General features: G+C 58.3%; 57 protein-coding genes and 1 pseudogene (2 of these 58 only partly in view). 14 read left to right on the forward strand and 44 right to left on the reverse strand.

Annotated elements, in window-relative coordinates:
* The 3 genes from ACVWYQ_RS17855 to ACVWYQ_RS17865 form a co-directional block, all read right to left on the reverse strand.
* A protein-coding gene (locus ACVWYQ_RS17855) for an LLM class flavin-dependent oxidoreductase (RefSeq protein ID WP_456726163.1) crosses the window boundary here: on the reverse strand, positions 1 to 591 show its start. It extends 726 nt beyond the left edge of the window; the window shows 591 of its 1,317 coding nt (coding positions 1–591); the start codon lies at positions 589 to 591; the stop codon falls past the left edge of the window.
* 1,663 nt (positions 592 to 2,254) lie between these two features.
* Complete coding sequence (locus ACVWYQ_RS17860) at positions 2,255 to 2,968, reverse strand: hypothetical protein (RefSeq protein WP_157286188.1); 714 nt, start codon at positions 2,966 to 2,968, stop codon at positions 2,255 to 2,257.
* 59 nt (positions 2,969 to 3,027) lie between these two features.
* Complete coding sequence (locus ACVWYQ_RS17865) at positions 3,028 to 3,777, reverse strand: hypothetical protein (RefSeq protein ID WP_456726164.1); 750 nt, start codon at positions 3,775 to 3,777, stop codon at positions 3,028 to 3,030.
* A 4,061-nt stretch (positions 3,778 to 7,838) separates the two neighbouring features.
* Here ACVWYQ_RS17865 and ACVWYQ_RS17870 point away from each other — a divergent pair.
* The 5 genes and pseudogenes from ACVWYQ_RS17870 to ACVWYQ_RS17890 all read left to right on the forward strand — a co-directional run bounded on the left by ACVWYQ_RS17870 (position 7,839) and on the right by ACVWYQ_RS17890 (position 13,222).
* The gene (locus tag ACVWYQ_RS17870; RefSeq protein WP_456726165.1) at positions 7,839 to 8,255 is read left to right on the forward strand and encodes a hypothetical protein; all 417 of its coding nucleotides are present in this window, start codon (positions 7,839 to 7,841) and stop codon (positions 8,253 to 8,255) included.
* A gap of 696 nt (positions 8,256 to 8,951) precedes the next feature.
* The gene (locus tag ACVWYQ_RS17875) at positions 8,952 to 9,485 is read left to right on the forward strand and encodes a DUF2478 domain-containing protein (RefSeq protein WP_456726166.1); all 534 of its coding nucleotides are present in this window, start codon (positions 8,952 to 8,954) and stop codon (positions 9,483 to 9,485) included.
* A gap of 341 nt (positions 9,486 to 9,826) precedes the next feature.
* A complete protein-coding gene (locus ACVWYQ_RS17880) occupies positions 9,827 to 10,381 on the forward strand; it encodes a peroxiredoxin (protein ID WP_456726167.1) in 555 nt (184 codons plus the stop codon).
* Positions 10,382 to 10,387: 6 nt separating this feature from the next.
* Positions 10,388 to 10,904, forward strand: a pseudogene (locus tag ACVWYQ_RS17885) (carboxymuconolactone decarboxylase family protein).
* Between the two features lie 224 nt (positions 10,905 to 11,128).
* Positions 11,129 to 13,222, forward strand: a complete 2,094-nt coding sequence (locus ACVWYQ_RS17890; protein ID WP_456726168.1) for a S9 family peptidase — start codon at positions 11,129 to 11,131, stop codon at positions 13,220 to 13,222.
* A gap of 95 nt (positions 13,223 to 13,317) precedes the next feature.
* On the opposite strand, the gene ACVWYQ_RS17895 is transcribed toward ACVWYQ_RS17890, so the two are convergent.
* From ACVWYQ_RS17895 to ACVWYQ_RS17915, 5 genes are all read right to left on the reverse strand, one after another.
* Positions 13,318 to 13,584, reverse strand: coding sequence for a hypothetical protein (locus ACVWYQ_RS17895; RefSeq protein ID WP_456726169.1), 267 nt, complete (start codon positions 13,582 to 13,584; stop codon positions 13,318 to 13,320).
* A 128-nt stretch (positions 13,585 to 13,712) separates the two neighbouring features.
* The gene (locus ACVWYQ_RS17900) at positions 13,713 to 13,943 is read right to left on the reverse strand and encodes a helix-turn-helix domain-containing protein (protein ID WP_456726170.1); all 231 of its coding nucleotides are present in this window, start codon (positions 13,941 to 13,943) and stop codon (positions 13,713 to 13,715) included.
* 173 nt (positions 13,944 to 14,116) lie between these two features.
* Positions 14,117 to 14,410, reverse strand: a complete 294-nt coding sequence (locus tag ACVWYQ_RS17905) for a ferredoxin family protein (protein ID WP_128266550.1) — start codon at positions 14,408 to 14,410, stop codon at positions 14,117 to 14,119.
* Positions 14,411 to 14,449: 39 nt separating this feature from the next.
* The gene (locus tag ACVWYQ_RS17910; protein ID WP_456726171.1) at positions 14,450 to 15,757 is read right to left on the reverse strand and encodes an FAD-dependent oxidoreductase; all 1,308 of its coding nucleotides are present in this window, start codon (positions 15,755 to 15,757) and stop codon (positions 14,450 to 14,452) included.
* A gap of 10 nt (positions 15,758 to 15,767) precedes the next feature.
* Positions 15,768 to 16,877: an electron transfer flavoprotein subunit alpha/FixB family protein gene (locus ACVWYQ_RS17915; RefSeq protein ID WP_456726172.1), complete on the reverse strand. Its 1,110-nt coding sequence runs from the start codon at positions 16,875 to 16,877 to the stop codon at positions 15,768 to 15,770.
* 534 nt (positions 16,878 to 17,411) lie between these two features.
* On the opposite strand from ACVWYQ_RS17915, the gene ACVWYQ_RS17920 reads away from it, so the two are divergent.
* Complete coding sequence (locus ACVWYQ_RS17920; protein WP_456726173.1) at positions 17,412 to 17,672, forward strand: hypothetical protein; 261 nt, start codon at positions 17,412 to 17,414, stop codon at positions 17,670 to 17,672.
* Positions 17,673 to 17,842: 170 nt separating this feature from the next.
* On the opposite strand, the gene nifW is transcribed toward ACVWYQ_RS17920, so the two are convergent.
* The 4 genes from nifW to nifH all read right to left on the reverse strand — a co-directional run bounded on the left by nifW (position 17,843) and on the right by nifH (position 22,004).
* Positions 17,843 to 18,184: a nitrogenase stabilizing/protective protein NifW gene (gene nifW / locus ACVWYQ_RS17925; protein ID WP_456726174.1), complete on the reverse strand. Its 342-nt coding sequence runs from the start codon at positions 18,182 to 18,184 to the stop codon at positions 17,843 to 17,845.
* A 220-nt stretch (positions 18,185 to 18,404) separates the two neighbouring features.
* The gene (gene nifV, locus ACVWYQ_RS17930; RefSeq protein ID WP_456726175.1) at positions 18,405 to 19,610 is read right to left on the reverse strand and encodes a homocitrate synthase; all 1,206 of its coding nucleotides are present in this window, start codon (positions 19,608 to 19,610) and stop codon (positions 18,405 to 18,407) included.
* A 636-nt stretch (positions 19,611 to 20,246) separates the two neighbouring features.
* Positions 20,247 to 20,993, reverse strand: a complete 747-nt coding sequence (locus tag ACVWYQ_RS17935) for a nitrogen fixation protein NifQ (RefSeq protein WP_456726176.1) — start codon at positions 20,991 to 20,993, stop codon at positions 20,247 to 20,249.
* A 126-nt stretch (positions 20,994 to 21,119) separates the two neighbouring features.
* Positions 21,120 to 22,004 carry a nitrogenase iron protein gene (gene nifH, locus ACVWYQ_RS17940; protein ID WP_275501663.1) on the reverse strand — a complete coding sequence of 295 codons (885 nt, stop codon included), beginning with the start codon at positions 22,002 to 22,004 and terminating at the stop codon, positions 21,120 to 21,122.
* A gap of 704 nt (positions 22,005 to 22,708) precedes the next feature.
* Here nifH and ACVWYQ_RS17945 point away from each other — a divergent pair.
* Positions 22,709 to 23,431: an OmpW/AlkL family protein gene (locus tag ACVWYQ_RS17945; protein ID WP_456727185.1), complete on the forward strand. Its 723-nt coding sequence runs from the start codon at positions 22,709 to 22,711 to the stop codon at positions 23,429 to 23,431.
* A 1,512-nt stretch (positions 23,432 to 24,943) separates the two neighbouring features.
* On the opposite strand, the gene ACVWYQ_RS17950 is transcribed toward ACVWYQ_RS17945, so the two are convergent.
* From ACVWYQ_RS17950 to ACVWYQ_RS18005, 12 genes are all read right to left on the reverse strand, one after another.
* Positions 24,944 to 25,402 carry a DegT/DnrJ/EryC1/StrS family aminotransferase gene (locus ACVWYQ_RS17950; RefSeq protein ID WP_456726177.1) on the reverse strand — a complete coding sequence of 153 codons (459 nt, stop codon included), beginning with the start codon at positions 25,400 to 25,402 and terminating at the stop codon, positions 24,944 to 24,946.
* Between the two features lie 30 nt (positions 25,403 to 25,432).
* Complete coding sequence (locus ACVWYQ_RS17955; protein ID WP_456726178.1) at positions 25,433 to 25,702, reverse strand: hypothetical protein; 270 nt, start codon at positions 25,700 to 25,702, stop codon at positions 25,433 to 25,435.
* A 31-nt stretch (positions 25,703 to 25,733) separates the two neighbouring features.
* The gene (locus ACVWYQ_RS17960; protein WP_456726179.1) at positions 25,734 to 26,087 is read right to left on the reverse strand and encodes a DUF3024 domain-containing protein; all 354 of its coding nucleotides are present in this window, start codon (positions 26,085 to 26,087) and stop codon (positions 25,734 to 25,736) included.
* 15 nt (positions 26,088 to 26,102) lie between these two features.
* On the reverse strand, positions 26,103 to 26,342 hold the full coding sequence (locus tag ACVWYQ_RS17965; RefSeq protein WP_157286132.1) for a nitrogen fixation protein NifZ: 240 nt from the start codon (positions 26,340 to 26,342) through the stop codon (positions 26,103 to 26,105).
* Positions 26,339 to 26,659, reverse strand: a complete 321-nt coding sequence (locus tag ACVWYQ_RS17970; RefSeq protein ID WP_456726180.1) for a nitrogen fixation protein NifZ — start codon at positions 26,657 to 26,659, stop codon at positions 26,339 to 26,341. Before ACVWYQ_RS17970 ends, ACVWYQ_RS17965 begins: the two co-directional genes overlap by 4 nt.
* Positions 26,656 to 26,886 (reverse strand): hypothetical protein, encoded by a 231-nt coding sequence (locus ACVWYQ_RS17975; RefSeq protein WP_456726181.1) that lies wholly within the window; start codon positions 26,884 to 26,886, stop codon positions 26,656 to 26,658. Before ACVWYQ_RS17975 ends, ACVWYQ_RS17970 begins: the two co-directional genes overlap by 4 nt.
* 2 nt (positions 26,887 to 26,888) lie before the next feature.
* Complete coding sequence (locus ACVWYQ_RS17980) at positions 26,889 to 27,113, reverse strand: 4Fe-4S binding protein (RefSeq protein ID WP_157286134.1); 225 nt, start codon at positions 27,111 to 27,113, stop codon at positions 26,889 to 26,891.
* 12 nt (positions 27,114 to 27,125) lie between these two features.
* The gene (gene nifB / locus ACVWYQ_RS17985) at positions 27,126 to 28,682 is read right to left on the reverse strand and encodes a nitrogenase cofactor biosynthesis protein NifB (RefSeq protein ID WP_456726182.1); all 1,557 of its coding nucleotides are present in this window, start codon (positions 28,680 to 28,682) and stop codon (positions 27,126 to 27,128) included.
* 335 nt (positions 28,683 to 29,017) lie between these two features.
* Complete coding sequence (locus ACVWYQ_RS17990; RefSeq protein WP_456726183.1) at positions 29,018 to 29,881, reverse strand: SIR2 family NAD-dependent protein deacylase; 864 nt, start codon at positions 29,879 to 29,881, stop codon at positions 29,018 to 29,020.
* Positions 29,878 to 30,102: a putative nitrogen fixation protein NifT gene (gene nifT, locus ACVWYQ_RS17995; RefSeq protein ID WP_260380866.1), complete on the reverse strand. Its 225-nt coding sequence runs from the start codon at positions 30,100 to 30,102 to the stop codon at positions 29,878 to 29,880. The genes ACVWYQ_RS17990 and nifT overlap by 4 nt, the downstream gene beginning before the upstream one ends.
* On the reverse strand, positions 30,099 to 31,307 hold the full coding sequence (gene nifS / locus ACVWYQ_RS18000) for a cysteine desulfurase NifS (RefSeq protein ID WP_456727186.1): 1,209 nt from the start codon (positions 31,305 to 31,307) through the stop codon (positions 30,099 to 30,101). The genes nifT and nifS overlap by 4 nt, the downstream gene beginning before the upstream one ends.
* Before the next feature lie 282 nt (positions 31,308 to 31,589).
* Positions 31,590 to 31,910, reverse strand: coding sequence for a HesB/IscA family protein (locus tag ACVWYQ_RS18005; RefSeq protein ID WP_456726184.1), 321 nt, complete (start codon positions 31,908 to 31,910; stop codon positions 31,590 to 31,592).
* A 277-nt stretch (positions 31,911 to 32,187) separates the two neighbouring features.
* Between ACVWYQ_RS18005 and ACVWYQ_RS18010 the strand changes: the two genes are divergently transcribed.
* On the forward strand, positions 32,188 to 32,778 hold the full coding sequence (locus tag ACVWYQ_RS18010) for a hypothetical protein (RefSeq protein ID WP_456726185.1): 591 nt from the start codon (positions 32,188 to 32,190) through the stop codon (positions 32,776 to 32,778).
* Here ACVWYQ_RS18010 and ACVWYQ_RS18015 read toward each other — a convergent pair.
* Positions 32,775 to 33,197 carry a Rieske (2Fe-2S) protein gene (locus ACVWYQ_RS18015; RefSeq protein ID WP_456726186.1) on the reverse strand — a complete coding sequence of 141 codons (423 nt, stop codon included), beginning with the start codon at positions 33,195 to 33,197 and terminating at the stop codon, positions 32,775 to 32,777. The genes ACVWYQ_RS18010 and ACVWYQ_RS18015 overlap by 4 nt on opposite strands.
* A 333-nt stretch (positions 33,198 to 33,530) precedes the next feature.
* Here ACVWYQ_RS18015 and ACVWYQ_RS18020 point away from each other — a divergent pair, with 333 nt between their 5' ends.
* Entirely contained in the window at positions 33,531 to 33,710 is a 180-nt protein-coding gene (locus ACVWYQ_RS18020) for a hypothetical protein (protein WP_456726187.1), read from the forward strand.
* A 30-nt stretch (positions 33,711 to 33,740) separates the two neighbouring features.
* Positions 33,741 to 33,959 (forward strand): hypothetical protein, encoded by a 219-nt coding sequence (locus ACVWYQ_RS18025; RefSeq protein ID WP_456726188.1) that lies wholly within the window; start codon positions 33,741 to 33,743, stop codon positions 33,957 to 33,959.
* A gap of 251 nt (positions 33,960 to 34,210) precedes the next feature.
* On the opposite strand, the gene fdxB is transcribed toward ACVWYQ_RS18025, so the two are convergent.
* The 11 genes from fdxB to ACVWYQ_RS18080 form a co-directional block, all read right to left on the reverse strand.
* Positions 34,211 to 34,510: a ferredoxin III, nif-specific gene (fdxB, locus tag ACVWYQ_RS18030; RefSeq protein WP_456727187.1), complete on the reverse strand. Its 300-nt coding sequence runs from the start codon at positions 34,508 to 34,510 to the stop codon at positions 34,211 to 34,213.
* A 12-nt stretch (positions 34,511 to 34,522) separates the two neighbouring features.
* Positions 34,523 to 34,723: a CCE_0567 family metalloprotein gene (locus tag ACVWYQ_RS18035; protein WP_456726189.1), complete on the reverse strand. Its 201-nt coding sequence runs from the start codon at positions 34,721 to 34,723 to the stop codon at positions 34,523 to 34,525.
* An 8-nt stretch (positions 34,724 to 34,731) separates the two neighbouring features.
* Positions 34,732 to 35,202, reverse strand: coding sequence for a NifX-associated nitrogen fixation protein (locus ACVWYQ_RS18040; protein WP_456726190.1), 471 nt, complete (start codon positions 35,200 to 35,202; stop codon positions 34,732 to 34,734).
* Between the two features lie 7 nt (positions 35,203 to 35,209).
* Entirely contained in the window at positions 35,210 to 35,605 is a 396-nt protein-coding gene (nifX, locus tag ACVWYQ_RS18045; RefSeq protein WP_456726191.1) for a nitrogen fixation protein NifX, read from the reverse strand.
* Positions 35,602 to 37,008, reverse strand: coding sequence for a nitrogenase iron-molybdenum cofactor biosynthesis protein NifN (nifN, locus tag ACVWYQ_RS18050; protein ID WP_456726192.1), 1,407 nt, complete (start codon positions 37,006 to 37,008; stop codon positions 35,602 to 35,604). The genes nifX and nifN overlap by 4 nt, the downstream gene beginning before the upstream one ends.
* Positions 37,009 to 37,017: 9 nt before the next feature.
* Positions 37,018 to 38,664, reverse strand: a complete 1,647-nt coding sequence (gene nifE, locus ACVWYQ_RS18055) for a nitrogenase iron-molybdenum cofactor biosynthesis protein NifE (RefSeq protein WP_456726193.1) — start codon at positions 38,662 to 38,664, stop codon at positions 37,018 to 37,020.
* Between the two features lie 99 nt (positions 38,665 to 38,763).
* Complete coding sequence (gene nifK / locus ACVWYQ_RS18060) at positions 38,764 to 40,320, reverse strand: nitrogenase molybdenum-iron protein subunit beta (RefSeq protein ID WP_456726194.1); 1,557 nt, start codon at positions 40,318 to 40,320, stop codon at positions 38,764 to 38,766.
* A 65-nt stretch (positions 40,321 to 40,385) separates the two neighbouring features.
* Positions 40,386 to 41,888 (reverse strand): nitrogenase molybdenum-iron protein alpha chain, encoded by a 1,503-nt coding sequence (nifD, locus tag ACVWYQ_RS18065; protein ID WP_456727188.1) that lies wholly within the window; start codon positions 41,886 to 41,888, stop codon positions 40,386 to 40,388.
* 433 nt (positions 41,889 to 42,321) lie between these two features.
* Positions 42,322 to 42,507, reverse strand: a complete 186-nt coding sequence (locus ACVWYQ_RS18070; protein WP_456726195.1) for a hypothetical protein — start codon at positions 42,505 to 42,507, stop codon at positions 42,322 to 42,324.
* 587 nt (positions 42,508 to 43,094) lie between these two features.
* On the reverse strand, positions 43,095 to 44,567 hold the full coding sequence (sufB, locus tag ACVWYQ_RS18075) for a Fe-S cluster assembly protein SufB (RefSeq protein WP_456726196.1): 1,473 nt from the start codon (positions 44,565 to 44,567) through the stop codon (positions 43,095 to 43,097).
* Between the two features lie 197 nt (positions 44,568 to 44,764).
* Positions 44,765 to 44,959, reverse strand: a complete 195-nt coding sequence (locus ACVWYQ_RS18080; RefSeq protein ID WP_128266460.1) for a 4Fe-4S binding protein — start codon at positions 44,957 to 44,959, stop codon at positions 44,765 to 44,767.
* 244 nt (positions 44,960 to 45,203) lie between these two features.
* Here ACVWYQ_RS18080 and ACVWYQ_RS18085 point away from each other — a divergent pair, with 244 nt between their 5' ends.
* The 4 genes from ACVWYQ_RS18085 to tnpC all read left to right on the forward strand — a co-directional run bounded on the left by ACVWYQ_RS18085 (position 45,204) and on the right by tnpC (position 47,848).
* On the forward strand, positions 45,204 to 45,437 hold the full coding sequence (locus tag ACVWYQ_RS18085; RefSeq protein ID WP_456726197.1) for a hypothetical protein: 234 nt from the start codon (positions 45,204 to 45,206) through the stop codon (positions 45,435 to 45,437).
* A gap of 11 nt (positions 45,438 to 45,448) precedes the next feature.
* On the forward strand, positions 45,449 to 45,859 hold the full coding sequence (gene tnpA, locus ACVWYQ_RS18090; protein ID WP_456726198.1) for an IS66-like element accessory protein TnpA: 411 nt from the start codon (positions 45,449 to 45,451) through the stop codon (positions 45,857 to 45,859).
* Positions 45,856 to 46,203: an IS66 family insertion sequence element accessory protein TnpB gene (gene tnpB, locus ACVWYQ_RS18095; protein WP_456726199.1), complete on the forward strand. Its 348-nt coding sequence runs from the start codon at positions 45,856 to 45,858 to the stop codon at positions 46,201 to 46,203. The genes tnpA and tnpB overlap by 4 nt, the downstream gene beginning before the upstream one ends.
* 73 nt (positions 46,204 to 46,276) lie before the next feature.
* Positions 46,277 to 47,848, forward strand: a complete 1,572-nt coding sequence (gene tnpC, locus ACVWYQ_RS18100) for an IS66 family transposase (protein ID WP_456726200.1) — start codon at positions 46,277 to 46,279, stop codon at positions 47,846 to 47,848.
* A 187-nt stretch (positions 47,849 to 48,035) separates the two neighbouring features.
* Here tnpC and ald read toward each other — a convergent pair whose 3' ends face one another.
* The 8 genes from ald to ACVWYQ_RS18140 form a co-directional block, all read right to left on the reverse strand.
* Positions 48,036 to 49,148, reverse strand: coding sequence for an alanine dehydrogenase (ald, locus tag ACVWYQ_RS18105; protein WP_456726201.1), 1,113 nt, complete (start codon positions 49,146 to 49,148; stop codon positions 48,036 to 48,038).
* Between the two features lie 543 nt (positions 49,149 to 49,691).
* A complete protein-coding gene (hypE, locus tag ACVWYQ_RS18110) occupies positions 49,692 to 50,732 on the reverse strand; it encodes a hydrogenase expression/formation protein HypE (protein WP_456727189.1) in 1,041 nt (346 codons plus the stop codon).
* Positions 50,729 to 51,871, reverse strand: coding sequence for a hydrogenase formation protein HypD (gene hypD, locus ACVWYQ_RS18115; protein ID WP_456726202.1), 1,143 nt, complete (start codon positions 51,869 to 51,871; stop codon positions 50,729 to 50,731). The genes hypE and hypD overlap by 4 nt, the downstream gene beginning before the upstream one ends.
* Positions 51,868 to 52,056 carry a HypC/HybG/HupF family hydrogenase formation chaperone gene (locus ACVWYQ_RS18120; RefSeq protein ID WP_338122782.1) on the reverse strand — a complete coding sequence of 63 codons (189 nt, stop codon included), beginning with the start codon at positions 52,054 to 52,056 and terminating at the stop codon, positions 51,868 to 51,870. The genes hypD and ACVWYQ_RS18120 overlap by 4 nt, the downstream gene beginning before the upstream one ends.
* Positions 52,057 to 52,105: 49 nt before the next feature.
* Positions 52,106 to 54,364, reverse strand: a complete 2,259-nt coding sequence (hypF, locus tag ACVWYQ_RS18125; protein ID WP_456726203.1) for a carbamoyltransferase HypF — start codon at positions 54,362 to 54,364, stop codon at positions 52,106 to 52,108.
* A complete protein-coding gene (gene hypB / locus ACVWYQ_RS18130; protein WP_456726204.1) occupies positions 54,361 to 55,320 on the reverse strand; it encodes a hydrogenase nickel incorporation protein HypB in 960 nt (319 codons plus the stop codon). The genes hypF and hypB overlap by 4 nt, the downstream gene beginning before the upstream one ends.
* The gene (gene hypA, locus ACVWYQ_RS18135; RefSeq protein ID WP_456727190.1) at positions 55,320 to 55,661 is read right to left on the reverse strand and encodes a hydrogenase maturation nickel metallochaperone HypA; all 342 of its coding nucleotides are present in this window, start codon (positions 55,659 to 55,661) and stop codon (positions 55,320 to 55,322) included. Before hypA ends, hypB begins: the two co-directional genes overlap by 1 nt.
* Positions 55,654 to 56,643 carry the 3' portion of a nickel-dependent hydrogenase large subunit gene (locus tag ACVWYQ_RS18140; RefSeq protein WP_456726205.1) on the reverse strand. It continues 108 nt past the right edge of the window, so the window shows 990 of its 1,098 coding nt (coding positions 109–1,098); the start codon falls outside the window, past its right edge; the stop codon is at positions 55,654 to 55,656. Before ACVWYQ_RS18140 ends, hypA begins: the two co-directional genes overlap by 8 nt.

Below are 56,643 nucleotides of genomic sequence, written 5' to 3' on the forward strand. Positions count from 1 at the left end.
AGCCCCCAGCCCGTGACGTGCCGCGCGCAAGATGCTCTCGCGTCGTGAACACGCCATCCAGATCGGTGGATGCGGCTTCTGAACTGGTTTGGGCACGACATTGCGGACCGGCATTCTGAAAAATTGGCCGTCATATCCGGGGTATGGCTGCATCGTCATCATATTGGCGGTCTGTTCCACACCTTCCCGCCACATATCGTTCTTCGCTTCCGGCTCTATTCCAAAGCCATGCATCTCGATTAGAGAGGCAGATTCTCCGGTGCCCCAATCGACGCGCCCCCCAGAGATTACATCGAGCGTCGCGAGGCGTTCGGCGACCCGCGCCGGGTGATTGTAATTTGGCGCCGAAAGGCAAACGCCATGGCCGAGGCGTATGTTCTTTGTGCGTTGAGACACGGCACCCAGAAAGACTTCCGGTGCCGACGAGTGGGAGTACTCCTCCAGGAAATGATGTTCGACCTGCCACACGTGGTCGAAGCCAAGCCGATCGGCGAGTCCGATCTGCTCCAGCGCGTTGCAGAACAGGTCCTGCTCGCTGCCGTCTTGCCACGGACGTGGCAATTGATGCTCATAAAATAGTCCTAGCTTCATAATTTTTTTCCGTGTTGGTTCGACCAGCCGCCAGATAGACCAGCTTCCCCATTGCCGCTCGAACGCGATACCAAATGACCGCAGTCGCCGGACCTATCCATGACCTCCCGGGAGCACTGAGATCGAGCATCGCCTCCAACACTGCACATTGGGTCGATCCGATTTTGCCCTGCTGACGACGTTTCATCCAAGCTCTCGGCGGCCACTGCACTGCCACTAGCGCCGCGAACCATCCTTCCATCTTCCAGCAACTGCCGTGCCACATCGCGCTATGCTGACCCTTTCGGAATGGAAACACCTCCCTTGCATCGCCCAAACGCAATACTGGCTCGTCATCGTTCGGTTTCGCGAGATAGGGGTCTTAAGCAGAACAGATCAAGTCCGACATGCGGGATTGTCAAAGACCCTGCCCGACAAGCATAAATAGACGAACCGGGCGCCACCGACGTTCGTCTTGAAGAGGGGAAACTTGCGGCTGCGATGCTAACTGCTCGAATCGACATAGTGTGTGTGCTCGATTGAGAAGTCGTACATGCAAGCTATTGGCCACCTCCACCCGCTCCCGATCGTACTCTCGTTCCGATCTTCGGGTGCAGTTCCGGGGACAAGCGGAAACCGCAGTCAAGCAGACGTATCACTTAGACTGGCGACAGCCGGCAACTCCCACCTCGTGACTCGCCTCCTTGACCCTGCCTGTACTCGCCAGTCATCCAGTACTGTGATGCCGGCCTGAGGTCTGCTCATCCTCGAGCATCGCCGTGATTTGCTTGCAAACTGGTGGGCCGGGATCGCGACCGAGCATGTAGACTCATCTGCGCTTCTTCCGATCCGGCCTGAGCCGACTTTTTGTCAGCAACATCGCAATCTTCAGCGCATATAGGAACTCCGCAAGAATGCTTCCGCCAACTAGTATCGGCTGCGGGAGCGGCAGCGGGCTACGCGTCAGTGACAACATCATGCTCGAAACACGCACCGATGTACGCTACCTGTCAAAGGCGGCGAAGGATGCACGCTTCTCCGGTCGCGACCACGCAAGGCCTGCGGGTAAGCCTCGCTCCAGCCGCGCCCCGCCAAGCGACGAAAGCGGGGCGCCTTCGGCGTTACAAGCCGCTCGCTAGCACGGTTCCTCTCATGCCGATCGGCACGACGGGAGCACAAGTTACGCATCCGATTGGTTGAGCCTCGTCTCATCGGGGCGCCAAAAGCTGACCCGGCCGTTCGGACTCATCAGCAACCGGCGAACTGAAAAATAACCGAGGAGGGGCAACGCGAAAATGCAAACGGTTTCGGAGGATACACGCCGGCGATGTAGAACTTTGTTGCGCTCAAGCGGCACAATCGAGGCCCGTTCGCCGTCTGGGCTGCGGGATCAACGGATGACGGGAGCGGAATGAACCACGCGGTTCAAGTAGCGCGCGGCGGCAATGTCCCGCGCCACTCACGAGTCTCCAGGATTATACCGAGACCGCGAGCCCGATGCGGGCCTCGCGTCGTCGGTTGCGCTTTACAAGGCCAAGTGCTGCCAAGTCCTAAACGAGCGCATGCCGATAGCCTTTGTCGCAAAGGCGCGACAGCCATCGACCTAACGCTGCACTTGGGAGCGGTCGAGATCACTTAAATCCGGCCTCGATATTCCCGCGATCGGGGTTAGCTCAGGGGGCAGCTAGCGCTCGTGCCACCTGGCCCGTCCAAAGGGCGATGCAGGTGTGTAGCGCTGTTGCATCACCACGCTTAGTTCCAAATCGCGAATCATTGTGTAGTTTCGTCGGATCCATTGATGGAGCTCCGTGGACCAATCCTTCTCATCGCGCAGATATCCGGTGAAGGAAAAGCCCAGTCGGTCTATGTAGACTCTTAGAAATGCCGGCAAAGCTGGGATTCTGAGCACATGCTCGCCAAGCATGGCTTCAGGTAATTCGCCGCGCAGCACGAATTCATTGTGGACGGTGACCAGCGCTCCTGGCGGAATCTGTTGCCGCAACATCTCATAATTACGCCAGGAGATGCGGTCACTGCCCGCGACGAATAGGACGATCGGCGCAACATACCGGCGCACCGTCTCTTTCATGAAGCCGATTTCATGGCACATCTTGAAGAATTCATCGAACGCATGGAAGCCGAGGTCAATCACCTTGGCGACGCGATCGTGAACGATAAGTGGATCCATCAGCTGCATCTTGCCGTAAGTATCTATCACATCTGCGGTTTCCGTGATTTTGGGTAGGTAATCGAGCAAAGACGGCTCCTTCAGACTGACGTCGAAGGAGGCCGCCGTGCCGTTCTTCAGCAGCAAGAACTCGCTCACTAGGCGAGCGATAAGTGTTTTACCGACCTGCGGGCAAGGAGAACAGATGATGTAGACGGGCGTTGCTAACATCGCCAGCATTCGATCGAGAGTTTCATGCGGGCGCACCTCTTTGCCTGCGAAGCAAGCGCTTATTTCTCCCCGCTGCGGGTTGCCGATTTGGCGCCAGCCAGTTCGGTCAAGTTGATGCGATCGTATTCGCTCCAGACGTTCGCGAGCCAGTGTCGTACATAGCCGCGCAGCACGAAGGAGTAGTTAGCCGCTTCATCCTGCCGACCCTTATTTGCGACAAAGTCCACGAATGGGACCGAAGCGACTTCGACCTGCTCATAGGCCATCGCGTTGAGCTTCGGTATGGTCAACTCGGTCGCGAACTTGATGCGGTGGAAATACGAATTATAGGTGGATTGGTCCCATTGGAAGAACTGAGTGTCGTTGATGAAGTTCTTGACCAAAAAATATTTCGTGCCGGCCATGAAAGTTGCGGTCTCGGCGATCTCATCCAGCGAAGCTATGGAGGGGCCCAAGATATGAAATACGGCAAAGGTGATTTGGCCGGAACGCGCGGCATCCAAGAAGCCGATGTCGCGCAAGGAGGCCAGTGCTGAGGACAGCAAGCCTGCACGAGCGTCAATGATTGTGACGCAGAGCCCTGAGTTCAGGGTGTCGAAGATCTTCATCTGGTCCGCAGTCGTCGTCATATCGACGATCTCCGTGATCTCAGGGAAAAAGCGCTTCAAGGTTCCACGCGGCGCCTCCGTGTCGAACGCACGTGTCTGCACGTTGTTTTTGCTGAAGTAGTCCAGAAGCGTGCGTGATACTGTCGTCTTTCCTACTCCCCCCTTGTCCGCGCCGACTACAATCACAACTGGCTTCACCATGGAATTCCCCTAAGACACTCGCTTTCGCCGACGCGACATGCGCCAGCGATAAGCGTCTGCTTTGGTGGCGAACATGGCAGAACGAGGGACAATCGAATTTTGAGATGGTGCCGACCTGAATCATGGACAGCTATATTTGATGGCGGGCAGAACGTGCCGCACGATGATGATGAAGACGAGACGAATCTGAAATCGCTGACGCTTTTGCGCGAATGGTTGGAAGCGTCGCAAAGGCCGTGGTGAGCGACCACAGCGCCATGACAAGGAGTTTGATAATGTCCACGCTGGTTCAAATCTAGGCTGGCGTTGAAACAACCTAAATCTCACGTAGCGTCAGGTTGTAGGCTAGGATGCGCGATGATCAAGCGCACAGCACGCTATGCTATGCGAAATTGACAAATCCGAGATGGAATGTCGCGGTTGTTGGTGTGCAGGTGTCACAGTGGCGGCCTGTCATTTGCGCAAGAGTCGGTCGGACGTATGCTGCAATGCTTCGTGGAGCACGCTGAGACGTCACGCTGGACCCTGGCTTTGGCAAGCAGAAGCTGGCGATGCGCGGAACACCCCGTTTGCGGCCCAGCAAGGGGGAGGTCGGACGGCGCCGAGAGAGCGCTGATTGGGAAAGTCGAGAAGTTTGGAGTTATCAGCACGTCCTTGCCCTGCGAGCGGCAGATCACCTTTACTGTCGGCATCAGCCGATCGACGGTTAGCGTCTGCACCGGGCTGTCCTGACCGACCTAGCGGGTCCGTGATGGGTGGACGACGAGCGACTTCGAACGCTGGCTGTTCACGGCGCCGACTAATATGCGCCGATCGAATGTCCCCAAGAGATTCGATGGGCGGGCCACGGCGGCGAGTTCTTGTGGGGCGCGCAGGATCGCTGTGCATCCTCCTGACAGGAGTAGGCTCATAAGAGTGAGAGGGGCCCTGCGGGAGCGCCACTCCCAACATTTGAATTCTTGCCCGGCAACACACGGGTGTCTCCGCTCCCGGATATGGAATCGATCGTGCGCACCCCTCTTGAAGCTTCAAGGAATAGAACCGCCCTTATCAGGACTGGACGAACCCATTTAGCGATCTCAAACAGCTCGGGATCAGTGCCTGTGCAGGGTTGCCGCATTGACGTTGGACGCCTGCTTGGTGGTCGGCAGGCTCGGCCAACCCTTGGTCGTCAGATAAGCATCCCGGTTCCGGATTTCGACGTCGATAGAACACGTCACGACACGTCATCAGCGGTTTACTTACGATCGTCTCCTCTAACCTCACCTGACCGACTTTTATCTCACTTTTCCTCTAACGCTCACGCAGGGCTGTTTACGTTCGCAGCGCGAGCGCTGTGAAGATCTCTGGCAAAGCTTCATCAGGCCTTCACCCGCGCTGACGAGACCTAGAGCGCTAAGTCCCATGCCGGTGAACATGAGCTATCTGCTAGGTCTAATCAAAACGCGCGCTTTTTCGGGAAAGTGGGACGATCAACAGGAGGCGAGCGAGAGTAAGCGTTATACCGTCGAGCGCTCTCATACCGTTTGCGAAAACGCCAGCTACCCACGGCGTAACCTGCTCCAAAACCAGAGAGAGCGACCAGAGCAGCGACAACAAATTCTTCCATCGTGATATTTTCCGCGGATCGCAAATACGGTGAGGTGGCAGCATGAGGCCGACAATGTCTCAGTATCGACCTGCGAACCGCCGATTTGTACAACCTTACGCTACGTGCGATTCAAGCTTCCGCGTGCCGATTTTGCAAAAAAATCTTGGGCGGCGTCATGGTTCGTGAGGAAAGCCAATAGCAGCATACGAGCGTTTGCTCGAATCAGCTCGTTCGGCACGTTGTAAGACGCACGGGCAGGCTGCGGCCTTCGTTAGGTACGTCGCGTGAGTGCCCTTCCCTGCTAAACTTGCGACGGCGACCGATGCCGGATCCCCTTTGGCACCGCTCAATTCCCGAGAATCACGAAAAACATCGACGGTTTTGGCGCGTGGAAAGATTATCTAAGACATCAACTACGATTGCCGGCAGACAGCTTGGATTTGCAGGAATTCCGCAATGCACATACCAACGACGCAGCTAAACTCCGTGATCGACGACAACTCCTGTCGCACACGTCGTGCTAACACGGTTATTGGTAATTGAAAGCCTCGCCCGAACTGAACCATCTGCGAGGTTCCTCGAGGCCATTGGCAGCGATATTGCACGCTCCCAAGCACGAAGACAATTGTCATCGTATGACGGAGCGACGCCTAGTAACGCGTCGAGATGGACACTTTCTAAAGGTGAGTTGTAAACCAGGTCGGCATGCGGGATGACTTCGATTGATGATAGACTGAGTGAGATCAGATCGGTTCGGAACGGCATTTGGCGTTGTCGTCAGTTGCTTCATACGGGGTTGCCTGATGCGGATCGCAAGGCCATTGAGAAGCGTCTTCTTGAACAGCGTTCTGCATTTGAGCGTCTTTTGGAGACCACTTTTCCTTTGACGTTCCGATTCTGATGTAGATTCGAAGCCTATGCGTGTGTTGAACTGCCCAACTTCACGACCAGAACGTACGCTCCGATCACGATGACAATTGGCCGCGCTCGCACTCATCCGTGATGAGCGCCACGTCCGGCACTCGGATGGTGAGGCCTCCTGCTTGCCCAACCGATCTTTTTCAATTTATTCAGCGCGATCAAGGCCCTATCGCCGTGTCATAGCTTGTTGTCGTGCGACGCCTAAGTTGCAGCTTGGACGCTCTCTCCCGACCCGCGACGGTGGACGGCGATCTTTTTAATGCGCCTTGTCTTGAGACTACTTTTCCATTTGCCGCAACCGGCATCGCGTGGCGGCATGCCCTGCGCAGGCTTCTATGATTGTCGCTGAGACAAAACACAACGACGTCTTCATCTCCTGGCCCGTTAAAACGATCACAAAAGCGGAGTACGTCTGGTCTGCAGGACATCAACATCTCTTCCGTCCTCCGATCTCGCGCCTGGGTGTATTCCGTACAAAGAGCTGTTGTTGTCGCAAGCACAGCAAGGTATGCTGCAAAGTGACGTGCTCTGAGTGCCCGGCAAGTGCGCTGCATTCGATTCACCGTATCTCCTTATACTGTGTCCATCATTGTCTTCCGCCACAATGAGCGACATCACCTGTTTAACGCCGACGTATTCAAAACATGAAGGGCAGCGGAACGCACTCTTGCGCATCGATCCCACCCCTAAGTCGTAGTCGGATCAACCTGCCACCGCGATAGCATGCTCGCAGCCGAGCCAAGGTAATCGAGATCGACTGCCTGCAGTCCAACAGGCCAACAGGCCAACATATGACATTTTGAGCGCTCCAATGCCTGCCTGACGGCACCATTTCTCTCGCGGCCAAGTGGAAGCAGCCAGACAGCGAAGGAGCGCAGAACGACACGATCATTGCCGCGAGATCTGGCAAACGGATCTTGTACATAGCTAGAGACATTCCGCCAAAAGCAGACAATCTCACGATCAGTTACGCCCCAACACCTCTGTGGGGCCAGTCGATCGCAGATCGTGAAATCACTGAGAGCTCCATCTAAACCGACTCGCACGAACTCGAACACAATTCGGACCCTTTGCAGATCACAGCACGCCGGAACATCGGAGATCGAACTTAGCCGGACCGACGTTGGCGCTGATGTGACAAAAGGCGGTTCTGTTGCGGACCCGCTGCCGGCTCGAATTGGCAAGCGCTACCCCGTGCAAAACGTGACGATTTCATAACCGGCATTTGCGGAGCAAGCTTTAGACAGGTGAGACATCCGCAATCATAACTCTCTTCATGGAACCGGATCATCACCTGACCACAGCATCGTACAACCTGACGCTACGTATGATTCAAGCCCTATGAGCGCTGGGCATCTAAATCCGATGATTGACTGCGACGACACCGCACGCGGCCATTCCAAGCAGCCTACGCCGGATTCTGGGCTGGATCATTGGCCGCGCAAGTCGCGGCACAGTATCCCCCGATTGGCACGCAGATTGCTGAGATAAGAAGCAAGGCGCTTGCCGCGAAATCAGCCGTCGTAGCGAACCGCCCTCCGAGTTTCTGATGAGGCCTGCCCCATTGGTTCTGGTTAATACAACTGTGATGCTGCTGATGTTCGCGAGTTCAGAAGTGATGAACATCAATTTTGCTGCCGGCGCGAGGTCCCGACTACTCGCCCAAAAGACTGATGCATCCTTCAATGAGAGAGCCGGACACGAGGCTGAAGCGAGATTTGGTGCGCCCCGAGGGTATTACACCTTACCTGCGCAGGCCATGCCATTCATGCGTACCTCTACCGTTGATCTCCTTCCCATCAAACTGATGGAGGGTACAGCGTATCCGGAACGCCGTTTCACCTGTGCGATCGGCGACCGCGTCCGGAATTCCACCGCCACGCTCCCCCACCAGGCGGGGACGCCCACCATAGAACTGTCGGTCTGCGGCCCTAATGGTCCGGTGGAGATGTGGCGCTCGCCGTAATAAGTTGGTTTGCCGGCGGAATGGTGGGTCTCGCGGTTGCGGTCATCCTCCTCGTAATCTTGATCGAGACGTTAAGCGCGAGGATAAGGAAGTGAGAATGGCACAATCGATTCGTGTCGAGATCGCGCGTCAGCGGTTATCTCGCGAGCATCCGATAGTTCGCGATTGCTCATACCGGCCAAGGATATGACGGCTACCTTTGTAGTCCGCTGCATCGCTCGCAGTGCGCATCTGCCGACTGGCTTCTATGCCATCCATGACGAGGTGCAGCCGGGAGACCACGCTCCACCCGCCGCATCTGCCTTCTATCTTTCATGTGGCGCTCCTTAAACCCGGCGTGCGTTACCGACTGCACAACAGCAAGTCAGCATTCGCGCGCGAGCCACGGCACCAAGTTCAATCCTGAATGTCTGTCCGACGAGCATGAGAGCTTGTTTGCGCATACGACGCAGCCGAGGTCAGCGGCGCTCATGCTTGAGACTAGAGGCTCTCAAGCGCAGGTGCTGCCACGCATCGCACGCCGCTCCTTCGATGAGCTCAGGCTCACCGACGGGCGGATGTGTTCGCCGAGATCCGGCATGTCCTTCGGACTGCGGGTTTCAAAGCCGCCACTACAAGCGATGGCAGCTTCCACCAACAGCAGATGGCGGACAAACAAGCACCACTGGGTGAAACGAACAACAACAGGATCGGCCCATGATCGGCAACATTGCTAAGATCGCTCCGAGCCGCATAGCGGCTGTTGTCTATCGGCCGAGCGACGACGTCGATACGCTGCTCGCCAACTTCGCCCATGATCTCGCGCGTCGAGGCGTACGCATCGGCGGCATCGTTCAGCGAAACGTGAGGAACGCAAACGGCACGACGACCATGCTCGCAGTCGACGTTGCGACAGGCACTAAGATTTCGGTCTCCCAGACACTCGGCGGCGGAGCTATGTCCTGCAAACTCGATACTGGTGGGCTTGCTGAAGCGGCGGCTCTTGTGTCGCGCGCGATTAGGGACAATGTCGATCTAATCGTGATCAACAAGTTCTCCAGGCAGGAAGCATCTGGCCAGGGCCTACGCGCCGAATTTGCTGACGCGATCTCCCGTGGCCTTCCCCTTCTCACCGCCGTTCCCGAGAGGCGTTTCTCCGACTGGCGCAATTTCAACGGGGATTTCGGCACAACGCTAGCCTGCGAGTGGTCCGTCATCGCGAACTGGTGGCAGGCCATCGGCGGGCTTTAACCCAGTTGCTTCTTGAGATGATGATACCGGAGCGCTTGATCATGGCCTGAGCGGGTATTGCAGACTCATGCCCATGATCATCAGCGGCTCATTCGTCATCTATGCGACAACCTAAGTCGCCGTGTCCACTCCGCTCCACCTTGTGAGCCGTCGTGAGGCGATTTTGGTATCCGGCAGGACGTGTAGCGCTTTTAGTATCTATTCCAAAATCGCTTCTCAGATGCCTGCAGCCAAGCGTCGGTTGTTACCCATCCAACAAACGCACTTGGGAACGAATGGCATATAGCTTGCTTCGCTAATGGCATTACGATCTACGCTGGGCGATCTTGGGAGGATACAGCATGCTTGGAATTGGAAGTAAGTTGCCATCATTCGAGATTACAGGCGTGAAGCCCGGCTTTCACGCGCAGGAGGAAGAAGGGCAGAGCGCGTTCGAGACACTGACTGAAGAGAGCTTCCCGGGGAAATGGAAGATCATCTTCTTCTACCCCAAAGATTTTACGTTTGTCTGCCCCACTGAAATCGCCGAGTTTGCCCGGCTGTCCAAGGATTTCAGCGAGCGCGACGCGATTGTATTAGGTGGCTCGACCGATAACGAGTTCTGCAAGCTTGCCTGGCGCCGGGCGCACGAGAGCCTTAACAATCTGCCAATTTGGCAGTTTGCCGACACCAAGGGAACGCTGATCGATGGCCTCGGCGTGCGCTCGCCTGAGGGCGTCGCCTATCGCTACAGTTTTATAGCTGACCCCGACAACATCATCCAACACGTCTATGCGACCAATCTCAACGTTGGTCGCAACCCAAAGGACACGCTGCGCGTCCTCGACGCGCTGCAGACCGACGAACTCTGTCCTTGCAACCGCGAGATCGGCGGCGAAACGCTTACGATTAGTTGAGGCAGTATGTCACCACTCGAACAACTGAGCGAGCAACTTCCCGATTTCGCCAAGGACATCAGGCTGAACCTGGCGGCGATGATGGCCGATGATATGCTGTCGCCACAAAAGCGAGTGTGGCTATTGCTGGCGAGCGCAGTTGCGACGCGCAACCGCGAGGTGATCACCGCGATGCGGCCTCCACCATGGGGCCCGCGGCAATCGCAGCGGCAAAATCTGCGGCCTGCATAATGGCGATGAACAACGTCTACTATCGCTTTGTTCACCTCGTCTCCAACGCGGAATGCAAGTCGATGCCCGCGAGGCTGCGCATGAACGTGATCGGTAATCCGGCGTGGACAAGGCCGATTTCGAGCTGTGGTCGCTTGGGATCTCGGCCATAAATGGCTGCGGCGCCTGTATAGATGCTCACGAGAAGGCGCTGCGGGAGGCGAGCGTTGGTTCCGACGCGATCCACACCGCGGTGCGTTTTGCTGCGATGGTGCAGTCAGTTGCGCTTGCGCTCGAGGCGGGGTGCAGATGAACGGGTAGGAATTGAACAGCATCAGGCTGGACCGACGGCGGGATATCGTTCCTCAAGGCACACAAGCGATCCAGCAACGACCCGGCGACTTGGCCCAGTCACGCTGCAATTCGAGGAAATCTGGACGATATAAGGTGGAACACGGCGAGCCTCTTCCCTCGCCCTCGCTTGCGGGGAGACGGAAGAGCGGCGACATGGCGAGTACATTGTTGAACGAGGATCGAGTGATACAAGCCAAAACATCTTCCCAGCCCCCGGTCGCCCTACGCCGGCCGCATTCCTTCACGCGGCACGGCATCACCGTGACCGACGATTATGCCTGGCTGAAGGATGCGAACTGGCAGGAGGTGCTGCGCGATCCCGGCGTGCTCAATCCCGACATCCGCAAATATCTGGAGGAGGAGAACGCCTACACCGAGAGCCTGCTCGGCCATACCGCGGGCCTGCAGAAGACGCTGGTGCGCGAGATGCGCGGGCGGATCAAGGAGGACGATTCCAGCGTGCCGTCACCGGATGGGCCGTTCGCCTATTTCCGCAGGTTTCGCGAGGGCGGGCAGCACGAGCTGTTCGGACGCATGCCGCGCGATGGCGGCGACGGCGAGATCGTGCTCGACGGCGACGCGCTCGCCAGGGACCACACATATTTCAAGTTCGGCGGCAGCCGTCACTCCTATGATCATAAGCTGCAGGCCTGGAGCGCGGACACCAAGGGCTCGGAATATTTTTCGATCCGCGTCCGCGACTGGGCGACGGGAAAGGACCTCGACGATGTCGTCGAGGAGACCGATGGCGGCGTGGTCTGGGCCGCGGACGCTAAGTCCTTCTTCTATGTGAAGCTCGACGACAATCACCGGCCGATGCAGGTGTGGCGGCACAAGCTCGGCACTGGGCAGGCCGACGATACGCTGGTCTATGAAGAGCAGGATGCCGGCTGGTTCACCCACCTGCATGAGAGCACCAGCGGCCGATTCTGCGTGATCGCGGGCGGCGATCACGAGACCTCGGAACAGCGCCTGATCGACCTCGCCAACCCCGAGGCGCCGCCGCGCCTGGTTGCTACGCGCGAGGAGGGCGTGCAATATTCGCTCGCCGACCGCGGCGACGAGCTGTTCATCCTCACCAATGCCGACGACGCCATCGACTTCAAGATCGTCACCGCGCCGCTTGACGCGCCCGAGCGCAAGAACTGGCGCGACCTGATTTCGTATCGGCCCGGCATCTGCATCATCGACCTCGATCTCTATGCGGGCCATCTGGTGCGGCTGGAGCGCGCCAACGCACTGCCGTCGGTCGTGATCCGCGATCTCGCGGGCGGGGAGGAGCATGCCATCGCTTTCGACGAGGCGGCCTACTCGCTCGATACGATGGGCTCCTACGAGTTCGAGACGACGACACTGCGCTTTTCCTATTCGTCGATGACGACGCCGTCGGAAGTCTATGATTACGACATGGTCAAGCGCACGCGCACCTTGCGCAAGCGTCAGGAGATTCCGTCAGGGCATAACGCGGCCGACTACGTCACGACGCGCATCATGGCGAAATCGCATGACGGCGCCGAGGTGCCGGTCTCGATCCTGCATCGCCGCGGGCTGAAGCTCGACGGCGCGGCGCCGCTGTTGCTCTACGGCTACGGCTCCTATGGCATGGCGATGCCGGCGTCGTTCAGCGCCAACCGCCTGTCGCTGGTCGATCGCGGCTTCGTTTACGCCATCGCGCATATCCGCGGCGGCGCCGACAAGGGCTGGGGCTGGTATCTCGACGGCAAGCGCGAGAAGAAAACCAACTCGTTCGACGATTTCGCCGCCAGCGCCCGCGCGCTGATCGATGCGAAATACACCAGCGCAAAACGCATCATTGGCCATGGCGGCTCGGCCGGCGGCATGCTGATGGGCGCGGTCGCCAACCGCGCCGGCCAATTGTTCGCGGGAATAGTGGCTGAAGTGCCGTTCGTCGACGTGCTCAACACCATGCTCGACGACACGCTGCCGCTGACGCCGCCGGAATGGCCGGAATGGGGCAATCCGATCGAGAGCGAGACGGATTTTCGCACCATCCTGTCTTACTCGCCCTACGACAATGTCGCGGACAAGGACTACCCGGCGATCCTGTCGATGGGCGGATTGACCGATCCGCGCGTCACCTATTGGGAGCCCGCCAAATGGATCGCACGCCTGCGCGCCACCATGCGTGGAGGCGGCCCGGTGCTGCTGCGCACCAACATGGGCGCCGGCCACGGCGGCGCCTCCGGGCGGTTTAAGCGGTTGGACGAGGTGGCGATCGTGTACGCGTTCGCGCTATGGGCGGCGGGGATGGCGTAGGCCGGGGTGTAAGCCATACCCTCGCCGTCGTCCTGGCGAGCGCCACGGCAAGCTTGCTGCCGAGGCGGATGCCGAGCAGCAGGCGCGAGGTCCGCTCATGCACAGTGAAGACGGCCTGAACGTATTTTGAGAACATCATCAGATCCGCCTCCCAATGGCCGGGGGGCATTGCGATCGGCGGCCTCTACGGGCCGTTCCGCCAGTGAAAGACGGCCTTCGATGAAGCTTGCGGGACTGCCCTCCTTTTTGCCGCGATAGCCGCGCTTGCTCTTGCCGCGCGGCAGATAGCGGCGCCAGCTGTAGTCCGAGGTGCGCCGGAGCTGGGCGTAGATGAAGCGGTAGATGGTCTCGTAGGAGATCACCTTGCGGCCATTGTCGCGGGCGAGCCGGCGTGCGACCTGCTCGACAGCGCGAGGCGTGACCAGCCCTGTCCGAGGCGCTCCAACACCGCGCGGGGCAGGCCGGGCTCCCGGTCGAGGCGAGCGCCCGTTCAGCGCCGAGCTCGTGCCCGTTGTTCGGCATAGCTAGCCTTGTCGACCTGCTTGCCCCGACTGCGCTTCAGTTCTCGAGAGATTGTTGATGGCGGGCGATCCAGAGCTGCCGCGATTTGCCGGACCGAGCTGCTATTGGACGATAGGCGGGCAATCTCGCATCGATCGTCAAGCGACAGCTGCTCGTAACTCCGTCCCCATGGCAACACATCCTCCAGGAAGTGTTGCACTTCGTTTGTGAACTTAGGGGACCCAAACGCGTGACTTGTCGATGGTGTTCGGGTAGCAGCACCGACGAAGGCTCTTTTACCTGCGGGTCTTCGCCAAACCGTTCCCTGGGATTATGGGTCACGGCCTTAGTCGTCTCGCTCACGGGCGATCACACCGCCATCCTCATTCAAGTTCATCCAAACTTGAATAGCACCCCATATCCGCCACGCGGATAATTCCATTCGATCTCGCCGCTGGGCTCAGCGATCACGCGGCACGTGCCGCATTCGATACAGCCATCGACAGTTACTTCGACCTGTCCCGCCTCATTGAGTTCGTAGCAGCGCGCAGGGCAGGCCTTCAAAAGTGCTAATAGCTGCCGTGAGGGGTTCTTGTGCGCGCGCACCTTAACGTGGGGACGACCGACGTCCACAAGATAACGATTGTAATATAGCTTGTCCTCGACGCGCACCGACGACTCATTCATGCGTTAACCTCCTTTGTTCCGCTTCAATTTCTGATTTCGTCAGCGCCACGCACGGGCAAGCCGGCAGGCATCGCTGAACAGACCTGCCCACGACCGTGCCCTTACGAAGGATTTCACCGTCACCTTCTCTTTCTCGATCTTGGGCGTACCATCGACGCGTACGAAGTTTTGCATCGCGCTGGAGACGAGCTGCGGGTAGGTGAGAAAGAAACTTTGCGAATTTGTGTGCATCAGCTTCGGTAGATCCTTGTACTTCTTGAGGTCTTTCATGACGAAGGAATTGTCCAACATCTTCTTGTAGAGCGACAGATTTCTAGCCGTCATAGGATCGCGGCGCGACTTGACCTGGACAATTGATTCGGCCGCGATGCGACCTGAGGTCATGGCGAGGTTGGAGCCCTCGCGATGAATGGCATTGTTGAGTTGCGCCGCATCGCCAACCACCAGCCAGCCCTCACCATAAAGCTGCGGGATTGCCTTGTAGCCACCTTCAGGAATGAGATGCGCGGAATATTCTTTGACCTCGGAGCCGGCGATCAGAGGCGCTACTGATGGATGCTTTTTGAAGTGATCGAGCAATCCGTAAGGCGTTTCGCCCGTGCGCTGGAAGTCGGCGACAAGACAACCGATGCCGAGTGAAATGCATTCCTTGTTGGCATAGATAAAGCCCATACCGGTCATACCACGAGAAATCGTACCCGCCGCCTCGATCACTACCCCTTCGTCGCCCTTGAGATTGAAACGAGCCTCAATGCTCTCCCGCGGCAAGAAATGCATTTCCTTTACGGCGAGGGCAACTTTATCGGGTGTCGGCCGTTCACGCAGGCCCGCGCGCGTCCCCAGCAGGCCGTTAACGCCTTCGGCCAACACCACGACATCAGCATGTATTTCGCCGTCTTGACGATCTGTACGGACACCGATCACCTTTCCATGGTCGTCCCGTGCAAGTTCGGTGACTGTGGTCTCGTACAGGACGATCGCGCCGGCCTCGCGTACTTTCGAAGAGAACCATTTGTCGAACTGGGCGCGGATGATGGTGTAGCGGTTCGGCCGTTCTTCATTGAATTCGTCGGAGCGGTAGTGCATGCCGACGTGGGAGCGGTCATCCATCATCCAGAAGCGCTGCTCGACCAAATGACGTTCAAGCGGCGCCTCCTCCCGAAAATCCGGAATCAGCTTTTCCATCATATCCGCATAGAGGATTGCGCCCTGCACGTTTTTCGAACCTGCATACTCGCCGCGCTCAAGCTGTAGCACCTTCATACCGCTACGGGCCATGGTCAGCGCCGCCGCGTTGCCAGCCATGCCGGCGCCGACCACGATTGCATCGAACCTCTCGTCGATCATGACGACCTCCCTAGCTCGCAATACGGGCACGCGCATTCGGCAAAAGCCGCGCTCGAAACGCAGCCGTCAGCGCCGGTAATAGCTGCACAGCATCATGAACGATCGCGATGTGGGCGAAGTCGAAGATCGGCGCGTTCTTGTCAGTATTGATGGCGACGATCAGATCGGCGCCCTCGATACCGACCCGATGTTGGATTGCTCCGGAAATGCCAGCTGCGATATAGAGCTTTGGCCGGATGGTCTTTCCTGTCTGCCCGATCTGTCGGTCAGACGTAACCCAACCCCTTTGTACCAAAGGACGCGAGCAACCGTACTCCGCTCCCAGGGCTACTGCGAGTTGGCGTACAAAGTGAAAGTTCTCCCGCGATCCCAGCCCCAAGCCTCCGGCAACCACCGCATCGGCATAGGCCAGATTAGACGTCTCGGAATCGCGGTCCGGAACGAAGGAGAGCACCTTGGTAACGATATCATCCTCAATGAGGCCAAGTGGATGAATAATAATGCGAGCGGCATCGCGAATGACACGATCGGGCATTGGCATGACGCGCGGTCGGACGGTTGCCATTTGGGGCCGGTAGTTCAAAGTGTAGATCGTGCAAAGCAGTGAGCCGCCGAAAGTCGGACGTGTAGCCGCAAGCGAGCCATCCGCGTCAACGTCAAGAGCCGTGCAGTCGGCGGTCAGACCCGTCAGCAGCGTTGTCGCCACAGAACCGGCGAGATCGCGGCCAAGTGTAGTGGCGCCCAACAGCAAGATTTCGGGCTTGTACTTGTTGACCAGTTCCGTTAGCGCCTTGGTGTAGGATTCGTTGCGATATTCCGATAGCACATTGTCGGCCACGAGATATGTCAGATCGGCGCCGTAGCAGAAGGATTCAAGAGCGGCGTTGCGCGTGGCCTCACCTTCTGAGCCGATTACCACGGCTGCAAGGTCAACCTTCAGCTTGTCAGCAAGTCTGCGGCCCGCTCCCATAAGCTCCCAGGAAACGGGGTGCACCTGTCCGCGCTCCTGCTCGATGAAAACCCAGACATGCTTATAGGCCTTAAAGTGCTCCGGCAGCTCTCTTTTGGCTGCAGCCCGGCCGGACCCGGCCGGCACCACCGGATTGGTAAGGTTGGTCATACCCTTGGATCCCCTCAGAACCTGCGCACCTTAGGCGCAAATCGCTTTCTAGCGTGAGTTGACTGTCGAAGAAGGCTCGGATCAGCAACTGGCGTGTTGCTGGCGGGGCCCCGTCAGCCCTTACCTCGATAATGCGAGCCGATGGTACAAAGAGACGCTTGACCATGGCCCACACGCCGCCCAGGACCCTTGGTTAAGACGTTCTCCACGCTGGCCTCCTGCGCGATTCCTCTACGGGTAGCTCCGGCGCCGCCGGCAGCGCACCGGCCATTGCACCGCAATGATTCTTGCTCGTTCCTTCCGGCACTGTCGACCAGGCAGATCCGTTCCTGGTGCGGCACGGACAGTCCGGCCTTGGCGTTGTAGTCGGGATTGAACAAGTCATGCAATTCGTGCGCGGCCTCCAGCGCGAACAACTCGTACGGGCCTCTGCTCTTGGGCGGCCACGCTGGCGCAAATTGCTGCTGGCCATTGAGTGGACGCGGATCTGGGGGAACGCAAGCGATCGCCTGCATGCCGTGTCCAGATGTAGTGTTGACGCTTGAGCTAGCCATTGGCCGGCACCTTTCGGCCAAAGCCGGCCTCAACAACAATTGGGTCAATCTCGAGCATGCCCGCGAGCGAGGCCCACATGATGGCCGCAAAAGCGGTGTACAACATAGGCGATGTCATTTGTTCTTCCTCAAACCTCATAACGACATGGGTGTGTTCGGCATCAATGACGCTGGTCCCAGGAGGACAGCAAATGTCGTACCAGCAAACGACACCATCAAATATCTGGTGGCGACGCAATGACTTGAGAGAACTTGATGCTGACTATCAGCACGGTGAACATGACAACACCGGACATTGTTTGGTATCCGACAAGTACCGCGTTTGCCTACTGCTGCGGAGCCGATCTGGATGAACGGAACGGCCCGCGCAAGGACGGTCACGACAGGGGCAGAGCGACACAGGCCGAGAGGTCACTTCAGCTCATTCAACGGCACGAACGCTGCCGTCTTCTTGGGCTCTACGATCGCATCCTGCAGGACTTTGAACACACGTTGCTCAAGCGGTGAGGACGCTACGAAGTCGGCATAGGCTCGTTCCAGCATCGTCTTGCAGCCAGCTGTGACCTCCACCTCGGTCGCGTCGACGAACTGTTCCTTGCCGAGATATTGGCCCATGCGCCTTAAGATATGCAGGCGTGCGATATTGACGACCTTGGGATCGTAATCCACGCCAAGCAGCGCGAAAAACTCTTCCGCAGAGGACGCCTTGTTGAGCCGATCCAGGATGCCGGTTGTCATTGGCTTGTTGCTCATCGAAAACTCTCCATTCGGTCAGGGCCGCGCACTTTCTGGTCGAAGCCGCGCTCAGCTTAATAATCGCGCTGCCCCAGTTGCACTCCCCTTATGTATGGCCAAACCGCTTGCAGAAAGTCTCTTAGCTACGGCAGTATGGCAATGATGGCGCGGACAGGCACCGGCGTCAGGTGGTAGTGCGCGCAGATTTTCCGCAGGTGGCTCGAACCCGAGAGGACAGTCACCCGACATGTTGGCCCTGCCCGTGACGGATCGACGAGCGTTCGCGAACGTCGCGCCAGATTGCGATCAACGTCTCGCGCTGAACCGGCCGCTTGTGCTCAACGGCATGCTTCCGCACCCGCGAAAGGATTTGTCTTGCCTCATCTGCGCTGGCCGCAAGCTGAAATTCATCAAGCAACGAGGTGAGCGATGAAAGCCCTGAATGCTTGCCCATCACAAACCGGTTAGAGCGACCAAGCAGATGGGGATCAAGCGACTGATAGGTGCGTTTGTCCTTCAACAGGCCATTGACATGAATTCCAGATTCATGAGTGAACACATGTTCACCCACGATCGCCTTGTTCGGAGGAATCGCACGTGAAGCCGCAGCCGCGACCACCGCCGCGACATTCTCGAGCTCCGGCAGCTGGATGCCGGTCTCGCATCCGTAGAGCTGTTTGAGTGCGACTGCGACTTCCTCTAGCGGCGCATTGCCTGCACGCTCTCCCAGCCCGATGACTGTCACGGATGCGTGGCTCACACCGCTATTGATGGCAGCAAGCGTGTTGGCGGTCGCGAGCCCGAGATCGTCGTGACCATGGAATTCGAGCTCAAGATCGGTGGCGGCGCGCAAATGCCGGACCAGCGCGTGGGTGGAATCGGGATCTAGCACACCAAGCGTGTCGGCAATGCGAAAGCGACGGGCACCCGCGGCCTTAGCCGTGGCGATCAGCTTGATGAGAAACTCAGCATCGGCGCGAGATGAGTCCTCACCGCCGACCGCGACCTCTAGCCCTCGCTCACGGGCATAACCAACTACTCGCTTGATCTTTTCCAGCGCCAGTTCGCGGTTACCGCCAATCTTGGCCGCGATCTGAACATCGGAGGCTGGGGTCGAGATATTGACCATTGAAACGTTCGCCTCCTTCGCCGCGTCGACATCGGCTTCACGCATTCGGCACCATCCAATTGCGGTGAGCGGAAGACCCGCCTCCACAATTGTGCGTATCGCCGCGATCTCGTCCGAGCCCATTGCGGGCGTTCCCGCCTCGAGCTCAGTAACACCAGCTCGCGCCAGCGCCTGCGCGATCGCTAGCTTTTCCTTAACGGTGAACGCAACCCCGGGGGCCTGCTCGCCGTCGCGCAGTGTCGTGTCGTTGAGCACGATTGGCCTGGCCGTTGCTGTCTCGGACGATCGTTGAACAGCAGTGGCGGCAACGATCATGAGAAGCTCCTCGCTTGCTTTGTTTGACCTAGTACCGGTTCAGCACCCCGCATGCCAGCCGGCCGCGGCTTCAACGCCTTGGAGACCCAATACTCTTCGCTACGAACAGATTGTTGCAAATGCGAGGCAGTAAAACAGCGCCTCACATTATCATTGGTGCGCGGACCAATAGGCCGCACGGATGGATAGGCCAATCCTTGAACAGCGCATGGTCCTGGCAGCGTCTCCTGCATCTACCGCAATCAGGAGAACGAGTTCTGCGGATTTCATGAGCTCGTGGTGCTAACGTCCTGTTGGGTTCACAATACCCTTTGCACTGCGCGAGACCCGATCCGACGCAAGCTAGCCGCTTAGGTGGTCTAACGTGCTGTAGATAGTAAGCGGTCGCAAAAGCATATACTGCGCGATTTGCCAAAGCGTCATCTTCGGCAAAGCCCGCCAACGATTGCCCGCTTACGATTAAACGCTGTCGCGTCCACGGTAGCGTCACTTCGAGCGATCTCCTCGCACAGCGTTACGAGACATAGTCCGCAAGGCCGGAAGAAGCCACCCGGCGGATGCCTTGCTTCGCCGCAACCTTCGAGTCTTGTGCAGCCGTCGATGCGAGACATGCCAACAGACATTCCATGGTTCGCCTCAGATAACCCTGTTGTCGATGATCGGACTAGGCGCCTGCCGTAGAACGTCACGCCGGCGCTCTGCCATCCGGCTCTCGCCATCTTCAGCGCCAAAGCAGACGTTGAACTCGTTACATTGCGTGCACACAGGCGTGGTGCACATCACGAAGCCATCGTTCTCGCACAACGTTCGATAGAAGAAACGCTTCCATCGCATATTGTTGATATTGCGCGCGGCGAGCGCCGCGAAATGACGGTTTAGCAAGCGGGAGAGTTCCTCGCGATCACGCAATCCGAGATCTTCCCAGAGGTGGTTTGCCTCTATGGCACGACGTGCAACCATCGCAGCAAGCCATCCGCCAATCTTGCCTTCAGTCGATCGGTGCGCGAGCAGAAGGTCACGAATCAGTGCGACCTCCTCGTCCTCATGGCAGTTGAAATGGGACAGCTGCTTATCGTCTGTGATGTCGATCGAAGGGAAGTAGTGCTCCAGCAATGCCGCCAGCTCCTTGCCGGTCACGCCCACCTGCTCTGGAACTGAACCACCATCCATCATGGCAGCCGCCAGAATAGACGCTAGCGCATGGCGATCGAAATTGCTGTCGCTCGTGATATCGGCCTCTGCGGGATACCTGCCGGTGAGCAGGCGATACGTCGTAATGGCGCGTGCTTGAGGGGTCGCCTCAGTGGCACAGGCCTCCGTAAAGGAAAAGAGTTGCGCTTCGAGCATGCTTGGCGAGTTTTTAACCGCTGTACGCCGCTTCATGTCTGATCACGCGTCCTGGTTCAGCTCTGGAGCTTGTCAATCGAAATGCCGGTCCCCCTGAGGGAAGGGGGAAATAGGGAGACCGGCATCCGTCGCGCGCCCTTGCGAGGCCGCGACTCGCGGCCTTTACGAGGCCGCGAGCTCGGCGGCAGTCTTGCCGATGATAGATTCGTCAACCGCCTTCATGATTCCGTGCTCCATGAGCATATCCTCAAGCTCATCCATGGAGATAGGCGTCGGGATGATGCCCTTGCCGCCATTGTTATGGATCTTTGTCGCCAGATTACGATAGTGATCGGCCTGCTCGCTGTCGGGCGCATATTCCAGCACGGTCATGCGGCGTAGCTCCGCATGCTGTACGACGTTGTCCCGCGGCACGAAATAGATCAGCTGGGTCCCGAGCTTCTTGGCCAGCGCCTCAGCCAGTTCTAACTCCTTATCGGTCTGCCGCTCGTTGCAGATCAGACCGCCGAGCCGCACGCCGCCAGAGTTGGCGTACTTTAGGATGCCTTTGGAGATGTTGTTGGCGGCATACATCGCCATCATCTCACCGGACATCACGATATAAATCTCCTGCGCCTTGTTTTCGCGGATTGGCATCGCAAAACCGCCGCAGACAACGTCGCCGAGCACGTCGTAGGAGACGTAATCGATATTCTCATATGCGCCATTCTCCTCCAGGAAATTGATCGAGGTGATGACACCGCGCCCAGCGCAGCCGACACCCGGCTCGGGCCCGCCCGACTCCACGCAACGGATGTCCTTGTAGCCGATCTTCATCACGTCCTCGAGTTCGAGATCTTCTACGCTGCCAGCGTTCGCTGCGAGACTTAAGATGGTGTCCTGCGCCTTCGCGTGCAGGATCAGGCGGGTCGAATCCGCCTTAGGATCGCAGCCTACGATCAGGATTCTGTGACCCATCTCCGCCAGCGCAGCCAGCGTGTTTTGCGAAGTGGTCGACTTTCCGATACCACCCTTGCCGTAGAATGCGATTTGTCTCAGTGAAGACATGTTGCTCTCCATCAACCGGTTTGCCAAAGTTGCGCGCTGTCGGGCGCGCGAGCTTGTTTCTCTCACAGAAACTGGGCACACGGGGGGAAGGAGAGCATCGCTCGTCTTGCGCGTCTGCGTGCACTCAGCCCTCGCTCAGTGTTGCACCATCCTGGTTTGCAATCACCGTGCCAGCGCTCGGTTTTCCTTCTCAAGCGTCTGTTTTCGTTTTGAAAGCCCCGACGAGCCTTTGAACTGCACAAGGTGTTTTGAACGCGACACGACTCCCTCCTGTCAGACACCGAACAAGAATTGGCATCACGCATGGCCCCTTCCTGACGTGCGGTTCGCTCGGATGTGGAACGGGAATTGCCACTCGTTTTGCAAGCGGGTCCTCGCGGACGTGAGGAGCGACAGTGCCTGTCGGGTTGCGATCGCCAGCGATTGACCGGATAGAGGTATTGGCGGCCGAGAAGGACCGAGATCCCCTGCACAAGTCCGAACTTTGAAGCGCAGCTCAGACGAAACGTGGAGACGAATGAGGATTCGGGAAGACGCACCACGCTTCACAGCGGCGATCCTCATGCATCGTGACAAAACACTCCGTGCCACGAGCCGCGAGATTTGATTGGCATCAAACTGTTTGCCATCTCTCTGTGTCACACAAGTATCGCGCGACTCCTCGCGCTAGATTGGGAATGGAGAATTCGATGAGAACAAAAACAATGCTGATGACCGCAGCGCCTGTCGTGGTGGCTTCGGCGCTCGGTGGAGGCATCATGCCGGTACAGGCTGCTGATCTGGCGTCGGCGCCCCTCTATACCAAAGCGCCCCGTATCGAAGCTTTCAATCCCTGGATGATCCGCTTACGTGTACTCGGCGTTCTGCCAGACGCCGGGGCGAGCTCGGTCAACGTCGCTGGTGTCCCGTCCCTGTCCTCGCCGAACTCCACGCTCTCGATCAGCGATCAAATCGTACCGGAACTCGATATCACTTATTTCTTCACCAGGAACGTCGCTGCCGAACTCATTCTCGGCGTGACCAGGCATCACATCACAGGCACCAGAGCTCTCGATGGGCTCGATATCGGGAAAGCCTCGCTGTTGCCGCCGACGCTGACGCTGCAATATCACTTCACCGATTTCGGCGCTTTTGAGCCATACGTCGGCGCGGGCATCAATTACTCGGTATTCTTCAACCAATCCTCTGCCAATACGCGGTTCGCTGGTCTTGCCGTGACGGATCTGCATATTAGCAACCGGGTTGCCCCTGCGATCCAATTCGGCTTCGATTACATGGTCGATCGCCATTGGGGCCTCAACTTCGATGTGAAGAAGCTGTGGCTGAGACCGGATTATTCGGCAACTGTGAACAACATAATTCCAGTCACCGGACAGGCCAACATAGACCCATGGCTGGTGAGCGGCGGCATCACATACAGGTTCTGACACTCGTTTGATTTTCGAGTCGAAACAGGTTTGGATCAAGCGTCGAGCGCGAGGACGATTCAAAGAACCGTCATCTCGCTCGACTCCAGAGACCCGAGCCCGTTCCGTTCGCATCTGGGGCGAGGCATTTTGGGCATCAGTATGAGGTGACGGACGCGACTAACACGAGTGATCAGCCACTTTTTGCGTCGCGGAACGCCCTTGGCATCAAGGTCATCCAATGAACGGTCGCTGGCGAGTGGACAGCGCCACCATGGGACCTAAACCTCAAAGTATCTTTCCTTAGCGCACGCACACCTGACACGATGCTGCCCCATGCCACTGTCGATTGCGCAGGCACCCGAGAGGCTGGCGCCGCAATCATTGGCCTCGCTGGCGAGAACAGTAACGTGATACCTACGCGTCTAAAATGGCTTCTCCCATGAGGGCCTCAACGCTTGACCTCAACGTTTGATCCTACCGTCACGACCTTTTAGTCCTTCTTGGTTTACTCCACTATCCACCCTCTTCTTGCAAGCTCCGCAGGGTCGAGCGCGATGCTCGCTCATGTACCGATTCGCCTCGACCTTCCAACGTGCAAATGCCAATCACCGCCAGGTTCGCGACAGCAACGTCTTGCTTTGTTGCCGGTGACGAGCATCGTGACGCATTCAACATTGGTGCACCGGCGGCTCGCCGATGTCATCGACCTGCGAAAGACCAAACGTCCTGACGCCAGTCCGCTCGGCATGCATCGGCTAGAGAGAGGAACACGTCAATCTCGTAGCCAGCCTCGGCATCGATGATCTTTCGTTGACGCCAGTGCTGTCGTTTGCTGCCTGAGGGCATCAACAGCGGCGCGGGTCAGGCAAAAAAGGCCACGGCCATGGGCCAGTGGCCGATAAGCAGAGCTGGCAAGGGCGTTGAGGACATGAAACCATTGATCGGGCGTGAGCCTCGGTGGGCGCTCGCTGATCTGGAGCACGCTACCATTCGGAGCGAAGCGGACGTGAATGATGATCTGCGGATTCATATCGTTCCCATTTTTTTGCCAAGCTTATAACCGGAGCCCGAAGCTAAAGAGCTAGTTGCGGCGTGCTCATTTTCGACCTCTTTCAAGTGGACCGCGCGCGACGACTTGGTCCGCGCGCTGGGATTGCTGTGGAGCTTTTTTTCTTTGCGGGGCCTGGTGACTCTCGGGGACTGCGACGAACTATGGCAGCGGTTCATCGGCCCGCTCCTTTGCTTGCGCGAAACTGCAATCCCCGCGCCAGTCAGTGCCGCAACAAGGATGTGCCCTGCGTGACCTCGACTACCCTTTGCGCAAGGGCGCCAAATGTAGTGGGATGATAAGCGGCTCAATTGCGCCCTGCCGCTGCAGCCTGCCGACTACGATGGAGGTGCGCTCATCCGGACGGCGCGCGCGATGGCGACACAAGCGAAGTACCAGATCGACGTCGCCCGTCACCACCCGTTCCGCCTCCGCCGCGGCTCAGGACCAGCGCTTGGACAACGTCGAGGACCGCGAGGTCGTCACAGCGACCGAAGAATTCGTTCTTGTCTTTCGAATCGCCTCGGTAGACTCAGCCAAGAGTGGCACCCGATGGAGTTGCGCGACCGCGCGCAGCCCAGACCATGGTGCCCGGTAGCCATTGGGACCCGCGGTAATCGCCGGTGTCTTGGCCGCGATACGTTCTTCGGCATTCGCCGTAGCCAACGTTCGCACCAACAGTCGCAAACACCGTCCACCCGCGAGACTGACGACATAGATCGTCTCCCGACACGTAGGGGCACGCTTGGCCGAGCCCGACCGAGCGCCCTCAGCGCAAGCAGAAGTCCAATAGCGCTGCTCGGAACCGCAACAGCATATTTACGGCCAAAATAGGCGGCAAACGCTCGTTCGAATGGCTCAGCAGTCGGCCCATTGGCAATTCGCTGCCACCACAATGCTGCTCTGACAGCAGGGAGCGCGCCGACAGTGACGTGCGTCATCGACGATATCCTCTGTGGGGTCCAATGCGGTCATCGCCCAATATTCCTTCTCGCAAGCACCAATCCGGTCGCCCGCGCCTGGTCGGCCGTAATCAGGATGCACTGGTCGGATCCATCGATCAGATGCAGATCGAACCACGCAAGACGCCGGAATGGCTCCTCCGTGACATCCGACGCATCACATAGCACCCAGGTGAGCTGCGGAAAGCGGCGCCTTAGGTCGGCAACCGCGCTAGTACCAGCCTCAGTTGTTGCTAGCAGGCGTTCAATCTCGATCAATTGCTCTGTGGGGAGTGCCACTGTGGCTCCTACAGGACTGTTCCAACGAGCATCACTGCCAGAAGAGCCGCTCAGGGTCCGTGTTCAACTCGTCGATCGCCGACGCCAGTCGGTGGTACATGCTGTAAAATTCCCATATTCCCCGTGCATGATTCTTGAAAAACAGTTTCCAAGTCCGGCTCACGGTGTCGTAGCGAAATACAGCGACATCAATTCGGCCGCCGTCTCTGTCGATATTGCGCGAGCAACAGGGACTCTCGATAAGATAACCAGCCTTGACCGGAGTCACGTTAGGCGAGACGTACCGATAGTACTTGCGCGAGAGCAAGGCACGCTCAATCCTCCTGCGATCGAGCTCGTTCGGATGGGCGATCACCCCGCCTGGCACCTTTCTCGTAACTTTCATCGCGAGAACCTTCCCTCACACGACGGTGATTTCCTCTTCAAGACAACCGACGACCAGCGGTTCATCGAAATCGACAAGATAGATGGGCACGCTCGCTTCAGTATGCATCAAGACTCGGATAATCTTGCCGATCGCGCCGGCGCGGACTAGGATTCCATCAGGCGGTGCGTTGGCCACTGAGCCGTCGTTAATAACATCCACCGCAGTTTTAACGCGCTGGCCGGCTCGATACTTGGGAACGCGCGACTCCATCATGATACAGCCTCTTCTGGCCAAGGCGGATCATCCATCTCTTCGCACGCGTCGATCCGATCGAGCTCTTTGCGCTTCATGCCAACACGGTTGCCGCTTTCAATAAACTCGACGCCGTAGATATAGAATTGCTGTAGGAACGTGCCGATTGAAATGACGTAACCAACGTCTCCCTTCTTGGCCAAAATGTCACCAATCTCCTTGCCGTGAAAAGTGCCGTCATTGCGAATGGTGAGGCGGGCTCGCACCTTTTCGCCAAAGCTGAAGGCCGGCGGTCCGCTTAGCTCGACCACATCACTGTCCCGAACGATACTGTTCATGCACCATTCCTCCGCGACCTGCAGGGCGGAAGGTCGCGAGTGCGGGCGATCTCCTGCTTCATATTGTCCTCGCGCTCGATGTCACATATCAACTCGTCAGCCGCGATGCGTTTCGCCACTTCGTAGCGAACACGCCGACAAGGACCGTTCACCACCTTGCGCCGAGCCTCGATTTCCTCATCATTCAGCAATAGACTGAGCCGTCGCGGCGAGATGCGCTGCGCCACGTTTACGCGGGTCCTTGATAACGCGGCAATGTCGTGTCGACGACGCAGGTGTTTTCGACCGGACAGACTGCGACGCACTGCGGCTCGTCAAAATAGCCGAGGCATTCGGTGCACTTCTTTGCCTCAATAACGAACGTTCCAGCTTTCTCGGAAATTGCCACGTTCGGGCACAAGGGCTCACAAGCCGAGCAGCCCGTACACTGTGATGAGATGATCTTGAATGGCATTGGTACCACCTCCTAAGCCGCCGAGATCAGCGACCCTTGCCGGATCGCGCCGTCGCCGCGCTGGACGTGTTGGATCTCTCCGCTTTTCACCTTATCGAGGTAGGACCTGAACCAGGCGATTGCCGATTTCTCAATGAACTCATGCGCGTATTGATCGACCGGCTCGATCCCAGCATTGATCAGATTCTTTCTTGGACAGCCGCCGATCTGGGCCACGAATACAGCATGGCAGTCATTGATGGCACGGATGATGCCCGCCAGCCGATCGTCTTCGGCATATCCGCCCTGGCAATAAAGGTCGACACGGCGGTGACCGACGAATTTGACACCGGATGTCGAGAGTTCGTATACTTGAAACTCCCTGGCGTGCCCAAAATGCTCATTGATCAGTCCTGAGCCTTTGGTTGCCACCGCAGCGAGAAGCTTGATCTCGCTCATCTCGCCAGCGATTGTTGCTAGCTCCTCCTGCCTGGCTGCAATCTTCGCCTTTCGCTCATCTTCGACTTTGGCGTGATAAGCCTTGCGGGTCTTGAGGTCGTACTCAACGTCCATGGCTATGATCTTCTCGGTGGTGAACTCAGCGCTACGATCGTCTCCGAGAAGGCCGATTGCGTCAGCGCGGCACTGGCGGCAATGCCGCATCATGTTTATCTGGCCTTCGCAAGCATCTTGCAGCGCCTTCAGTTCCTGCGCGGTCGGGCCTCGCTGCCCGTTGAGGCCGAATGCGGTGCCGTGTTCGGGCGCCGAGATCAGCGGCATGATATTATGCAGGAAGGCGCCGCGCGACTTGACCGCCCTATTGACGTCGATCAGGTGTTGGTCGTTGATGCCAGGGATCATCACCGAATTGATCTTGCACAGGATGCCCCGGTCCGTGAGCATCTCGAGGCCTTGCAATTGGCGATGGGTAAGTATTCTTGCAGCTTCGATGCCGGTGTAGCGCTTATGGTTGAAGAAGATCCACGGGTATATCCTGGCACCGATTTCGGGATCGATCATATTGATGGTGATGGTCACGTGGTCGATTTTGTACCGGGATATGGTGTCGACGTGATCAGGCAAGTCCAGTCCGTTTGTTGATAGGCACAACTTGATGTCGGGCGCCGCCGCGGCGACGAGTTCGAAAGTCTTGAATGTCTTTTTCGGATTGGCCAAGGAATCGCCGGGACCGGCGATTCCGAGCACACTCAGCTGTGGAATGCTCGTGGCGACCGCGATCAGCTTTCTGGCCGCCTGCTCAGGAGTGAGCTTCTCGCTAACTACGCCTGGACGCGATTCGTTGGCGCAGTCGTATTTGCGATTGCAGTAGTTGCACTGAATATTGCAAGCAGGCGCCACAGCGACATGCATGCGAGCGTAATGATGATGCGCCTCTTCGCTGTAGCAGGGATGGTTCTTAATCTTATCCCAGATTTCAGGGGGCAGATCGCTTTCGCTGGCCGGTGACCCGCAGCTCCGTTTGCCGTTACTCAAAGAGCTTCGGCACCCTTTGTAATCGGCGATGGCCCGCATCTTGCCGCCCGCTTCCGCAGCTTTGACATTTTCTTCGCGTTCGGCAACAGCGTTCATATTCAGCTCCCTCCTGCTCGCTGAGTCGGTTTGGGAGGACGACACGCCATCCCGAGCGACCACATGAGGGAATGAGCAACTCGCGTGCCATCGCGCAGACCATGGTATTTCGGTCTATGTGAATGAGTTAGCCGGAGCGATCCACCTCGTTGTGCACGCGCCGCGATGACGCCCATGTCGGAAACGCGACAGCTGTCGCAATGTCGACCGAGAGACGCAAATGTTTGCGTTCTCATCTCCACCTACTGATCTCACGAGGGCTCCTCCTCACCCGCGGCGATTCTAGCGGTACGACCTCCTGTGTCGCACCGGGGTGGGCGGCACGCTTTACGCCGCTACTTGGCGAGCAATATCTCCATTGCATGCGGAAGCGTCATCGCGAGCGGCGTTAGACGTTGCTCAACCAGAAAGCAGAGCTCGTTGCCCGAGAGAACTTGCGGATCGACGATCGCGTAATGGACGCCGGCGGAGCGCTTGGTGATCTGCCGCGCATAGGTACGCATTAGCTGGTCGTTGAAGCGACAGCCGATGAAGAGAAAGCTCCGTCCGGCCCGCCTTTCCTTGATCATATCGGGAATCGGGGTCTGGATGTCGATTTCCGTCAACACCTCGACATAATCAGCGTCAGTGACCAGGAAGTTCTTGGCCGGCACTACGCTGCCATGCGGCTTGTACAGCACAGTAGACCAATGGGCTGCCAAGGCATGATCAACCTCTTGGCCCGCCGAATCGTAAAAGCGGTACCAACGATCGTCGTGACTGCCGGAGCGGGTTATGCCCTGGACCTCACCCCATCCGCTACGCTTACCGAGCGCCGCGCGCATGGCACCGTCATACCAAGAGTCCACTATTATCGGCAGGGGCAGGCTCGCAAGATGATGATGCAACGGTGTTGGATCGGCCGGCAGAGAGAACGCCTGCACCATCAATGCCGTCACGGTTGAACGATGCTTGTTGCTCTCGACATAATAGGCCGACGCCCAGGCGTTGCCCTTGGCCCGGCGCGGTAGCGCAACATTGCTGGCGAAAAAATCAGCCAAAGCCTCAGGCGTCATAGGCGCCTCGGGACGTGACAACTCGGCGATGCCTGGCCCAAGATACGGAACGATGCTGCTGGCTCTCATTCTAGCCGCAAGATCAGTGAGAATGGCCTTCGCGTCGGCAGCATTCGCGAACTCGATTTGCGGCAGCGTCTTCATCGATCGTCCCTGTCTTCTCCACGCTTCTTGGCATTGATTGTGATCGGCAGTGGCGTGTCGCTCGCCATTTCAGGCAGATCGAGGACCCAGCCGTTGGCTATCCTGATCCAGCCGCCCCAAAGCCTCTCATGCTCGGATTCCACGATCGGCTCCTCGAGATCTTTCTTTGGCACGTAAATCGAAAGGCCAGCGTCGGGGGAGCGGCGAATCATTATTTTCATGAGCTTAAGTTCCTGAAACGCGATGCATTCTGGGCGCTTTCGCATGCTCGCCGCAATTCGGCGCGTAAGTAGGCCACAATGTCCGACACTACAGCGACGACCTGGTCGACCTCTTCGACGGTTGTCTCACGCGATAGAGACAGCCGAACCCCGCCGTGCAGGCTTTTCGCCGGCACCCCCATCGCGCGCATGACATGCGACGGCTCCATCGAGCGGGAGCCGCAGGCCGATCCGAGCGAAGCGGCTATTCCAGCGCGACTGAGGTGATGGACAATTGCTTCGCCTTCGAGATGTTCAAACGCGATGTTCGTCGTGTTTGATAGCCGGTTGCTGATATCGCCAAGCGCCATGCAGTCCCCGTTTTGCAAAATTCCCTGCTCAAGACGGTCGCGCAATGCGCCAATGCGAACGCACTCCAGTCCGAGCCGCTCCGCCGCAAGCTCTGCCGCTTTTCCAAGGCCGACGATGCCCGGGATGTTCTCCGTTCCGCCGCGGCGCCGTCGTTCCTGTGATCCGCCCCAGATCAGCGGCCTGAATTTTGTGCCTTTTCGCAAATAGAGCGCACCAATCCCCTTGGGACCATGAAGTTTGTGCGCGGAGAGCGACAGCATGTCGATCGCGCTGTTCTTCAAGTCAATAGGCAGTTTGCCGACGGCCTGCACCGCGTCTGTATGAAACAGCGCGCCCGCCTCACGCGTTAACCCGGCTAGAAACTCCACAGGAAAAATCGTTCCGGTCTCGTTGTTGGCCCACATGACAGACGCAAGCGCTGTGCGTGGCCCGAGCGCGCGTCGAAACGCGTCGATGTCGAGCCGGCCGCGCGAATCTACTGGAATCACGTGCGTCTTGACGTTCATTATCGCCAATTGCTTGATCAGCGTAAGGATGGCGGAATGCTCGACGGAGGTGGTGACAATCTCATCGCGCCCGTCCTGGGTGGCGAGCGACGAAAGGAGTGCGGTGTTATTGGCCTCGCTCCCACCGGAGGTAAAGACGATTTCGTGATCGTATTCAGCCCCTAACAATGCCTGTAAGCTGCAGCGCGCCTGCTCCACGGCGCCCGCGACCTCTCTGCCAAAGGCATGGGCGGAGGAGGCATTGCCAAACAGCTCGGTGAAGAACGGCAACATTGCGTGCAGGACGGACGGGTCTGTCCGCGTGGTCGCATTATTGTCGAGATAAATCGGCAATGAATCCTCCCTCAATCCTGCATCTTGGCTTGCCCGGCGATCGACATCAGGCAAATGAATTCGCCGCAGCATTTCGACCCGGGGCCTGAATGCCCGCCAACGTCGCGCCAGGGTGCGCAAAGATCATGCAGGCGCCGGTCGGCCTGAGCATGACCGTGCTGCGGTCTATCTCGATCATCTGACAGTCGCCACCCTCGCGCTGCAGGTTCGCTTGATAGCTGCTGCCGGTCGGCCCCAGTGGCCGACGGTTGCTTCAGTTGTTTCTCGGCCTTCGCCCATGCTTCGACCATCCCGTCATCAGCTGAAGGATTTTCCACAAGAGCAACTCGACTTTGCGTTTGGGTTGTCGAAGGTGAAGCCCGAGCCCTCCAGCGCCACCACGAAGTCGATCGTCGTGCCAACCAGCTGCCGATAACTCTTGTTGTCGACGAACACCTTCAGCCCGTCACGCTCGATCATTGTGTCGTCCGGCTCAGCACGGGCGACAAGGCCCATTGTGTATTTGAACTCGGCGCAGCCGCCCGCCTCGACTGCGATCCGCAGCCCGCCCGCGGGAAACGCCGACGCTGAAATCGCGCTCTTGGCTGCATTCACTGCGCTATCGGTCAGATTGATCATGTTCACCCTCGTCTAGCTGTGCTCGCTTGAGCGGACTGGCAAGTGGCATGCCACTTCGCACGTGCATGGTATTGCTGTCTTCTTCCGACTCTCGCCTGTTGGATCCGGCACTCATGTCGAATTCCCGACAAGGATCCTTGGAGGGCTTCGCACCACGATCGCGCGGTTTCTTTAGAAACTAAGACGAAAACCCGGCGTGCACGCGGCGGCAAGACATTTGCATTGAATTCGCACCGGCCAAGCCGCCGGTGAAGAGTTTAGATCGAGGACGATTTTGATGACTTCAATCGAGAACACCGCACTGGGCCGGCTTGAGAGCGAGGGACGCTTGTTCAACGCCGTACTCAAAGGAAGGACCACAAAGCCAGGTCGGTTCGGCTTTCGCGGCGACATCGCATTGAAGTTCCAGGCCCAGGTGGCGGACGAGAAACGGCCGCCAGACTATTCTATCGAGCAAGTGTTGACGATCGCGCAGGAAGGTGAAAGCACAATTCCGGTTCTGGCCGGCTATCTGCACTCATTCGCCTATCTTTCCGACGTCGCAGATGTGCTTGATAGCGCGCTAACCCCGGACGGCAGCTACTTCATTTTCTGCAACAACATAGACCTGTTGGCGAGATATCGAACGACTCTCGGTGATATCACCTTCCACGTTCTGCCGTGCGACGAGTCCACAGTCTGGAAAGAAATGATGGACCTGATTGGTATCGATAAGAACGACATCAAGCATCTAAGCCCCGGCGGCAAGCTCGATTATCTGCTCGACGCGGCGAAGTCACTTCATATCTCCTATGAGCAGATCTCTTACGCGGTTGCACTGGAGAGAATGGGCCCCGTGAAAAACCGAAACGAGAACCGGCCAGTCTAAACACGGGCTTCAGAGTCAGGTGTGGGTTCATCCTCGACAAGCCGCACGCCGACGATGCAGATGTCGCCATCAAGAATTGTCAGCGCCACGGGCCTAAGATCTCTGCCCTTACATGGGCCTTCGACGCAACGGCCAGTGCCGAGCTCGAAGGTTGATCCGTGCTTCCCGCACATCAGCCGGACGCCATATGGATCGAGAAACTCATTACGCTCCCAGTCCAGGTTGACGCGGTTGTGCGGACATTCGTTGACATAGCCAAGTACCTTCTTGCCCCAGCGCACCACGACGATGGACAACGGTCTTCGGCCGCCGTCCTCATTGACGGTCATCAGATGGAAGCCAATTGCACGGCGGTTAGGAATGTCAGCAAACCGACAAATCGCATAGACGGTATTTGGCGAAATCCATTGCTCATTCATGACAAGGCTCGTCTTTATTGATCGTCGTTTCGATCCGCCATGCAAGAATCCGCCCTCTTTTTTGGCAATCCACTGCGTGGGCGTTCGTAGGTGCAACCTGATCCTGCGGATCGGGCCAGCGGTGGCGAAGGCCACGATGCCGTGCGGTAATCGCGACACCGCCGACCAAGAGTTTCGACGAATACTCGCCAGCCTGCAGCGCTACACCTTTACGCGAACGGGTGCTCGCGAAGGAGAAGCCGAGCCAGTGCGCATGATCCACACTGGAGCCAGATGAGGGCATGCTGCGCACGATACAAGTGCTGCTTGAAGGAAAGCTCGCACGGTGGGTCCATGTCGACCTCCATCCCGGTCGAGCCCGCATGCTCCGAAGGGCACCTGTTCATCGCCGATACCTGGGTGCGCGGCGCACTCCAAGAGCGGAGGAGCTTTTTGAAGGTGGCAACGCTTGCATCTGTCGCGTTCACCGCCCGCCCAAAAGCCGGCTTCGGCATTCCGGACCTCGGCGCCTAGGACGCCAACGCCGCGCGAGATGCGCGGCCCATGCAACTGCTGAAGAACAAGCTTCGGCAGATTGGAGCCTGCGGCGAGATGCAGACTATCGACAGTGGTGCGTACATGGTGCCGTCACCATCGTTGCTGGAGGCGATGCCAACATCTGATCATGCCGAAGCTGGGCCGCCCCAACATCGCCCACCAGAGCATCTGGGGTTCGGCGGATCCATTGCCCGTCGTCCCGCTCCTCATCACCCCATGCACTAGGCAGATACTCACCCCGACTTGGCGGCCGCAACGGATGAGAAATAGGCGAAGTCGCTGACCGAACCTGACACGAAGCCCCCAACGATCTGCTCGCATGTCCATGGGACGGCCACTCGATCCCGACCCTCGGAAATCGTGGGCAATCGGCAACTCTCATTGCAAATCCGCGGGCCGGACGCCAGACGACAACCATACCCGAGAACAAGTGGTCGGGATAAAGAACCCGACAGCAACTGATCTTGATGCGCCCTCTACACCGCCTCACCTGCGGCCGAATTGTGGGTCTGGCAATTGGTGGGACACACCCTCGCACATGCACCGCAGCCGATGCATGCGCCCTTGTCATTTATGACCATAATTTTCTTCTCAATCTCATCGTTCTCGTCGTCCTCGAGATCGACAAGTTCGCCTTCCTCGCTGATCCCCTTCAATGTCATAACATTGCGACCACAGACTTTGAAACAGCGGCCGCAGCCGATGCACTTCGTGGCATCAATTGAGTTCAAGTAGTTCGGCGTCCAGTCTCGACCACCACGAGTTACAGATGACATCATCGAGTACCTTTACGACTTCTCAAGCTGCTTTAGCTCCCGTCTCTTGCGATCGAGTTCGGCGAAGGCATCGTGCGCCTTCCGCGCTACCGACATGATCGATGGCCAGTTCACGGGCAGTTCCTCCGAGAGATCGTGTAGATTCATTTTGGCCTGCGTTGCTCTTGCTGAAAGTATCTTGAGTTCTGCTTTCAGTCCTTCACGGTCGCTCATAAGAACCCTCAATGGTTCGCTACGCTCGGAAACTTCCGGATCATGTTGACGCCTTCCCTTACATATTTGTCACCCTCGCCCGCGAGCTTTGCTAGACTTTCGAAGCCAAAGCGATGAACATCGCGCAGCTGCTTGTTCACTACGAGCAGTCGCCCCCCGATCAGCACCATGCGACCAAAGCCTTCATGGTTCATCTTCAGCATCGGCTGGATCATAACCGCGGTCGCCCTCTCGATCGAAAGCGCGACCGCGTCGAAGAACAACTCCAGCCGCCGAATCGTGTCGGGATCGGGATCGCCGACGATCGGCAGTTCGCGTCGTTTCACACTATTAACGATATAGGGTTCGAGCAGGTCGATATCGCTCCTGTTCTCCCAAAAACCGTGCATATCCTGCGCGCGCCAAAGCTTGACCAGCTCTTTGACGATCGGCGCATCGAGAGCCTGATCGCCTTGCGATATATTTGCGGCCTGCCTCATGTCATCCTCAGTCATCGAAATCGAATGTGCGCTTTTGATCCTTGGTCAAGGCTTTGCGTAGCCAGGGCGGGGGCGTCCCCTTCAGTACGCGTTCTAGCTTTTCGAGCAGCACCAGGATGTTTTCAGGCTTGTTCACTTTGATTGGGTGAATTTTCTTGGCCACCACCCGGGCGGCAGCTGATCCGCCGATGGCCGCGACATAGAGAATGACGCAGTCCCTAATTGCCTCGATCTTTGGCGCGAGCTTGTCCTCGTCGCCGTCCTCCTTGAGATCGCCCTTGAATTCAAACACGTTCACAAAAACGTGCCCCCCCGGGCCGACGTCATAGACAGCGATGTTCTTGGCCCAACCAAAATGCGCATCGACACGCTGCAAGTCTTGGGTAGCGAACGCGACCTTCATGCAATGTGCCTCTCTGTTCGGTCGCTGAAACCGCGCTGGCACGACGTGGAGGGCAGATTTGATTTTCGCCAAGTATCTGGCGTAGGCTTACGATTCTGCTCGCGGTCCTCGATCACGAGATTTGCGATGGCGAAGATCAGATCGCGCGTACCTCGATACCCGACCGATTTGTGGTGTGCTGCGCCTAACCTATCGAACATCGGAAAGCCGGCGCGATAAAACGGAATCTTCAGCCGCGCCGCTGCTTGCCGGCCATGAGAATGCGTGATGAGCAGATCGCACCCTCTGCTCTCGGCAAGCTCCTCCAGATCCTCCAGATCACCGATCAGTACCTCCTCGCTCGCCACCCGCTCCAGCACCGCCGAGTCCGTTGTTGTCACGGCCGCGATCACCTGCACGCCCATATCGTGGAGCATGCTCGATAGGTCGAACAACAGGTCGGGCTCGGCTCCGATCGCAAGTCTGCGACCACCAATATGGAAATGCGTGTCGAGCATCGCATCAGCGAGTTGCCCGCGCTGACGACGATATTTTGATGGCACCGGACGGCCGCTAATCTCGCTCAGAAAGGCGATGAATTCATCGTTGGGAAGCAGGCCACATAGTCGTTCAAACACGCGAAATGGCACGCCCGTCTTGGCCTGCATTGCCTCTGCCGCCCGCCGCATCTGCGAACCGATGGCAATAGTCCACCCCGCCCGACCCATGACCGCGACTTCGTCGACCCCGATGCCGCCGATCGTCGTCGGCGTGAACTCATCCGGGACATGCCCATCCAGAGATCCGGCAAGATCAGGTAGGAAGGATGGCTGCAACCCGAAATCTTCAAGGATAGCTCGAAGCTCATCGATATCACCCGGCGTGAGGTGGCATCCTGGAAGAACATTGACCCGAGCGGGATCACGCAGCGCCTCCACCGCAGGCGCCTCAACCAGGACCTCGACCATCCGCGCCACCGCTTTCTGCCAGCCATCTTGGAACGCGTCCTTGAAATCGGGCGTCGAGACATAGACCAGAGGCAATCTGGCGAGTTGCGGATGCTTCTCGCGAATAAGTTTGATGTAGGCGTCAACATCGTCGCCATTGGTTTCGGTGACCCCCGTCGAGCAGATACCAATGATCTTTGGCTTGGCGCGATTGAAGATATTAAGTATAGCCTGCTCAAGATTTTCATAGCCCCCGAGCACGGTCGTGACCTCGGTCATCGCGGTGGTCTGCAACGGCACCGCCTCCTTGAAATGCCGTACAAACAGCGTGAGCCCGAACGATGTGCACCCTTGAGCGCCGTGTAGCAGTGGCATTGCCCCGCGCAGCCCCATGAAGGCGAATGCGCCGCCGATCGGCTGACTCATCTTTAGCGGGCTGACGGCGCACGCCTTCTTCGGTGTCATGACCACAGCCATAACGTCTTCCTATTCCGCAGCCTGCAGCACGGGACGCGCCGACGACTGAAGGATGTCCTCAATTCGCCTCTTGCAGCAGCCACCGATCGCATTGGTGTGCTGTCTGACTGCCTCGACGCTAGTCAGACCATACGAACAAATCGCGTCCTCTATTGTGCCGAGGTCAACTGTGTTGCAGGCACAGATCTTCCTGGCGCGCCGTGCCCTCTCGTCGATTGCTGGATCGGAGATGCCGGGGGCGGCCGGCGAGTGCACCTGTGCCATCGCTCTAGCCAGCGCATTCCAGGGTGCCGGCCGGCGCAGCTGCTCCCACATCGGATTGAATAATGATCTATCGATCTCTTCGACCAGCTTAACCATGCCGGCATAACCCATGTAGGCGTGGCAACGCTCCTGGTTGATGTCCAACCAGGGCGTCGCCGCTTTCAGCGCGACGAACTGCGACTTGCCGCCCGAGAGCATGATGTCCGCTTTCGCGTCCTTCAGCATTTTGTACATCTCCCGCGGTGGCATGTCCTCAATCATGTGTGCATCCTGGCCCGCCAGCTCCTTAATGCGCTCCTTGTCCTCTTTTGTGGATTTCTTCACACTGGTCCCAACCAATTCGAGTCCGGCCTCCCGCAGCGCGGCAACGACCGACCATGACTTGACGCCGCCGGTGATCAACAAAGCCTTCTTGCCCTTGAAGCGTGGCTTGTATGGCTCGATTGCAGCCCAAGCGCGCGCCTCCTCGCGTGCGATCACCGCCTCTGTGCGCTCGATCAGATGGCCTGGCGCGCCGCGCCCGACCAGCAATCGTGCAATCTCACGCAGTGCGTCGCTGGAGTCCTGAATGCCGTAGAATGATCCTTCAAAAAAGGGAATCTCGTATCGCTCTTTCATCTTACGTGCGACGTTGATCATCGATCGTGAACACACCATCATGGCGGCGCGGGCCCGGTGCGACGAAGCCACTTCGCGATATTTGCCATCGCCTGAGATGCAGGAGAGGATGCGGATACCAAGTTCGTCAAACAAAGGCTTAACCTGCCAAAGCTCGCCGGACAGATTGTATTCTCCGATCAAATTGATGTCATAGGGCGTGATGTTATCTGGCTCTTGCGTCCCAATGACATGTTCCAGCAAAGCCTCCCCAGCAAGTTTAGTGCCGAGGTTCTTTGAACCGACGAAGCCCGGCGAATTGACGGGAATTACCGGCTTGCCGAACTTTCGCGTCGCCGCCTTACAAACAGCGTCGATGTCGTCGCCTATCATCGCGGGCACGCAGGTCTGATAGACGAAGATGGCCGGCGGGTCGCGCTTGTCGATTATCTCTTTAATCGCCCTAAAGAGTCGCTTTTCGCCCCCAAATACGACATCCGTTTCGTTCATATCGGTTGTGAAGCCCGTGCGCCACAAATCCGAGCCGGACGACGCCGCGCCACGATTGTCCCACGAATTGCCTTCGCAGGCTATCGGACCATGCACCAAGTGAGCGACATCAGTAAACGGCTGCAGCGCGATCTTGGCGCCGTCAAAGGCGCAACCACCAGCGGCGCTACCCGGCTGTAACTGCTTGGTACAGCCCTTTCTGCGCTCATTCTCCTGCTTGCTGCCATTCTTCGCGCAGCCCGGCTCGTTGAAAATGTCCCGGACCGTGGCCGGTAGCGAACTCATCCTTTTCTCCTCTCAGCCGGAACGATCTGCAAAAATCAGCCCGTCACGGGCTTGTGTCACCGCCGATCATACCGGCGATGACACGCGCATCGTCTGCCATCAACGAATGATGTCGAAACTATAGTCCGTCTTGCCGAGAAGGCTGGTCTTCTTGTCGAGTTCGTCGAAGATCTTGTCGAGAATCTTCACGAGCACATTCATACCACCTTGATACCCCCACACAGCAGAGCGGTGATGGTGATGGCGATCAAACACTGGAAATCCGATACGAATCAGCGGCGTGCCGGTGTCCCGTTCCAGATACTTGCCGTAAGTGTTGCCAATCAAAAAATCGACAGGCTCGGTGAACAAGAGCGAACGCATGTGCCAGAGGTCTCGACCCGGATAAACGTGGCAGTTCTGCCCAAAAGTCGAGCTCGCCAATAATGCTTTTGTTTTCTCCTCCCAAGCCTTATTTCCGTTGGTGGACAGCACATGGGTCGGTTCGGCGCCTAGTTCGAGCAGAAAGGCGGCCAACCCATAGCAGAGATCCGGATCGCCATAGATGGCGAATTTCTTGCCATGGATATGCGCACTGGAGTCAGTCATCGCATCGACCAAGCGGCCGCGCTCTCGCGCCAGTTCTTCCGGGATGTCTTTGCCGCTGATGCGCGACAACGCGACCAGGAAGTCGTCCGTCGCGGATACGCCCACCGGATGATTGAAGGCCACGACATCCTGGCCGTGCTCGGCGATGAACGGCAGCGTCTTTTCCGTGCACCACTGTTGCATGGAGATCGTCGCCTTGGCGTGAACCGCGTTCGCAGCGTCCTCGAGTGTGGTGCCGCCGTCATACATCCGAAACTCGCCGTCTGTCGGTGTATCGAACACTTCGGAATTGTCGGCGAGGACGGTATATTCGATTCCCATTAATTCGAAGATGCGCTTAATCTCGCGCAGGTTACCGACGGTATAACCATCGAAACCGCCGATGAAGTTGATCTTGTCGTTCGGCTTGCGCTCCAGCTTGGGGGCCGTTCCCGCCTTGCCATCCCAAAAATGCTCTAGGATGCCCTTGAGCGCATTGTCATAGCCAGTGATGTGGCTACCGACGAACGCCGGAGTGTGCGCGAACGGCACATCGAAATCCGCCGGAACAGACCCCTTTTCCTTCGAGGTTTTGATGAAGGCATTGAGATCGTCCCCGATCACCTCCGCCATGCAGGTGGTGGAGACCGCAATCATCCTTGGTTTGTACATGTTGTAGCTGTTGGCGAGCCCGTCAATCATGTTGTTGAGCCCTCCGAATACTGCCGCGTCCTCTGTCATCGAGGAAGAGACGCAGGAGCTCGGCTCCTTGAAGTGCCGCGACAGATGGCTACGGTAATATGCCACGCAGCCTTGAGAGCCGTGCACGAATGGCAGCGTACCTTCAAAGCCAACCGAAGCAAATACCGCGCCGAGCGGCTGGCAGGCCTTGGCCGGGTTTATCGTCAGCGCTTCCCGCGCAAAATTCTTCTCGCGATACTCAGGTGTTTTTGTCCATTCCCTGATGCGTTCAACCTCAGCGGACTCACGGGGATTCTCGAATGCCTTCTTGTTAGCCAGCATCTGCTGGTATTCCGGACCGCGGAACAGCTCTAAGTGATCGAGCACGTGTTCTGCACTCTGCGCCATTGGCAACACCCTTTTGGATAGTGATTACTGTGAATACGGCTCTCGGCTGAGAGCGGTAATTTGCGTCATTCTGCAGCCAAGAGGCTCGGCTTGGGGACATCCTTCCAGGGCGCCTTCAACTTCTTCCAGATGGGCGAATTGACGGCCATGTCCATATCGCGCGCGAAGACCGCAAAACCGTCATAGCCGTGATATGGGCCGGAATAGTCCCAGGAGTGCATCTGCCTGAACGGCACACCCATTTTCTGGAATACGTACTTCTCCTTGATGCCTGACCCGACCAGGTCGGGCTGGAGTTTCTCGACGAAGCGCTCGAACTCGTAGCCATTGACGTCGTCGTAGATGAGCGTGCTGTCCTTCACGTAGTGCTGGGCGGTACGCTGATAGTCGTCATTGTGGCCGAACTCATATCCCGTGCCGATGACTTCCATGCCGAGATCCTCATATGCGCCGATCACATGACGAGGGCGCAGTCCGCCGACGAACAGCATCACGGTCTTCCCTTGGAGGCGGGGCCTGTATTTTGCGGTCACGGCATTCACCAGCGGCTGGTACTTCTCGATTACCCGCTCGGCGCCCTCTCTGATTTTGTCATCGAAATAGCTGGCGATCTTGCGCAATGATTCCGCGATTTTGGACGGTCCGAAAAAGTTGTATTCGCACCAGGGAATGCCAAACTTCTCTTCCATGTGGCGCGAGATGTAATTCATCGAGCGGTAGCAATGCAGAATGTTGAGCTTTGCCTTCGGCGTTGCCTCGAGCTCGGCTAGCGAGCCGTCGCCGGACCATTGCGCAATTACGCGTAAACCCATTTCCTCCAGCAGAATTCGAGACGACCAGGCATCGCCGCCGATATTGTAGTCGCCGATGATTGCGACATCGTACGGGGTCGGCTCGAATCTCGGCTTGCTGTCGGGCCCGTTCTTATCAAATATCCAATCCCGCACCGCATCGTTGGCAATGTGGTGGCCAAGCGATTGGGACACGCCACGAAAACCCTCGCAGCGGACCGGGACGATGGTCTTGCCGTCATATTCCTTAGACTTTGCTCGCGACACCGCCTCAATGTCATCGCCGATCAAGCCAATCGGGCACTCCGATTGGACGGTGATACCGTTGTTGAGCGGGAACAGCTCCTGGACTTCGTCAATGATTTTATTGAGCTTCTTGTCCCCGCCGAACACGATATCCTTTTCTTGGAAGTCGGAGGTAAACTGTAACGTCACGAACGTATCTATCCCCGTGGTGCCGACGTAATAATTGCGTCGCGAGCCCCACGAATACTGGCCACAACCGACTGGACCGTGGCTGATATGAACCATGTCCTTGATGGGTCCCCAGACCACACCCTTGGAGCCCGCGTAGGCGCAGCCTCGGATCGTCATCACGCCGGGTATTGATTTCAGGTTCGATTTGACCCCGCAGTCCGATTTGCCCGCCTCGTGGACACTGAGGTGCTTGGCGCGACGTTTTGCGGTCTTCTCCGGATAGACCTTCAATACCTCCTCGATCAGCTCCTTATTCCGCGCTCTGATTTCCGAGATGCTCTGGGTCGTTGCGAGACTCATGCCGATGTCCTTCGAAGCTTTCCTGTTGCAATAGGGGCCACTCGGCCACGTTTCTGCAACGAGCATGCCAGCGCCGCGGAAAGAATAAACGAGCGGATTTGGAATGGGTTTGCGCCTCGCGCCACTGCGTTTTGTTGCGAATGCGACAAAGCGCATTGAAGATCAGTCCTCATACCTCTGTTAGAAACAGAACAGTCGCGGTTCACGCTACGACATCACAGCGATTCTCCACTGAAGGTGCGGTATCTGTCGGACCTTGCCTGTTTGCAGCACATCTGAAGCGAACCAGAAAAGGACCGGCATGAGCCAATCTAGCTCGCTCGTCACCTTCCATCTTTGCTAAGCCCTTCTCAGCCGCTGTCCAGATGATGCGTAAGCACCTGATGCTCCTGCGCGACTTCGCGAGTAGACGATCAACGCATCTGTTGGCTTGCTAGCTACCTGTGCTGCCGGCCGCGATAACGTTTTCTTGCCTGATGCCGTTCGCGCGCTTACCGATTTGCAGATAGACGCGTGCCAAGCCTGTTGCCAAAGATCCGGTTGCGACGTTAATGATCTGGATCGAATGTCTCGTCGCTTGGTGATCGGCGAACGTGATCACGACGCCGCCGGTCACCATCGCGGTTTGAGCGAGACCATCGCGTCAGTCGTAATCGGCAACACAAGCGTAGCCATCGCGTCATTGACTGACTTCCTCAGAATCGCGTTGCCGCGACCGCAGATCGCCCCCTCTTTCGCAAGTTGGCGGCATCGGACCGCCATCGACCATCACTAACTTTGATCGCCTTCCGGAGCGCCGCTCGCTCACCCGCAACCTATGCCACGCGAGCCAGCTGCATTGAGCGTTGAGCGTCGGGCGCAAGACGTTTATCGTGATGACGCCTGGCATTCTATGAGTTGTTAGGAACCGGGAAATACGGTGTTCGCGGCGCCCTGCTTCCGCCTCCATCGCGAGCAGGTCTTCGCGCTTCAACAGGAGTTGGCCGGCGGTTAGCTCGTAGCCCGGCTCGCCCGCGATAGTTCGGCTTGCCCCCGGTCATGATCGCGTGCATCTGGCCCGCATTGAGGGTGAGATCGAGCCAGCAGAGATCGCGGCGCTCAGCACGAGCATGCAAATCGAACTTCGAGTAGCTCGATTCTACCAATCCCCGAATACGTCATCGAAAACGGTTGAGCTGTGTTCAGCAGGGCTCGCGGACCATGCAGTCATCGGACCGAGGCCTCCAGCGAGATCGAGATCAACCTCTGCGCTTCCACTGCGAGCTCCAGGGGCAATTTCTGTAATACGTCGCTGGCGAAGCCATTGACGATGAGGCCAATGGCCTCCTCGTGCGACATCCCGCGCTGGATGCAGTAGAACAGCACGTCCTCGGAGATCTTCGAGATCGTGGCCTCGTGCTCGATCGTTGCCGAGGAGTTCTTCGCCTCGACGTAAGGCACAGTGTGCGCACCAGACTTGTCGCCGATTAGAAGCGAATTGCAGGCGGTATGGCTGCGCGCACCTGTGGACTTGAGGTGAGCGCTGACAAGGCCGCGATAGGTGTTCTGAGATCTGCCGGTGGCGATACGCTTGGAGACGATCCGGCTCGACGTGTTCCTGCCGAGGTGGATCATTTTGCTGCCGCTATCCACCTGCTGAAAACCGGCCGAGATCGCGATCGAGTAAAACTCGCCCTTTGAGTTGTCGCCGCGAAGGATACAGGTCGGATTCTTCCACGTGGTGGCAGATCCCGTCTCCACCTGCGTCCAGGAAATTTTCGAATTCTTGCCGCGGCAGTCGCAACGCTTGGTGACGAAATTGTAGATGCCGACCTTGTCCTCGGACTTGCCAGGATAGCCGTTTTGCACTGTCGAATACTTGATCTCGGCGTCATCAAGCACGACGAGCTCGACAACTGCAGCATGCAGCTGATTCTCGTCACGCTCCCGCGCAGTGCAGCCTTCTAGATAGCTTACATAGGAGCCCTTGTCGGCGATGATCAGAGTGCGCTCGAACTGGCCGGTGTTGTGCCCGTTCCGGAAATAGGCCGACAGTTCCATCTGGCAGCGGACGCCTGGCGGCACGTAGACGAACGAGCCGTCAGAGAAGACCGCCGAGTTCAATCTCGCAAAAAAATTGTCGGAAATCGGCACCACGCTGCCGAGATACCTCTGAACCAGTTCGGGATGCTGGCCGATCGCCTCCGAGATCGGCATGAAAATTACCCCTTCCTTCTTCAGCTCTTCCCGAAACCTGGTGTCGACCGAAAGCGAGTCGAAGGGGGTATTGACCCCGATCTTGCGATTCGCTGAGGGTTCGGCGCCGGGGCTCAGCTCTACACCCTGCAGGTTCGCCACCACGCGAAACGGATTGCCGCGCTTCTCGGAGGTCTTGAGCGGTTCCGGATCAATCTCGTCGCTCGACGACACCCTCTTTTTCGGTTTCGGCAGCACGAGATAGCCGATGTCCTGGTAGTCGAGCTTGGGATCGTTAACACGCGCCCAGGTCGGCTCGGTCATGATCAGCCAGCGGCGGAGGGCCTCCAGCCGCCACTCCAGCATCCAGGCGGGCTCGTTGTTTTTCGCGGATATGAAGCGGACGGTGTCTTCCGACAGCCCCCTCCGAGCCTTATCGGACTCGATCAGCGCTTCGACATCGATGATCTGGACCCGCTCAACGGTCGTATGAACAGCTACCATTGCCTGCTCTGCCTGTGCGAGGACGAGTTTGGCCAGTTCAGGCGATGGCGGCGGCGTGCTTCGTTCGCTACAAGGGCGATCCGGCAAGTCACCAGCTCGGGGCTCGCAACCGGCGCGATCAGGCGACTGATTACTAAAGTGACAGGGGATGGCGCCTCAACCCCACCATGTGCTGCGGTCCCCCACATCGGCTGCCTCTATGCCGGCACGCAGGTGTCGGGCACCGGGCACACAACGGCGCATTGTGGCGTCTCGAAATGCCCCTTACATCGGGTGCACTTCGTCGGATTGATTACATACACGTCGTTCTTCAGGCTGATCGCGGCGTTAGGACATTCGAACTCACATGCGCCGCAGACGGTGCACTGGGACGCGATTATCTTGTAAGTCATCACTGCAATTCCGTCAGCAGGAGTGCGGGACGGCTTCTTGGCTTCAAGTGTCGTGCCAAACTACCGAGGTTTGTTTTATCTTGATTATTTTGCGTCGAATGTCACCGGTTCGACAGTGTGTCGCAAGCCCGACGGTTGGCATCACACATCTGCATGTCAGTGCCGCACTTATCTCACCTGCGCCTGAGCGGAGTGAGTCAACCAGACTAGGCACATACTGAAGAGATTGCATGGCGCCAAGGTCTTGGTTTTCGTGCTGCTCTTCGAGAATGTGCTTCGCCGCGATCGCTTTGCCGTTTTGATCGGTGCCAATCTCAAAACCGCCGACCAGGAACAGCTCTTAAGCCTGGTCGATGACAAAAGAAGATCCTTTAGAAACGAACAGTACTGGAGATTGCTCGCGCAGAGACTGGTACCGCTACACATGAAAAGTATCCGTCCGCTGAAGGCCGCCTTGCCGAATGAGGCGTGTTGTTGAGTACTGTCCTCATGGACAGTGATAGGCGCAGTGCCCAAGTCGAACGGCTTGAGGTGGTGGACACGGGCCGGCGACGGCGCTGGTCCGAGGATGAGAAGCTCAAGATCGTCCTGGAGAGCTTGCAGTCGCCGCGTCAGGTCGCGGCAACCGCGCGGCGGTATGGCGTTTCGCGCTCATTGCTGCTGCGATGGCGACGCTCGTTTCGGCCTGAGCCGAAGGATGCCGCCGATCCACCTGGCTTCGTACCCGCGATGGTGGTCGCGGAAGCAGGACCGACGCCCTGTCCAGTCGTGCCGGCCAGCAGCGGCGGATCGATCGAGATCGAGTTTGCGGCCGGGGCTAGGATGCGGATCACGGGCGCGGTCGACGCGGCGACGCTGAAGGCCGCCGTGGCGGCGCTGGCAGATGGACGCCTACGGTGATCCCCATTGCGTCGGGCGTGCGGGTGTGGATTGCGACCGGCCACACTGATATGCGTCGCGGTATGAACTCGCTGGGCTTGCTGGTGCAGGAAGCCTTCAAGCGAGACCCGCACAGCGGCGACCTCTATGTGTTCCGTGGCAGGAGCGGCAAGCTGATCAAGATCCTTTGGCACGATGGACTGGGCATGTCGCTCTACGCCAAGCGGCTGGAGCGCGGCCGCTTCCTGTGGCCGTCGTCGGCTGACGGCGTGGTGACAATCACCCCAGCCCAGCTTGGCTACCTGCTGGAGGGCATCGACTGGCGGATGCCGCAACAGACCTGGCGACCACAGGCGGCTGGCTGATCGCTGGGATTTGAATCGGTGACAGGATCAGCGGTTCGGACAGAAATCGCGTCTTGTGATTCTCTGGTCGGCGATGAGTACCGATGATTCTCTTCCCGACGATGTGACCACGCTGCAGGCGATGCTGCGCGCCGAGCGAGCGGCCCGGTTGGCCGCGGAGGCGGAAGCCCAGGCGGGGACATTGCTGATCGAGAAGCTCAAGCTCACGATCAAGAAGCTCCGGCACGAACAGTTCGGACAGTCCTCCGAGCGAGGCGCATTGCTGGACCAGCTCGAGCTGCAGCTCGCCGACTTGGAGGAGAACGCGGCTCAAGCTGAGACGGCGGCGCAGATGGCAGCCGAGAAGATTGCGGTGCCATCGTTCGAGCGCCGCAAGCCAGCCCGCCGGCCGCTGCCGGAGCATTTGCCGCGGGAGCGCATTGTCTATCCGGTGCCGGCCACCTGCCCATGCTGCGGCGACAGTCGATTGCGCAAGATTGGCGAGGACGTGACCGAGACCCTGGAGCTCGTTCCGCGCCAGTGGAAGGTGATCCAGCACGTGCGCGAGAAGCTCGTCTGCCGGGCCTGCGAAGCGATCACTCAGCCGCCGGCCCCCTCGCATCCGATTGCGCGCGGGCGTGCAGGGCCCAAGCTGCTGGCCCATGTCCTGTTCGCCAAGTACGGCCTGCACCTACCGCTTCATCGTCAGAGCGACGTCTACCAGCGTGAAGGCATCGACCTTGACGTATCGACGCTCGCAGACTGGGTAGGTGCCTCCGCGGCAACCCTGATGCCTCTGGTCGATGCGATCCGGAGCCACGTCTTCGCAGCCGAGCGCATCCATGCGGATGACACCACAGTGCCGGTCCTGGCCAAGGGCAAGACCCGGACGGGCCGGCTCTGGACCTACGTGCGCGACGACCGTCCGTTTGCCGGCCCAGATCCGCCGGCCGCCGTGTTCTTCTACTCGCCCGATCGTGGCGGTGCACATCCGGAGCAGCATCTGGCGGGCTATGCCGGACTGATGCAGGCTGACGCCTACGCCGGCTTTGGCAGGCTCTACGAGACCAATCGCAAGGGCGGCCCGATTATCGAGGCCGCGTGCTGGGCGCACGGCAGGCGCAAGTTCTTTGACCTCGCGCGGCTTACCAAGGCGCCGATCGCAGCCGAGGCGGTCAAGCGCATTGATGTTCTGTTCGCCATTGAACGCGAGATCAACGGTCTTGCGCCGCAGGAGCGTTTGCGTGTGCGCCAGGAGCGTAGCCGCCCACCGATCGTCGAGCTGGAGTCGTGGTTGCGCGAGCAGCGCGTCAAGCTCTCCAGGAGCAACGACACGACCAAGGCGATCAATTACTGTCTCAGCCGCTGGGATGCATTTACCCGCTTCCTCGATGACGGCCGCCTGTGCATGTCCAACAACGCCGCCGAACGCGAACTGCGGGCGGTCGCGGTGGGACGAAAGAATTGGACCTTCGCCGGCTCCGATGAGGGCGGCCGGCGTGCGGCTGCCATCTACAGCCTTATCGCCACCGCCAAGCTCAATGATATCGACCCGCAGGCCTGGCTCGCCGACGTGCTGGCGCGCCTACCAGATCACCCTGCCAAGCACATCAATGCACTGCTGCCTTGGAATTGGCAGCCTCAAAGCGTCGCCCACGCCGCTTAAGCACAATCAGCCTTCCGTCCAAGAACGGTCCTAGCCGGGGCCTTAGCCGGATGCGTACCATGAAAAGGCGCTATGCAGAAATGGATCAATACAAAATCCTACTCAGTAGATTGATGATAAAAAAAATGGGCCACTCCGAACGAAGTGGCCCAAGTCAGGGAGGAAACGCCCGTATGGGCCTCTGGGATCAGGCCGCAGCCTGTTCGATCGGTGAGAAGGGCAGACCGAGACTCTCGGCGACGGCCCTATAAGTCAGCCGGCCTCGATGGACGTTCAGGCCCGCGCGAAGGTGCGGGTTTTCGAGGACGGTCGAAAAACCCTTATTGGCTAGAGCCAAACCAAATGGCAGGGTGGCGTTATTCAATGCCTGGCTTGAGGTGAGCGGGACAGCCCCGGGCATATTGGCCACACAGTAGTGAATGACGCCGTCCACTTTGTAAGTTGGGTCGGCGTGGGTCGTCGCGTGAGATGTCTCAAAGCATCCGCCCTGATCAATCGCGACATCGACGATCACCGCACCGTCGCGCATCGAGCTCAACACGCCGCGGCTGACCAGTTTTGGGGCGCTCGCTCCGGGAACTAGCACGGCACCGATGACCACGTCGGCCGCCAGGACCTCATCCTCCACCGAGTCAATCGTCGAGAATCTGGTTCGAACGCGCCCGCCGAATAGCTCGTCAAGCTCGCGCAGCCGAGGGATCGATCGGTCAATAACCGTGACCTCGGCACCCAAACCGACAGCCATGCGCGCCGCATGGGTACCAACTACACCGCCGCCAATCACGACGATACGAGCCGGTTGCACACCGGGCACACCACCTATCAAGAGCCCACGCCCGCCTGAATACCGCTTTAGGGCGCTACCCGCCGCTTCGATCGCAAGCCTGCCCGCGACCTCGCTCATCGGCGCCAGCAGCGGCAGACCGCCATGCGCGTCGGTCACGGTCTCATAGGCGATTGCGGTGCACCCAGAGTTCAGCAGGCCCTTGGCCTGCTCCGGGTCCGGCGCCAGATGCAGATAGGTGAAGAGGATCTGATTCTCACGCAGTTGCGTCCATTCGGACGGTTGGGGCTCCTTCACCTTTACGATCATCTCGCTCGATGCAAATATCTCGCGCGCGGTATCCAGAATCGTTGCGCCAGCCTTGCGATAATCGTTGTCGGTTGCGCCGATGCCGGCGCCGGCATCAGTCTCCACCACCACATTATGACCGGCAGCCACATATTCGCGCACAGCCCCAGGGGTCAGGCCCACACGATATTCGTGTGCCTTGATTTCCTTGGGAACACCGACCTTCATTTGCATTCTCCCTGCCTGGAGCGCCCTTTCTAATCGGAAGAGCTCTGCGATATTGCGAAGCGAACACGCAAATCGCGCCGAAATTCAGCGATCTTTGGTCTGGTTGCGCAGGATTCCAAACACGTACCGACGCATCCCAAAAGCCTACAAAAGTGCGATTTGGCGCGCGGATCAGCCCCCGGACATGAAGCTAATAGAGCGTCAAGCGGCCGTTATTGGGACTGGGAGGACACCATAGCGGTTTATCGGAATGATCTTTAGTTTTGATCTCCATGCCAACGTCCTGTCCCGCCTCCGGACATCCCTTGATCTCGGGGTGGCCGGCCTATGGACGTCCTTGCCATTTTGATCTGTTAAGAATTCGAATAGCCCCTCACGATCATGCACGGCAACTAGCAAAGTCTTATTGGTATCCTGTCGAGCCCCGAAGATGCTGATGCGTCCGCAGTGAGGCCATGGCGATTACTGCGAACTCGCGGCGCAGCAAGGTGATGGGCAGCGCAATTGGACTGAGTGCTTCCAAGCAGGGTCGCGCTGGCATGATCAGCAGATTCTGGGTAGTTGCTCCCCCGACAGCCAATCGGCAATTCTTCCGCCGCCAACGCTGGTCGCAATCTGAACGAAGTGATGATTGTCAGCTATGGCCTCGCCGATATCAGCCGCATCACACCCGAGCCGGTGAGCCTTCATGGCTGCAAGCACGGCATCGGCCATATCAGGCGACACAATTGCAACGAGCTTCCCCTCGTTGGCGACGTGGAGCGGATCAAGCCCGAGGAGTTCGCAGGCGGCGGCGACCTCAGGCTTCACCGGAATGGCATTCTCCTGCAGCCGGAACCCAAGGCCCGACTGATGCGCAATCTCGTTGAGCGTGGCGGCAAGACCTCCGCGCGTGGGATCGCGCATCACTCGAATGCCGCCGCCGCCGGCCCCAACCATCACGGCGACGAGATCATGGAGCGCTGCGGAATCTGAGATGATCTGGGTCTGGAATGCGAGGTTCTGACGTCTTGACATGATCGCCACACCATGCTCGCCGAGGCTGCCGGAGACCAGCACCCGGTCGCCGGCCCTTGCCTTGTCGGCCGAGAGATCGAGCCCATCGGCCAAAAACCCGACCCCGGTCGTTGAAATGAACAGGCCATCCGCCTTGCCGCGTTCGACCACCTTGGTATCACCCGTGATGATGTAAACGCCGGCGCCCCGGGCCGCCTCCCCCATCGAATCCGCGATCGACTTCAGATCGAAGAGGCGAAAGCCCTCCTCAATGATAAAGCTCGCCGAAAGATATTGCGGCCGTGCGCCAGCCATCGCGACATCATTGATTGTGCCGTGCACCGCGAGCGAGCCGATATTGCCGCCAGGAAAGAATAGCGGCGAGACAACATATGCGTCGGTTGCCATTACCATCCTGCCTGTGCCGACATCGAAGGCCGACTGATCATTGCGGCGGGCGAGCCATTCATTGCCAAACGCCTGATGGAACAGACCGGAGATAAGCTGCTCCATGTCGCGCCCCCCCGAACCGTGGGACAGGTCGACGCACCCGTTCTCGAGATCGAGCTTGGGTTGATTAGCTCTCATGACGCTCGCATCACCCGATAAGCGCGATGCCGGCCATACTTCCAATATGCGGCACACGCGCCTTCCGACGAGACCATGCAGGATCCTATGGGGGTTCTCGGCGTGCAGACGTTTCCGAACAGTTTGCAGTCGACAGGCCTCCTCGCGCCGCGCAGAATGGCCCCGCAATCGCAAGCCGGATTGTCGGCGACGCGCAGTTCGTGAATGGCGAAACGCGCCTCAGCATCGAATTGGGCATAAGCCTTCTTCAACTTGAGTCCGCTGTTGGGTATGAACCCGAGCCCGCGCCATTCAAATTGGTCACGCAGTTCGAAAATGTCCGACACCTCCTCCCTGGCGCGTTGATTGCCAGCACGCTTCACCACGCGGCTGTATTGGTTTTCGACCTCATATCGGCCATCGTTCACTTGCCGCACCAGCATCAGGATAGCCTGCATTAGATCGAGCGGTTCAAATCCCGCGATGACGATCGGCTTGCCGAATTCTTCTGCCAGACACTCGTAAGGCTGCGTACCAATGATCGTGCTGACATGCGCAGGGCCGATGAAGCCGCCGATTTCGGGCAGCCCGGCATTGCGCATATCAGGACTGCCGAGAATGCTGTGCATGGCCGGAGGAGTCAGTACGTGGTTGCAGAACACGCTGAGACCCTTCAGCCGCTTTTTTTCGGCTATTCGGATCATTACCGCCGTCGCAGGCGTGGTGGTCTCAAATCCAATGGCAAAGAAGACGACCTCGCGATTAAGCGCCTGCTCAGCGCTCCTGATGGCATCGAGCGTTGAGTAAACCATCCGGACGTCAGCGCCCAGGGCCTTGGCCCGCAACAAGGATTGTCCTTGTGAGCCGGGCAGGCACATCAGGTCGCCGTAAATACACAGAGTAACTTCCGGTCGTTCGGCGAGCCCGATTGCCATGTCGATTCGGCTGGCGGGGAGAACGCAAACAGGACAGCCCGGCCCGTGGATCATGTGGACATTCGCAGGCAGTAGATCCTCCAGTCCATAGCGGAAGATCGCATGCGTGTGTCCGCCGCAAAATTCCATAAACCGATATGTTTTCTGGGGGTCGGCCTGGGCAGCAATTGCACGCGCGAGCCCCTGGGCGATGGTCCTGTCACGAAATTCTTCGGCATATTTCATGAGTTGGTCTCCAGCCCGGCTCTGCCTAACTCCTGCAGGAGCTTCAGCGTGCGCTTGGCTTCGGCCGCGTCGATTTTGGCCAGAGCGAAGCCGACGTGGACGAGGACGTAGTCCCCCGGGGCGAGATCCTGTACGAGCGCGATCGATATCTCGATCCTGACGCCGTCGACAGAAACGATTGCCATGTCATTTGGAAGAATTTTTGCGACCTCAGCCGGTACTGAGAGACACATATCAGGCTGTTCCTCTCAGGCCTGAGGGCCTTTCGGCGATCTGCAGAGCGGCGAGCCAGGCTTGTCCGAGGCTCAAACCGCCGTCATTGGGCGGTACCTCGCGAGACAGCAGCGGACCAAGACCAGCTGCCATGCAACCGCGCTGGATTTCATCCGCCAGCACCATGTTCTGAAAACAGCCACCGCTCAGAACCACAGTAGAGACACCGGTCGTGCGCGCAGCGCGCGTGACCCAATCCACGCAGCCAGCGGCAAACGTGCCATGAAACAGCCCCGCTCCCTCGTTCACGTCAACGTCGTCTGCGATCAAGGCCACAAACAGCGGCCCGAACGATAGCACGCCGTCATCGATCAACCAGCCGTCTTCGAGTACCGCCGTCCCCCGCACACAGGCTTCCAGCTTCATCGCGGCTTCGCCCTCATAGGTCTGCAAAGTCGCAATTCCCAGCAGCGCCGCCGCCGCGTCGAACAGCCGGCCTGCGCTGGTGGTGGTGGCACCGCCCGCCTGATCGAGCAGTGACGGCAGACGTTCGGCCTGTGGCTGTGCTGCAAAGCGATCTCGGATGTCGTGTCCCCGCCCCAGCCAGTGGAGCATTGCGCTCGCCATGCGCCAGGGCTCGCGAGCGGCACGATCTCCGCCAGGCATTTTTAGCGGCGCAAGATGCCCGATGCGTTGAAACCTGATCCCTTCGCATAACAAGAGCTCGCCGCCCCAATTGCCGCCGTCGGAGCCATAGCCATGGCCGTCGAGCACCAGAGCGAGCGTAGGTCGCTCAAGTCCATGCTCTGCGATGACGGCGGCAGCATGCGCATGGTGATGCTGGACAGCGATCCGCGCGCGGCCTGTTCCTTCCGCAAAGCGGGTAGATGCCATATCGGGATGCAAATCATGGGCAACAACAACAGGCTCCACGTCAAGCGTTGACGTGAGGTGCCGGATAGTCTCCTCGAAAAAGCGGATGCCTTCGACCGTATCGAGGTCACCAATATGTTGCGAGACGAAAGCTTCATTTCCCCGCGTCAATGTGATGGTCGATTTCAGCGCACCACCGACGGCGAGCACGGGCGGCACCGATCGCGCGAGCCGAACCGGTTCGGGAACATAGCCGCGGGCGCGGCGAATGAATTGACGCCGTCCCGCAACCACCGACACAACGGAATCATCGGCCCGCGTCAGGATATTGCGATCATGCGTCACGATAAGATCGGCGATGCGCCCAAGTCGCTGCAGAGCCTCTGCGTTGTCGATCGGGAGCGGTTCGCCGCTGAAATTGGCGCTGGTACACACGATGACCCCACCCTCATCCTCACGACATGCACCTAGTGAACGAAGCACATGAAAAATGAGGTGATGCAGCGGGGCTCCGGGCAGCATGACACCGACGCGCGACAAACCAGGGGCTAATGCGGGGGCTAGTCTATTGCGCGACCGCAGCAGAACGATCGGACAGGCTACAGATTCAAGGAGCGCGAGCTCCGTGGCATCCGCCTCCGCAATCTCGCGAACCTGGTCCGAGGAACCAACCATCACGGCAAACGGCTTCTGGTCGCGCTGTTTTTTCTGACGCAAACGATGGACAGCATCATGGTTGCGAGCGTCACAAAGCAGCTGGTATCCTCCAATTCCCTTGATCGCGACGATCTCGCCGCCGGCGATCGCCGCGCCGATAGCATTGATCCCATGACTGAGCCGAGGGCCGCACGTCGGGCACGCGATCGATTCCGCCCGAAACCTGCGGCTCGCCGGATTTGCATATTCAGCCGAGCACTCGGGACACATCACAAAGGCCTTCATCGCGGTGTTACGACGATCATACGGAAGCTGTTCGGTGATTGTGTAGCGCGGTCCACAATGGGAGCAGTTGATGAAGGCATAGAGGTAACGGCGGCTTTTCGGGTCGAACAACTCGCCGAGACATTCCTGGCAGGTTGCAGCATCAGCGGCGATCCGGCTCGACAGCTTGCCTCGTTCGCTGGTGCGGATCGAAAAGCCTTTCGTCGCAAGCGCATCGATCGCTTGAACGGAGATGTGGTCGATGCGCGCCAACGGAGGCTTTTCGAGCGGCAAAGCGGTCATAAATTCGGACGTACGGTTACCCTCGACCTCAATGATGACTCCGCTTGCATCGTTGGCGACGAACCCTCCCAAGCCATAGCGGCTAGCGAGACCATAGACATAGGGACGAAAGCCGACCCCCTGCACGGTCCCGCTGAGTCGCAGACGCAGTCGTATTCCCTCGCAGGTGATAGCGCCTATCATCCCGTTGTGTCCTCGACGAGATGTCTCCGATGCGCAGGCTGTTTCTGCAGCCAGCCGTAGAGCGCGTCAAAGCCCTCGCCGGTTCGCGCCGAAACAGGCAGCACTTCGATGTTTGGGCTGACCCGTATCACAAATTCGATCGTGCGATTCAAGTCGAAGTCCACCATCGGTGCTAGATCAATCTTGTTGATCAGCATGAGAGAAGATGCGGCAAATATGTCCGGATATTTGAGCGGCTTGTCTTCACCCTCGGTGGTCGAGAACACCACGATTTTGCAAGCCTCTCCAAGATCGAATGCCGCGGGACAAACCAGATTTCCGACATTCTCTATGAAGAGAATACCGCCATTGAGTGGCGGCAAGCGACGATAAGCTTGGCCGACCATCGCAGCATCCAAATGGCAGCCCTTGCCGGTATTGATTTGAATTGCGGGCACGCCGGTTGCGCGGATGCGTTCGGCATCGTTCGAGGTCTGCTGATCACCCTCGATAACCCCAACCGGGCTCTTCCGCTTCAGCTCGGAAAGGGCGCGAACGAGCAGCGAGGTTTTGCCCGCGCCAGGACTGGAAAGAAGATTGTACACGACCAAGTCATCGGCAACGAAGCGCGCGCGGTTTTCGGCGGCGATCCGATTGTTCTTGCTCAGAATATCGCGGCCAACCTGAATAATCCGATCGCTGCTCATGCCCACAACCCTCAAGCCGGCCGGGTCGGTGCCGCAATCCACAAGCGCTTCTCCACCATGAGCCTGCTGATGACCAACATCATGATGATGATCATGGCCGTAGTCAGTTGGGAGCGGACATCGCATTTCTAGGCCGCCGCACACATGATCATGATGGTGATTACGATGATCACGCGCATCATCACAGCGATGATCCTTGGCTCGCGCATTTTGCACGCCGGCGCATTTAGTAGAGGGAACTCCTCCGCCGCAGCCGCATACGGTACACATCAATCGATCTCCAGCTCTTTCAGGCGCATCTTTTCGCCTGCCGTCACCTGCAGCTTATAGCTGCCGCAGCAGGGGCACGGCGCATACCGTTGCGCAATCTCAACACTCCTCGAACAGGCCATGCACCAGGCGACGCCAGGTAATTCGACGATTTCGAGAACCGCGCCATCGGCAATCGTGCGCGCGGCAACAACCGGAAAGCAGAACTTCATCGCTTCGGCATCCACATGGCTCAACGCTCCGATCTCCACACGCACGGTCCTCACCTTCGAGCACGATCGCCGACGCGCCTCTTCCTCAACGATCTCCATGATGCCTTCACAAAGTGCCATTTCATGCATATCCAGATTCAACAATTTTTTGCGTGAAGGCGACGCAAGGATCGAATGATGCAATCATGGCGCGAACCGCACCCTCTTGATGTTGTCTCGCTCTCAGCACCGCACCCAGCAGGCTCCTGGCAAGCGGCCCTCGCTTGTGAAAATTCCACTCGGTCGGCGCAAGATATTCGAATCGCGCTATCTGCCCGTACAGATCGAGCTCAACCGCGTGATAGAGACGTCCCCTGGCACATTCGACCGCAGCCGCACCACAGCCCCGCCCTAGGCTGTAGCTTTTGACGATCCCTTCCTCGGCTGTCTCGGGATGCGCACCAGCCTTGAGCCAAGTAAACAGTTGGACGATTTCAGCAATCCTCGCCTTCAGTCGCTCGGCCGGACCCGACCGGCCGAGCGAGAGCCGATCACGCAGCATTTGCCGCGCCCAGGGACCAGTCTCAGGAATACGGCCCTCCAAGTCGGGGCAATTGCCAAATCTCGCATCTCGGCCGAGCAGCCATTCAATGATTTCGCAGTCGTCAGAAGCGGACAGGAACGACTGCTGCGTCAACTTTGGCTCCAATACGGACCCCTCGAGTGCTGCCATCCGAAGCGCGAGTGCGCTACCGGACATCAACGTACCATCGTCGCTCGACATCCTGAGTTCAGCCAGCGCGGCCGCAACCCGCGCTGTTACTTGGCATCGATCGAACCCACACTGGTACCGTTTTCGACCGACCAGCACCGAGATGTCCTTTATAAGGGCGCGGATAGCCGCGGAACCGCTGGTGTCCAGCGCGAGATGCTCGATAATCAGACCTCGTAACAACTCCGTCAGCCGCTCGACCACGACTTGCGTGGTACAATGCGCCCTCGTCATAGTGCTGACTTCCTCGCCGCGCGCCGCCTCGATCGCGGAAAGGAATCCCACCTGGTGCGCTGCCGCACACAACGGGAAGAGTCGCGGCAGCACGTTGAGCAATGAAACGGCCGGTTTGCCGGCGAA

The sequence above is a fragment of the Bradyrhizobium sp. USDA 3397 genome (assembly GCF_054060965.1).

Coding starts and splice junctions, on each gene's coding strand:
- ACVWYQ_RS17860 (WP_157286188.1), bottom strand. CDS start 2,968: ATGTTAGCAACGCCCGTCTACATCATCTGTTCTCCTTGCCCGCAGGTC.
- ACVWYQ_RS17865 (WP_456726164.1), bottom strand. CDS start 3,777: ATGGTGAAGCCAGTTGTGATTGTAGTCGGCGCGGACAAGGGGGGAGTA.
- ACVWYQ_RS17870 (WP_456726165.1), top strand. CDS start 7,839: ATGAGGCCTGCCCCATTGGTTCTGGTTAATACAACTGTGATGCTGCTG.
- ACVWYQ_RS17875 (WP_456726166.1), top strand. CDS start 8,952: ATGATCGGCAACATTGCTAAGATCGCTCCGAGCCGCATAGCGGCTGTT.
- ACVWYQ_RS17880 (WP_456726167.1), top strand. CDS start 9,827: ATGCTTGGAATTGGAAGTAAGTTGCCATCATTCGAGATTACAGGCGTG.
- ACVWYQ_RS17905 (WP_128266550.1), bottom strand. CDS start 14,410: ATGAATGAGTCGTCGGTGCGCGTCGAGGACAAGCTATATTACAATCGT.
- ACVWYQ_RS17910 (WP_456726171.1), bottom strand. CDS start 15,757: ATGATCGACGAGAGGTTCGATGCAATCGTGGTCGGCGCCGGCATGGCT.
- ACVWYQ_RS17915 (WP_456726172.1), bottom strand. CDS start 16,877: ATGACCAACCTTACCAATCCGGTGGTGCCGGCCGGGTCCGGCCGGGCT.
- nifW (WP_456726174.1), bottom strand. CDS start 18,184: ATGAGCAACAAGCCAATGACAACCGGCATCCTGGATCGGCTCAACAAG.
- nifV (WP_456726175.1), bottom strand. CDS start 19,610: ATGATCGTTGCCGCCACTGCTGTTCAACGATCGTCCGAGACAGCAACG.
- ACVWYQ_RS17935 (WP_456726176.1), bottom strand. CDS start 20,993: ATGAAGCGGCGTACAGCGGTTAAAAACTCGCCAAGCATGCTCGAAGCG.
- nifH (WP_275501663.1), bottom strand. CDS start 22,004: ATGTCTTCACTGAGACAAATCGCATTCTACGGCAAGGGTGGTATCGGA.
- ACVWYQ_RS17945 (WP_456727185.1), top strand. CDS start 22,709: ATGCTGATGACCGCAGCGCCTGTCGTGGTGGCTTCGGCGCTCGGTGGA.
- ACVWYQ_RS17950 (WP_456726177.1), bottom strand. CDS start 25,402: ATGACGCACGTCACTGTCGGCGCGCTCCCTGCTGTCAGAGCAGCATTG.
- ACVWYQ_RS17960 (WP_456726179.1), bottom strand. CDS start 26,087: ATGAAAGTTACGAGAAAGGTGCCAGGCGGGGTGATCGCCCATCCGAAC.
- ACVWYQ_RS17965 (WP_157286132.1), bottom strand. CDS start 26,342: ATGATGGAGTCGCGCGTTCCCAAGTATCGAGCCGGCCAGCGCGTTAAA.
- ACVWYQ_RS17970 (WP_456726180.1), bottom strand. CDS start 26,659: ATGAACAGTATCGTTCGGGACAGTGATGTGGTCGAGCTAAGCGGACCG.
- ACVWYQ_RS17980 (WP_157286134.1), bottom strand. CDS start 27,113: ATGCCATTCAAGATCATCTCATCACAGTGTACGGGCTGCTCGGCTTGT.
- nifB (WP_456726182.1), bottom strand. CDS start 28,682: ATGAACGCTGTTGCCGAACGCGAAGAAAATGTCAAAGCTGCGGAAGCG.
- ACVWYQ_RS17990 (WP_456726183.1), bottom strand. CDS start 29,881: ATGAAGACGCTGCCGCAAATCGAGTTCGCGAATGCTGCCGACGCGAAG.
- nifT (WP_260380866.1), bottom strand. CDS start 30,102: ATGAAAATAATGATTCGCCGCTCCCCCGACGCTGGCCTTTCGATTTAC.
- ACVWYQ_RS18005 (WP_456726184.1), bottom strand. CDS start 31,910: ATGATCAATCTGACCGATAGCGCAGTGAATGCAGCCAAGAGCGCGATT.
- ACVWYQ_RS18010 (WP_456726185.1), top strand. CDS start 32,188: ATGACTTCAATCGAGAACACCGCACTGGGCCGGCTTGAGAGCGAGGGA.
- ACVWYQ_RS18015 (WP_456726186.1), bottom strand. CDS start 33,197: ATGAATGAGCAATGGATTTCGCCAAATACCGTCTATGCGATTTGTCGG.
- ACVWYQ_RS18020 (WP_456726187.1), top strand. CDS start 33,531: ATGTCGACCTCCATCCCGGTCGAGCCCGCATGCTCCGAAGGGCACCTG.
- ACVWYQ_RS18025 (WP_456726188.1), top strand. CDS start 33,741: ATGCAACTGCTGAAGAACAAGCTTCGGCAGATTGGAGCCTGCGGCGAG.
- fdxB (WP_456727187.1), bottom strand. CDS start 34,510: ATGTCATCTGTAACTCGTGGTGGTCGAGACTGGACGCCGAACTACTTG.
- ACVWYQ_RS18035 (WP_456726189.1), bottom strand. CDS start 34,723: ATGAGCGACCGTGAAGGACTGAAAGCAGAACTCAAGATACTTTCAGCA.
- ACVWYQ_RS18040 (WP_456726190.1), bottom strand. CDS start 35,202: ATGAGGCAGGCCGCAAATATATCGCAAGGCGATCAGGCTCTCGATGCG.
- nifX (WP_456726191.1), bottom strand. CDS start 35,605: ATGAAGGTCGCGTTCGCTACCCAAGACTTGCAGCGTGTCGATGCGCAT.
- nifN (WP_456726192.1), bottom strand. CDS start 37,008: ATGGCTGTGGTCATGACACCGAAGAAGGCGTGCGCCGTCAGCCCGCTA.
- nifE (WP_456726193.1), bottom strand. CDS start 38,664: ATGAGTTCGCTACCGGCCACGGTCCGGGACATTTTCAACGAGCCGGGC.
- nifK (WP_456726194.1), bottom strand. CDS start 40,320: ATGGCGCAGAGTGCAGAACACGTGCTCGATCACTTAGAGCTGTTCCGC.
- nifD (WP_456727188.1), bottom strand. CDS start 41,888: ATGAGTCTCGCAACGACCCAGAGCATCTCGGAAATCAGAGCGCGGAAT.
- ACVWYQ_RS18070 (WP_456726195.1), bottom strand. CDS start 42,507: ATGGTGACCGGCGGCGTCGTGATCACGTTCGCCGATCACCAAGCGACG.
- sufB (WP_456726196.1), bottom strand. CDS start 44,567: ATGGTAGCTGTTCATACGACCGTTGAGCGGGTCCAGATCATCGATGTC.
- ACVWYQ_RS18080 (WP_128266460.1), bottom strand. CDS start 44,959: ATGACTTACAAGATAATCGCGTCCCAGTGCACCGTCTGCGGCGCATGT.
- tnpA (WP_456726198.1), top strand. CDS start 45,449: ATGGACAGTGATAGGCGCAGTGCCCAAGTCGAACGGCTTGAGGTGGTG.
- tnpC (WP_456726200.1), top strand. CDS start 46,277: ATGAGTACCGATGATTCTCTTCCCGACGATGTGACCACGCTGCAGGCG.
- ald (WP_456726201.1), bottom strand. CDS start 49,148: ATGAAGGTCGGTGTTCCCAAGGAAATCAAGGCACACGAATATCGTGTG.
- hypE (WP_456727189.1), bottom strand. CDS start 50,732: ATGAGAGCTAATCAACCCAAGCTCGATCTCGAGAACGGGTGCGTCGAC.
- hypD (WP_456726202.1), bottom strand. CDS start 51,871: ATGAAATATGCCGAAGAATTTCGTGACAGGACCATCGCCCAGGGGCTC.
- ACVWYQ_RS18120 (WP_338122782.1), bottom strand. CDS start 52,056: ATGGCAATCGTTTCTGTCGACGGCGTCAGGATCGAGATATCGATCGCG.
- hypF (WP_456726203.1), bottom strand. CDS start 54,364: ATGATAGGCGCTATCACCTGCGAGGGAATACGACTGCGTCTGCGACTC.
- hypB (WP_456726204.1), bottom strand. CDS start 55,320: ATGTGTACCGTATGCGGCTGCGGCGGAGGAGTTCCCTCTACTAAATGC.
- hypA (WP_456727190.1), bottom strand. CDS start 55,661: ATGCATGAAATGGCACTTTGTGAAGGCATCATGGAGATCGTTGAGGAA.